Origin of the sequence: Pseudomonas sp. WS 5059, from assembly GCF_012985525.1 — a bacterium.
Classification (GTDB): domain Bacteria; phylum Pseudomonadota; class Gammaproteobacteria; order Pseudomonadales; family Pseudomonadaceae; genus Aquipseudomonas.
On sequence record NZ_JAAQWO010000002.1, the window covers coordinates 508,704 to 566,374 of the forward strand.

The 57,671-nt window shown below is 62.5% G+C and carries 37 protein-coding genes and 1 pseudogene (2 of these 38 cut by a window edge); 20 read left to right on the forward strand and 18 right to left on the reverse strand.

Annotated features, from left to right (window positions below; all coding sequences use genetic code 11):
• The 5 genes from rlmF to HBO12_RS07125 all read right to left on the reverse strand — a co-directional run.
• A protein-coding gene (rlmF, locus tag HBO12_RS07105; RefSeq protein ID WP_169954509.1) for a 23S rRNA (adenine(1618)-N(6))-methyltransferase RlmF crosses the window boundary here: on the reverse strand, nt 1–590 show its 5' portion. It extends 427 nt beyond the left edge of the window; only the first 590 of its 1,017 coding nucleotides appear in the window; the start codon lies at nt 588–590; its stop codon lies off the left edge, out of view.
• Between the two features lie 216 nt (nt 591–806).
• Complete coding sequence (locus HBO12_RS07110; RefSeq protein WP_170041797.1) at nt 807–3,653, reverse strand: valine--tRNA ligase; 2,847 nt, start codon at nt 3,651–3,653, stop codon at nt 807–809.
• A gap of 142 nt (nt 3,654–3,795) precedes the next feature.
• Nucleotides 3,796–4,188 carry a DNA polymerase III subunit chi gene (locus HBO12_RS07115; protein WP_170041798.1) on the reverse strand — a complete coding sequence of 131 codons (393 nt, stop codon included), beginning with the start codon at nt 4,186–4,188 and terminating at the stop codon, nt 3,796–3,798.
• A 7-nt stretch (nt 4,189–4,195) separates the two neighbouring features.
• On the reverse strand, nt 4,196–4,624 hold the full coding sequence (locus HBO12_RS07120) for a DNA polymerase III subunit chi (RefSeq protein ID WP_169954506.1): 429 nt from the start codon (nt 4,622–4,624) through the stop codon (nt 4,196–4,198).
• A gap of 155 nt (nt 4,625–4,779) precedes the next feature.
• Nucleotides 4,780–6,270, reverse strand: a complete 1,491-nt coding sequence (locus tag HBO12_RS07125; protein ID WP_169954505.1) for a leucyl aminopeptidase — start codon at nt 6,268–6,270, stop codon at nt 4,780–4,782.
• Between the two features lie 282 nt (nt 6,271–6,552).
• On the opposite strand from HBO12_RS07125, the gene lptF reads away from it, so the two are divergent.
• The 10 genes from lptF (at nt 6,553) to tadA (ending at nt 17,076) form a co-directional block, all read left to right on the forward strand.
• Complete coding sequence (lptF, locus tag HBO12_RS07130; protein ID WP_169954504.1) at nt 6,553–7,671, forward strand: LPS export ABC transporter permease LptF; 1,119 nt, start codon at nt 6,553–6,555, stop codon at nt 7,669–7,671.
• Entirely contained in the window at nt 7,664–8,743 is a 1,080-nt protein-coding gene (lptG, locus tag HBO12_RS07135; protein ID WP_169954503.1) for an LPS export ABC transporter permease LptG, read from the forward strand. Before lptF ends, lptG begins: the two co-directional genes overlap by 8 nt.
• Nucleotides 8,744–8,895: 152 nt before the next feature.
• Complete coding sequence (lepA, locus tag HBO12_RS07140) at nt 8,896–10,695, forward strand: translation elongation factor 4 (RefSeq protein WP_003210439.1); 1,800 nt, start codon at nt 8,896–8,898, stop codon at nt 10,693–10,695.
• A 5-nt stretch (nt 10,696–10,700) separates the two neighbouring features.
• On the forward strand, nt 10,701–11,555 hold the full coding sequence (gene lepB / locus HBO12_RS07145; RefSeq protein ID WP_032859965.1) for a signal peptidase I: 855 nt from the start codon (nt 10,701–10,703) through the stop codon (nt 11,553–11,555).
• A 154-nt stretch (nt 11,556–11,709) separates the two neighbouring features.
• On the forward strand, nt 11,710–12,399 hold the full coding sequence (rnc, locus tag HBO12_RS07150) for a ribonuclease III (RefSeq protein WP_029297476.1): 690 nt from the start codon (nt 11,710–11,712) through the stop codon (nt 12,397–12,399).
• Nucleotides 12,392–13,294, forward strand: coding sequence for a GTPase Era (era, locus tag HBO12_RS07155; RefSeq protein WP_029297473.1), 903 nt, complete (start codon nt 12,392–12,394; stop codon nt 13,292–13,294). The genes rnc and era overlap by 8 nt, the downstream gene beginning before the upstream one ends.
• Nucleotides 13,295–13,482: 188 nt before the next feature.
• Nucleotides 13,483–14,172 (forward strand): DNA repair protein RecO, encoded by a 690-nt coding sequence (gene recO / locus HBO12_RS07160; protein WP_169954502.1) that lies wholly within the window; start codon nt 13,483–13,485, stop codon nt 14,170–14,172.
• A 51-nt stretch (nt 14,173–14,223) separates the two neighbouring features.
• On the forward strand, nt 14,224–14,967 hold the full coding sequence (gene pdxJ, locus HBO12_RS07165) for a pyridoxine 5'-phosphate synthase (protein ID WP_170041799.1): 744 nt from the start codon (nt 14,224–14,226) through the stop codon (nt 14,965–14,967).
• Nucleotides 14,968–15,199: 232 nt separating this feature from the next.
• Complete coding sequence (locus tag HBO12_RS07170) at nt 15,200–16,579, forward strand: multicopper oxidase domain-containing protein (protein ID WP_169954500.1); 1,380 nt, start codon at nt 15,200–15,202, stop codon at nt 16,577–16,579.
• Complete coding sequence (gene tadA / locus HBO12_RS07175) at nt 16,579–17,076, forward strand: tRNA adenosine(34) deaminase TadA (protein WP_169954499.1); 498 nt, start codon at nt 16,579–16,581, stop codon at nt 17,074–17,076. The genes HBO12_RS07170 and tadA overlap by 1 nt, the downstream gene beginning before the upstream one ends.
• A 146-nt stretch (nt 17,077–17,222) precedes the next feature.
• Here tadA and cmoB read toward each other — a convergent pair whose 3' ends face one another.
• The 5 genes from cmoB to lon all read right to left on the reverse strand — a co-directional run bounded on the left by cmoB (nt 17,223) and on the right by lon (nt 22,610).
• Entirely contained in the window at nt 17,223–18,179 is a 957-nt protein-coding gene (gene cmoB / locus HBO12_RS07180) for a tRNA 5-methoxyuridine(34)/uridine 5-oxyacetic acid(34) synthase CmoB (RefSeq protein WP_170041800.1), read from the reverse strand.
• Complete coding sequence (gene cmoA, locus HBO12_RS07185; RefSeq protein ID WP_169954497.1) at nt 18,176–18,919, reverse strand: carboxy-S-adenosyl-L-methionine synthase CmoA; 744 nt, start codon at nt 18,917–18,919, stop codon at nt 18,176–18,178. Before cmoA ends, cmoB begins: the two co-directional genes overlap by 4 nt.
• 36 nt (nt 18,920–18,955) lie before the next feature.
• Nucleotides 18,956–19,612: a lysoplasmalogenase gene (locus tag HBO12_RS07190; RefSeq protein ID WP_169954496.1), complete on the reverse strand. Its 657-nt coding sequence runs from the start codon at nt 19,610–19,612 to the stop codon at nt 18,956–18,958.
• A gap of 1 nt (nt 19,613) precedes the next feature.
• Nucleotides 19,614–20,006, reverse strand: coding sequence for a protease inhibitor I42 family protein (locus tag HBO12_RS07195; RefSeq protein ID WP_169954495.1), 393 nt, complete (start codon nt 20,004–20,006; stop codon nt 19,614–19,616).
• A gap of 183 nt (nt 20,007–20,189) precedes the next feature.
• Nucleotides 20,190–22,610, reverse strand: a complete 2,421-nt coding sequence (gene lon, locus HBO12_RS07200) for an endopeptidase La (protein WP_262376934.1) — start codon at nt 22,608–22,610, stop codon at nt 20,190–20,192.
• Between the two features lie 400 nt (nt 22,611–23,010).
• Between lon and HBO12_RS07205 the strand changes: the two genes are divergently transcribed.
• A complete protein-coding gene (locus HBO12_RS07205; protein WP_170041801.1) occupies nt 23,011–25,347 on the forward strand; it encodes a putative bifunctional diguanylate cyclase/phosphodiesterase in 2,337 nt (778 codons plus the stop codon).
• A 202-nt stretch (nt 25,348–25,549) separates the two neighbouring features.
• Here the strand turns inward: HBO12_RS07205 and HBO12_RS07210 are convergent, their stop codons facing one another.
• From HBO12_RS07210 to HBO12_RS07220, 3 genes are all read right to left on the reverse strand, one after another.
• A complete protein-coding gene (locus HBO12_RS07210) occupies nt 25,550–27,961 on the reverse strand; it encodes a glucose/quinate/shikimate family membrane-bound PQQ-dependent dehydrogenase (protein WP_169954493.1) in 2,412 nt (803 codons plus the stop codon).
• A gap of 100 nt (nt 27,962–28,061) precedes the next feature.
• Nucleotides 28,062–29,399, reverse strand: a complete 1,338-nt coding sequence (locus HBO12_RS07215; RefSeq protein ID WP_170041956.1) for a carbohydrate porin — start codon at nt 29,397–29,399, stop codon at nt 28,062–28,064.
• Between the two features lie 841 nt (nt 29,400–30,240).
• Entirely contained in the window at nt 30,241–32,259 is a 2,019-nt protein-coding gene (locus HBO12_RS07220; RefSeq protein WP_170041802.1) for a TonB-dependent receptor, read from the reverse strand.
• 296 nt (nt 32,260–32,555) lie between these two features.
• Here HBO12_RS07220 and HBO12_RS07225 point away from each other — a divergent pair, with 296 nt between their 5' ends.
• Both HBO12_RS07225 and HBO12_RS07230 read left to right on the forward strand, forming a co-directional pair.
• On the forward strand, nt 32,556–32,789 hold the full coding sequence (locus HBO12_RS07225) for a VF530 family protein (protein WP_057438302.1): 234 nt from the start codon (nt 32,556–32,558) through the stop codon (nt 32,787–32,789).
• A 4-nt stretch (nt 32,790–32,793) separates the two neighbouring features.
• A complete protein-coding gene (locus HBO12_RS07230) occupies nt 32,794–33,420 on the forward strand; it encodes a Pr6Pr family membrane protein (RefSeq protein WP_170041803.1) in 627 nt (208 codons plus the stop codon).
• Nucleotides 33,421–33,526: 106 nt separating this feature from the next.
• Here HBO12_RS07230 and HBO12_RS07235 read toward each other — a convergent pair whose 3' ends face one another.
• Together HBO12_RS07235 and HBO12_RS07240 are read right to left on the reverse strand one after the other, a co-directional pair.
• The gene (locus tag HBO12_RS07235) at nt 33,527–34,294 is read right to left on the reverse strand and encodes a siderophore-interacting protein (RefSeq protein WP_170041804.1); all 768 of its coding nucleotides are present in this window, start codon (nt 34,292–34,294) and stop codon (nt 33,527–33,529) included.
• Nucleotides 34,291–34,863, reverse strand: a complete 573-nt coding sequence (locus HBO12_RS07240) for a PadR family transcriptional regulator (RefSeq protein ID WP_169954489.1) — start codon at nt 34,861–34,863, stop codon at nt 34,291–34,293. The genes HBO12_RS07235 and HBO12_RS07240 overlap by 4 nt, the downstream gene beginning before the upstream one ends.
• A gap of 522 nt (nt 34,864–35,385) precedes the next feature.
• Between HBO12_RS07240 and HBO12_RS07245 the strand changes: the two genes are divergently transcribed.
• From HBO12_RS07245 to HBO12_RS07270, 6 genes and pseudogenes are all read left to right on the forward strand, one after another.
• Nucleotides 35,386–35,880 (forward strand): CS1 type fimbrial major subunit, encoded by a 495-nt coding sequence (locus tag HBO12_RS07245; RefSeq protein ID WP_169954488.1) that lies wholly within the window; start codon nt 35,386–35,388, stop codon nt 35,878–35,880.
• Between the two features lie 119 nt (nt 35,881–35,999).
• A pseudogene (locus HBO12_RS07250) lies at nt 36,000–38,524 on the forward strand (TcfC E-set like domain-containing protein).
• 5 nt (nt 38,525–38,529) lie between these two features.
• Entirely contained in the window at nt 38,530–39,789 is a 1,260-nt protein-coding gene (locus tag HBO12_RS07255) for a hypothetical protein (RefSeq protein WP_262376935.1), read from the forward strand.
• Nucleotides 39,790–39,804: 15 nt separating this feature from the next.
• Nucleotides 39,805–40,542, forward strand: coding sequence for a molecular chaperone (locus HBO12_RS07260; protein ID WP_170041805.1), 738 nt, complete (start codon nt 39,805–39,807; stop codon nt 40,540–40,542).
• Complete coding sequence (locus HBO12_RS07265; protein ID WP_262376936.1) at nt 40,542–41,069, forward strand: fimbrial protein; 528 nt, start codon at nt 40,542–40,544, stop codon at nt 41,067–41,069. Before HBO12_RS07260 ends, HBO12_RS07265 begins: the two co-directional genes overlap by 1 nt.
• A 14-nt stretch (nt 41,070–41,083) precedes the next feature.
• The gene (locus HBO12_RS07270) at nt 41,084–41,827 is read left to right on the forward strand and encodes a molecular chaperone (protein ID WP_170041806.1); all 744 of its coding nucleotides are present in this window, start codon (nt 41,084–41,086) and stop codon (nt 41,825–41,827) included.
• On the opposite strand, the gene HBO12_RS07275 is transcribed toward HBO12_RS07270, so the two are convergent.
• Entirely contained in the window at nt 41,817–46,829 is a 5,013-nt protein-coding gene (locus HBO12_RS07275; RefSeq protein WP_170041807.1) for an NEL-type E3 ubiquitin ligase domain-containing protein, read from the reverse strand. The genes HBO12_RS07270 and HBO12_RS07275 overlap by 11 nt on opposite strands.
• Nucleotides 46,830–46,947: 118 nt before the next feature.
• Nucleotides 46,948–50,079, reverse strand: a complete 3,132-nt coding sequence (locus HBO12_RS07280) for a transglycosylase domain-containing protein (protein ID WP_170041808.1) — start codon at nt 50,077–50,079, stop codon at nt 46,948–46,950.
• Between the two features lie 601 nt (nt 50,080–50,680).
• Between HBO12_RS07280 and HBO12_RS07285 the strand changes: the two genes are divergently transcribed.
• Nucleotides 50,681–52,099: an amino acid permease gene (locus HBO12_RS07285; protein WP_170041809.1), complete on the forward strand. Its 1,419-nt coding sequence runs from the start codon at nt 50,681–50,683 to the stop codon at nt 52,097–52,099.
• A gap of 48 nt (nt 52,100–52,147) precedes the next feature.
• Here the strand turns inward: HBO12_RS07285 and HBO12_RS07290 are convergent, their stop codons facing one another.
• Nucleotides 52,148–57,671 carry the 3' portion of an NEL-type E3 ubiquitin ligase domain-containing protein gene (locus tag HBO12_RS07290; protein ID WP_170041810.1) on the reverse strand. 959 nt of this gene lie beyond the right edge of the window, so 5,524 of the gene's 6,483 nt are visible here — the last part of the coding sequence; its start codon lies beyond the right edge, outside the window; it ends in the stop codon at nt 52,148–52,150.

The window sequence follows — 57,671 nt, forward strand, 5'->3', positions numbered from 1 at the left end:
AGCCCCAGCAGAATATGCTTGGGATTGGTTTGCTGGCGCAGTTGGATGACCTTGCTCAGGTCATTGGACTGCACAATGGCCTTGGCGGCGGCCACGGCGGTAGGGTCGATCTCGGAGCCGAGGAAGTTCCAGCGGTAGTCCATGTAGCCGATCAGCGGATAGACGCAGTTGGCGCCCATGCCGATGTCCAGCACCTTGACGATCGAGCCACGGGGAATCTTGCCGTCGTTGACGCTGGCCAGCAGGTCGGCGAGGAAGTGCACGTAATCGGCACGGCCCGGCACCGGTGGGCACAGGTAGTCAGCCGGGATATCCCAGTGCTGCACGCCATAGAACGCCTTGAGCAGCGCCCGGTTGAACACCCGCACCGCGTCCGGGCTGGCGAAGTCGATGCTTTCCTTGCCGTAGGGGTTGAGGATCACATACTGGGCCAGTTCTGGCGTGGTCTTGATCAGCGCGGGGAAGTCGTAACGGCCCTGGTGGCGGTTGCGCGGGTGCAGGGTCGCTTCCTTGCGCGGCGCGACGGGCTTGGCCGTGGCGGCGGTTTTCGGCTTCTTGCGGGGCGGTTTGGGTGTGCTGGGGGCGGTCATGATGATTCTGGTGTTGGCTCAAAGTGGCGGCCATTGTCACACATCCTGAGCCCAACCCGTTCAACTGTAGGAGCCGGCTTGCCGGCAATGCGGGTGACTCGGTGTATCGGGCAGACCGAGGTGATGCTATTGCCGGCAAGCCGGCTCCTACATTGATTGGGTTTGCAGTGCCAAAAAAAAGAGACCCGAAGGTCTCTTTTTTACGCAGGCCGGCCCTTACAGGCTGGAAATCCGCGCATGTTGCTCCGCCAGCTTGCCCAACGCCTGTTCGGCCTCGGCCAGCTTGGCGCGTTCCTTGTCGATGACTTCGGCCGGGGCCTTGTCCACGAACGCCGCATTGGACAGCTTGCCGCCGACGCGCTGCACTTCGCCCTGCAAACGCAGGATTTCCTTGTCCAGGCGTGCCAGTTCGGCGCCTTTGTCGATCAGGCCGGCCATCGGCACCAGCACTTCCATCTCGCCAACCAGTGCGGTGGCAGACAGCGGTGCTTCGGCGCCATCAGCCAATACGGTGATCGACTCCAGCTTCGCCAGCTTCTTGAGCAAGGCGTCGTTCTCGGTGAGACGGCGCAGGTCTTCGGCACTGGCGTTCTTCACGAACACCGCCAAAGGCTTGCCCGGGCCGATGTTCATCTCGGCGCGGATGTTGCGCGTGCCGAGCATCAGGGCCTTGAGCCATTCGATATCGCTTTCGGCGGCCTCGTCGATGCGGGCTTCATTGGCCACCGGCCAAGGTTGCAGCATGATGGTCTTGCCTTGGATACCGGCCAGCGGCGCCAGGCGCTGCCAGATTTCTTCGGTGATGAACGGCATGAACGGATGCGCCAGGCGCAACGCCACTTCCAGCACGCGCACCAGGGTGCGACGGGTGCCGCGCTGGCGCTCGATCGGTGCGTTCTCGTCCCACAGCACCGGCTTGGACAGTTCCAGGTACCAGTCGCAATACTGGTTCCAGATGAACTCGTACAGCGCTTGTGCGGCCAGGTCGAAACGGAACTGGTCGAGTTGGCGGGTCACTTCGGCTTCGGTGCGCTGCAACTGCGAGATGATCCAGCGATCAGCCAGGGACAGCTCAAAGGCTTCGCCGTTCTGGCCGCAGTCTTCGCCCTTGTCCAGCACGTAGCGCGCCGCGTTCCAGATCTTGTTGCAGAAGTTGCGATAGCCTTCGACGCGGCCCATGTCGAACTTGATGTCGCGACCGGTGGACGCCAGCGAGCAGAAGGTGAAGCGCAGGGCATCGGTGCCGTAGCTGGCGATGCCGTCGGCGAACTCGTCGCGGGTCTGCTTCTCGATCTTTTTCGCCAGTTTCGGCTGCATCAGGCCCGAGGTGCGTTTTTGCACCAGGGTTTCCAGGTCGATGCCGTCGATGATGTCCAGCGGGTCCAGCACGTTGCCCTTGGACTTGGACATCTTCTGGCCCTGGCCATCACGCACCAGGCCGTGTACGTACACGGTCTTGAACGGCACCTGCGGGGTGCCATCCTCGTTCTTCACCAAATGCATGGTGAGCATGATCATCCGGGCAACCCAGAAGAAAATGATGTCGAAACCGGTGACCAGCACGTCGGTGGAGTGGAATTTCTTCAGGAACTCGGTCTGCTGCGGCCAGCCCAGGGTCGAGAAGGTCCACAGGCCCGAACTGAACCAGGTGTCCAGTACGTCGTTGTCCTGTTGCAGCGCCACGTCCGCACCGAGGTTGTGCTTGGCGCGCACTTCGGCTTCATCGCGGCCGACGTAGACCTTGCCCGACTCGTCGTACCAGGCCGGAATGCGGTGGCCCCACCACAACTGACGGCTGATGCACCAATCCTGGATATCGCGCATCCACGAGAAGTACATGTTTTCGTACTGTTTGGGCACGAACTGGATACGGCCATCTTCCACGGCAGCAATCGCAGGTTCTGCCAACGGCTTGGTGGAGACGTACCACTGGTCGGTCAGCCACGGCTCGATCACCGTGCCGGAGCGGTCGCCTTTCGGTACTTTCAGGGCGTGGTCATCCACGCTGACCAACAGGCCGGCGGCATCGAACGCGGCAACGATCTGCTTGCGTGCTTCAAAGCGGTCGAGGCCGGCGTATTCGGCCGGGATCTTGCCGTCGATGCTGTCGTTCAGCGTACCGTCGAGGTTGAACACCTGGCAGGCCGGCAGAACGGCGGCGTTCTTGTCGAAGATGTTCAGCAGCGGCAGGTTATGGCGCTTGCCGACTTCGTAGTCGTTGAAATCGTGGGCCGGGGTGATTTTCACGCAGCCGGTGCCGAATTCAGGGTCGCAGTAATCATCGGCGATGATCGGGATGCGGCGGCCGACCAATGGCAGCTCGACGAATTTACCGATCAGGGCCTGGTAGCGTTCGTCTTGCGGGTTAACGGCCACGGCGGCGTCGCCGAGCATGGTTTCCGGACGGGTGGTGGCGACGATCAGGTAGTCGTTGCCTTCGGCGGTCTTGGCGCCATCGGCCAGCGGGTACTTGAGGTTCCACAGGAAACCTTTCTCGTCGTGGTTTTCCACTTCAAGGTCGGAAATCGCCGTGTGCAGCTTGGTATCCCAGTTCACCAGGCGCTTGCCGCGGTAGATCAGGCCATCTTCGTGCAGGCGCACGAAAGCTTCCTTGACCGCTTCCGACAGGCCGTCGTCCATGGTGAAACGCTCGCGGCTCCAGTCTACGGACGAGCCGAGGCGACGGATCTGACGGCTGATATTGCCGCCGGACTGGTCCTTCCATTCCCAGATCTTTTCCAGGAATTTCTCGCGGCCCAGGTCGTGACGGCTCTGGCCGGTGGCTTCCAGTTGGCGTTCCACCAGCATCTGGGTGGCGATGCCGGCATGGTCGGTGCCCGGCTGCCACAGGGTGTTGCGACCCTGCATGCGGCGGAAACGGATCAGGGCGTCCATGATCGCGTTGTTGAAACCGTGACCCATGTGCAGGCTACCGGTGACGTTCGGCGGCGGGATCATGATGGTGTAGGACTCGCCCGCACCTTGCGGAGCGAAATAGTTCTCGGACTCCCAGGTCTGGTACCAGGAAGTTTCAATAGCGTGCGGCTGGTAGGTCTTATCCATGCGCGGCGGGACCCTAGTTGGCATTTATTCAGGAAAGCCGACAAGTATAACGAGGGATAGGGGAGAGGGCGAGACGAAGAGAAGGGCTAAGACTGGCGCGGGTCAAATGTGGGAGCGGGCTTGCCCGCTCCTACAGGGGATCTCAGGACTGGTACTGGCTGAGCAACCGCTCCATGCGCGCATCCATCCGGCGCTTGATCTCGGTTTCGATGTGCGGGGCAAAGTCGTCGATCACGTCCTGCATGATCAATTGCGCAGCGGCGCGCAGTTCGTTGTCCAGGTGCAGCAGCAAGGCGTCGGGGGCTTTTTCGGCGGCAGGTTGCGCGGGCGCCGCTTGTACGACGGGCGGCTCGACAGGCTCGGCTACGCCAGGCTTGGCGCCGACCTGGTCGAACAGCAGGGGGATCTGTACCTCTTCTGCGACAGTATCGGTCAGCAGCGGTGGTTGCAGGTTGTCATCACCCAGCAACTGGCGGATCGACTCAAGGTCGTCCAGCAGGTGGTCAGACGGTTTTAGCGGGTTTGAAGTGTCCATCATGTGCTCAGAGTCGCTGTAATCGGTGATCTTGCAGAGAATAGCCCTGTTCGCGGTAGAAACGGAAACTCTCCCGCGCGGCCTGACGAATAGCCGGATCTTCCACCACCACTTCCGCCACGCGGGCGAAACCCTTGGCGAACGCCGGCACTTTCAGGTCCAGGTTGACCAACAGGTCATGGTGATCACCACAACTGTCGCCCACACCCAGTACCACCAGGCTCTCAGGCTCCGATTCTGCGGGGCCGTGGGGCACGAAGCTCTCGCCCTTGAAGCGCCACAGGCGGGCATCGAGGTCGTCACGCTGGGCGCTGTCGCTGCAATGCAGGTAGATGCGATGGCCCATGCGCCAGGCTTTTTCCGTGAGCTTGCAGGCAAAGTCCAGGCGCGCCGACGGATCGGCGCTGGGCAATATATAGAAGTCGACTTGGGTCATTACATGTCCTGCAGCGGCCTGCATGCTTTACCTGTAGGAGCGAGCTTGCTCGCGAAAATCGTTAACGATGACGCGTTCATTCTGAATGAACGCGTTGTCCTCAGGTTTTTCGCGAGTAAGCTCGCTCCTACAGGGTCAAGCAGGGGCCGTGATGTTTAGGCCTTGGCGCGATCCAGCAGGTACTGGGTCAGCAGCGGCACCGGACGACCGGTAGCGCCCTTGTCTTTGCCACCGCTGGTCCAGGCGGTGCCGGCGATGTCCAGGTGGGCCCAGTTGAAGTTCTTGGCAAAGCGCGACAGGAAGCAGGCGGCGGTGATGGTGCCGGCCTTTGGCCCGCCGATGTTGGCGATGTCGGCGAACGGGCTGTCCAGTTGCTCCTGGTACTCATCGAACAGCGGCAGTTGCCACGCACGGTCGTCGGCGGCCTTGCCGGCGCTGAGCAGTTGCTCGACCAGCTCGTCGCTGTTGCCCAAAAGGCCCGAGGTATGGGAACCGAGGGCGACGATGCAGGCACCGGTCAGGGTCGCGATATCGATCACCGCCTGTGGCTTGAAGCGCTCGGCGTAGGTCAGGGCATCGCACAGCACCAGGCGACCTTCGGCGTCGGTGTTGAGGATTTCCACGGTCTGGCCGCTCATAGTGGTGACGATGTCACCTGGGCGCGCAGCCCCGCCGCTCGGCATGTTCTCGGCACAGGCCAGGATGCACACCAGGTTGATCGGCAGCTTGAGTTCGAGCACGGCACGCAGGGTGCCGAAGACACTGGCGGCGCCGCCCATGTCGTACTTCATCTCGTCCATGCCGGCGCCCGGCTTGAGGCTGATGCCGCCAGTGTCGAAGGTGATGCCTTTACCGACCAGGGCGAACGGCTTGTCGGCCTTCTTGCCGCCGTTGTATTGCATGACGATCAGGCGGGGTGGCTGGTCGCTGCCCTGGCCTACGGCATAGAACGAGCCCATGCCCAGTTCCTTGATCTTCTTCTCGTCGAGCACTTCGACTTTCAGGCCCTTGAACTCTTTACCCAAGGCCTTGGCCTGTTCGCCGAGGTAGGTCGGGTGGCAGATGTTGGGTGGCATATTGCCCAGGTCGCGGGTGAACGCCATGCCGGCGGCGATGGCCTGGGCGTGGGTGGTGGCGCGCTGTACTTCAGCCTGGGCGGCCTTGATGGTCAGCAGGGTGATTTTCTTCAGGGCGCGGGGTTCGGCTTTCTGGCTCTTGAACTGGTCGAAGGTGTAGCCGCCATCCAGCAGGGTTTCGGCCAGCAGGCGGGTCTTGCCATAGCTGTCGCGGCCCTTGACCACGATTTCGTCCAGCGCCAGTGCCGCATCGCTGCCGCCCAGGCCCTTGAGGGTGTTGAGGATGGCGCTGATGATCTTGCGGAACGGGCGGTCGCCCAGTTCGGCGTCCTTGCCCACGCCCACCAGCAATACGCGGTCGGCCTTGAGGTTGGGCAGGCTTTGCAGCAGCAGGCTTTGGCCGACCTTGCCGGCCAGGTCGCCACGCTTGAGCACGGCGCTGATGGCGCCACCGCTCAGTTCATCGACTTGTTTGGCGGCCGCGCCGAGCTTGCGGCCTTCGCCGATGGCGACCACGAGGGTGGCGGTCTTCAACGTTTCGGGGCTAACGCTTTTTACAACCAATTCCATGTTCGGGTCCCTTATATAAGGTCAAAGAGCCTGGAGTCTGTACTCCGGCCTGTAGGCTGGGCCGCCTGTAGGCGAGCCCGACAAGGCCCGCAGTTTGTACCGCGCCGCCCGAGCCTGACAACCCTTGACGCCAGCTTTGTGCACGGCTGTGAGCAAGCTCCGTGACAGGCGCCGACAATCACAGGATAATGCGCCATCTTTTTCGCCGGCCCGTGTCAACGGGGCGACTTGATATGCTTGCTTGTTTGGCCGCCTTAGCCTGACAACCCTGGAGTGTCTGGTTTGATTGTCTTCCGTTATCTGTCCCGCGAAGTCCTGCTGACCCTGAGTGCCGTGAGTGCGGTGTTGCTGGTCATCATCATGAGTGGTCGTTTCGTCAAATACCTGGCCCAGGCTGCCTCGGGGGCCCTGGATCCGGGTTCGCTGTTCCTGATCATGGGCTTTCGCCTGCCGGGGTTCCTGCAACTGATCCTGCCCCTGGGCCTGTTTCTCGGGATCCTGCTGGCCTATGGCCGGCTCTACCTCGAAAGCGAGATGACCGTGCTCTCGGCCACTGGCATGAGCCAGCAGCGCCTGCTGGCCATGACCATGGTCCCGGCCACTGGCGTGGCGCTGGTGGTGGCCTGGTTGAGCCTGAGCCTGGCCCCCCAGGGCGCCATGCAGTTCCAACTGGTGCTCAACAAACAGGACGCGATGACCGAGTTCGACACCCTCGAACCGGGCCGTTTCCAGGCGCTCAACGACGGCACCCGCGTGACCTACACCGAGCGCATGACCGACGATCGGGCCAACCTCGGCGGCGTGTTCATCTCCGAGAAGCGCCTGGGCCAGGACAAGAAAGACCGTGGCATTTCCGTACTGGTGGCCGATAGCGGGCGCCAGGAAGTGCGTCCGGACGGCAGCCGCTACCTGATCCTGGAGAACGGCTATCGCTACGACGGCAGCCCCGGCCAGGCCGACTACCGCGCCATCAAATACGACACCTACGGGGTGATGCTGGCCCGGCCGGATGTGAGCAACGAGGTCACCGACCGCGACGCGATCCCGACCCCGGCCCTGATCGGCAGCAAGGAGTTGCGCTCGATTGCCGAACTGCAATGGCGTATTTCCCTGCCACTGCTGGTGTTTATCGTCACGCTGATGGCGGTGCCGCTGTCCCGGGTCAACCCGCGCCAGGGCCGCTTCCTCAAGCTGCTGCCGGCGATCCTGCTGTACATGGCCTACCTGACCATCCTGATTTCCGCCCGTGGCTCCCTGGAGAAGGGCAAGCTGTCGCCGACCCTGGGGCTGTGGTGGGTCCACGGCATCTTCCTGGTGATTGGCCTGGGCCTGCTGTATTGGGAACCGATTCGCTTGAAAATGCAGAGCCGTCGCGGCATGAAGGAGATGGCTCGTGGGTAAGTTGGATCGCTACATCGGTAGCAGCGTACTGGTCGCCATCCTGGCGGTATTGGGCATCATCCTCGGGTTGGCGTCGTTGTTTGCCTTCATTGATGAAGTGGGCAACGTCACCGATACCTACACGGTCACTGACGTACTGAGCTACGTGGCGCTGACCGCACCGCGCCGCCTCTACGACATGATGCCGATGGCCGCACTGATCGGCTGCCTGATCGGCCTGGGCAGCCTGGCCAGCAACAGCGAGCTGACCATCATGCGCGCGGCGGGGGTGTCCATCGCCCGTATCGTCTGGGCGGTGATGAAACCCATGCTGCTGCTGATGGCCGCCAGTGTGTTGATCGGCGAATACGTGGCGCCACCGGCGGAAACCACCGCCCAGGCCAACCGTGCGCTGGCCCAGGGCTCGGGCGACGCCCAGAGCTCCAAGCGAGGCCTGTGGCACCGCCAGGGTGATGAATTCATCCACATCAACGCGGTGCAACCCGGTGGCCTGTTGGTGGGTGTCACCCGCTATCGCTTTGATGAAGAGCGCCATATGCTGTCGTCGAGCTTTGCCAAACGGGCACAGTTCAATGACAACCAGTGGGTGTTGAGCGATGTCACCACCACTCATTTCCGCAACCCCGGCAAAGGCACCGAGGCCAGCACCGAGGTGATCAACGAGCCGACACAGGCCTGGGACATCGCGCTCAAGCCGGAACTGCTCAATACCGTGGTGATGATCCCGGAAAGCCTGCCGATCTCCGGTTTGTGGAGCTATATCCACTACCTCAAGGACCAGGGCCTGAACAACGGCCGCTACTGGCTGGCATTTTGGGTCAAGGTGTTGCAGCCGGTGGTGACCGCTGCGCTGGTGTTGATGGCGATTTCGTTTATTTTCGGCCCGTTGCGCTCGGTAACCCTGGGCCAGCGGGTATTTACCGGGGTCTTGGTAGGGTTCACCTTCCGCATTGCCCAGGACCTGCTGGGGCCGTCGAGCCTGGTATTCGGCTTCTCGCCGCTGTTTGCGGTGCTGGTGCCGACCGCCATCTGTGCCCTGGCCGGGTTCTGGCTGCTGCGCCGGGCCGGTTGATCCGCGCTTGTTGAACAAAAAATGCCCCATTCGCAAGAACGGGGCATTTTTGTTATTGGTCGCCAAAGATGACGTCTGGCCCGAGCATCAGGTACAATTCCCGGCTATTTTTCAGCGGGCAATCTGCCTGCAGCCTTTTTGAGTGTTGATCCGTGAGTGATTTGAGTCATATCCGCAATTTCTCCATCATCGCCCACATTGACCATGGTAAGTCGACGCTGGCCGATCGATTCATCCAGATGTGCGGCGGCCTTGCCGAGCGTGAAATGGAAGCCCAGGTCCTGGACTCCATGGACCTCGAACGCGAGCGCGGGATCACCATCAAGGCCCACAGCGTTACCCTGTACTACACCGCCAAAGACGGTATCAAGTACCAGCTGAACTTCATTGACACCCCGGGCCACGTCGACTTTACCTATGAAGTCAGCCGTTCCCTGGCGGCCTGTGAAGGCGCGTTGCTGGTAGTGGATGCGGGCCAGGGCGTAGAAGCCCAGTCCGTGGCCAACTGCTACACCGCCATCGAGCAGGGCCTGGAAGTCATGCCGGTGCTGAACAAGATCGACCTGCCACAGGCCGATCCGGACCGCGTGAAGGAAGAAATCGAAAAAATCATCGGCATTGACGCCACCGACGCCGTCGAGTGCAGCGCCAAGACTGGCCTGGGTGTCGACGAAGTGCTCGAGCGCCTGGTCAAGACCATTCCCGCGCCAACCGGCAACTACGAAGATCCGCTGCAAGCGTTGATCATCGACTCCTGGTTCGACAACTACCTGGGCGTTGTGTCCCTGGTACGCGTGCGCCATGGCCGGGTGAAGAAGGGCGACAAGATTCTGGTCAAGTCCACCGGCAAGATCCACCTGGTGGACAGCGTCGGTGTATTCAACCCCAAGCACACCGCTACCACTGATCTGAAAGCCGGTGAAGTAGGCTTCATCATTGCCGGTATCAAGGATATCCACGGTGCGCCGGTCGGTGACACCCTGACCTTGAGCTCGACGCCTGATGTCGACGTGCTGCCAGGTTTCAAGCGCATCCAGCCACAGGTTTATGCCGGTCTGTTCCCGGTCAGCTCCGACGACTTCGAGGATTTTCGCGAAGCCCTGCAAAAGCTGACCCTCAACGACTCGTCGTTGCAGTACACCCCGGAAAGCTCCGATGCCCTGGGCTTCGGCTTCCGCTGCGGGTTCCTGGGCATGCTGCACATGGAGATCATCCAGGAGCGCCTGGAGCGCGAGTACGACCTGGACCTGATCACCACCGCGCCAACCGTTATTTTTGAGCTGGCGCTGAAAACCGGTGAAACGATTTACGTCGACAACCCGTCCAAGTTGCCGGATCTGTCGTCCATCGAAGACATGCGCGAACCGATCGTGCGCGCCAATATTCTCGTGCCGCAGGAACACCTGGGCAACGTCATTACCCTGTGTATCGAAAAGCGTGGCGTGCAGCACGACATGCTGTTCCTCGGTACCCAGGTCCAAGTGACCTACGATTTGCCGATGAACGAAGTGGTCCTGGACTTCTTTGACCGTCTCAAATCCACCAGTCGCGGCTATGCTTCGCTGGATTACCATTTCGACCGTTATCAATCGGCCAATCTGGTGAAGCTCGATGTATTGATCAACGGTGACAAGGTTGATGCCCTGGCGCTCATCGTCCACAAGGACAATGCGCACTACAAAGGTCGCCAACTGACCGAGAAGATGAAAGAACTGATTCCGCGCCAGATGTTCGACGTCGCGATCCAGGCCGCCATTGGCGGGCAGATCATTGCGCGGACTTCCGTCAAGGCACTCAGAAAGAACGTACTGGCCAAATGCTATGGCGGCGACGTGAGCCGTAAGCGCAAGCTGCTCGAGAAGCAAAAGGCCGGTAAAAAACGCATGAAGCAAGTGGGCAACGTGGAAATTCCACAAGAAGCCTTCCTTGCGGTGCTCAGGTTGGATAGTTAGGTCCTATGTCACTAAATTTCCCGCTGTTGCTGGTCATCGCCGTTGCCGTCTGTGGTCTCCTGGCGCTGCTCGATCTGCTGTTCTTCGCCCCGCGTCGTCGGGCGGCCATCGCGTCCTATCAGGGCAGCGTCAGCCAGCCCGATGGCGTAGTGATCGAGAAGCTGAACAAAGAGCCTTTGCTGGTTGAATACGGCAAGTCGTTCTTCCCGGTGTTGTTCATCGTGCTGGTGCTGCGCTCGTTTCTGGTAGAGCCGTTCCAGATTCCTTCGGGCTCGATGAAACCAACCCTGGATGTGGGCGACTTCATCCTGGTGAACAAGTTTTCCTACGGGATCCGCTTGCCGGTGATCGACAAGAAAATCATCGAGGTGGGTGATCCGCAGCGCGGCGATGTGATGGTGTTCCGCTACCCAAGCGACCCGAACGTCAACTACATCAAGCGTGTAGTCGGCCTGCCGGGTGACGTGATCCGCTACACCAGCGACAAGCGCCTGTTCGTCAATGGCGAATCGGTGGCCGAGAAACTCATCGGTTCCGAGCCGAACACCCTGGGCAGCGCCGAGCTGTACGAGGAAAAACTCGGGGCGGTAGAGCACCAGATCCGCAAGGAAATGAGCCGCTACCGTTCGCCGCCCGACAACCAGTGGACCGTGCCTGCCGGGCACTACTTCATGATGGGCGACAACCGCGACAACTCCAATGACAGCCGCTACTGGGATGATCCAAGCATTCCCAAGGAGCTGCTGGGCATGGTTCCCGACCAGAATATCGTCGGCAAGGCCTTCGCGGTCTGGATGAGCTGGCCCGAACCCAAGCTCAGCCACCTGCCGAACTTCTCGCGGGTGGGGCTGATCAAGTAATCCATGCGGCGCTGTGAACACAGCGCCGAATGCTTTTCTGGGGCTTGGACATTGGTCCGGCCTCGAGCAACACACAGCATTGCCAGGATTTGAATTTGAACACAGCGTTAATCGTCGATGGCCTTTGCCGCCACGTACTGAAAGTAGGTAAACCGTGAGCGTTTCTTTGAGTCGTCTTGAGCGTCAGCTCGGCTACACCTTCAAGGACCAGGAATTGATGGTCCTTGCCCTCACACACCGCAGTTTTGCCGGGCGCAACAACGAACGCCTGGAATTCCTCGGTGATGCCATTCTCAACTTCGCCGCTGGCGAAGCCCTGTTCAACCGCTTCCCCCTGGCCCGTGAAGGCCAGTTGTCGCGCCTGCGCGCGCGCCTGGTGAAAGGCGAGACCCTGGCCGTCCTGGCCCGTGGTTTTGACTTGGGCGAATACCTGCGCCTGGGTTCCGGCGAGTTGAAAAGCGGCGGTTTCCGCCGTGAGTCGATCCTGGCCGATGCCCTGGAAGCCCTGATCGGCGCGATCTATCTCGATGCCGGGATGGAAGTGGCCAAGGAACGGGTCATGGCCTGGCTGGCGTCGGAAATCGACAGCCTGACCCTGGTGGATACCAACAAGGATCCCAAGACCCGCCTGCAGGAATTTTTGCAGTCGCGCGGCTGCGAACTGCCACGCTACGAAGTGGTGGATATCCAGGGTGAGCCGCATTGCCGTGTGTTCTTCGTCGAATGCGAAGTCACCTTATTGAACGAAAAAAGCCGAGGTCAGGGTGTGAGCCGTCGTATTGCCGAACAGGTAGCGGCCGCTGCAGCACTGATTGCCCTGGGCGTGGAGAATGGCCATGACTGATTCAACCGCAACACGCTGTGGCTATGTTGCCATCGTCGGCCGTCCCAACGTGGGCAAGTCCACGCTGCTCAACCATATCCTGGGGCAGAAGCTGGCGATCACCTCGCGCAAGCCGCAGACCACCCGCCACAACATGCTGGGCATCAAGACCGAAGGCAACGTGCAAGCGGTCTATGTCGACACCCCGGGCATGCACAAAGGCGGCGAGAAAGCCCTGAATCGCTACATGAACAAGACCGCTTCGGCGGCGTTGAAAGACGTCGACGTGGTGATTTTCGTGGTTGACCGCACCAAGTGGACCGATGAGGACCAGATGGTGCTGGAGCGTGTGCAGTACGTCACCGGCCCGTTGATCGTCGCGCTGAACAAGACCGACCGTATCGAAGACAAAGCCGAGTTGATGCCGCACCTGAGCTGGTTGCAGGAACAACTGCCGAACGCCCAGATCATGCCGATCTCGGCCCAGCACGGGCACAACCTCGAAGCCCTGGAGCGGGTGATCGCCGGCTACCTGCCGGAGAACGAGCACTTCTTCCCGGAAGACCAGATCACCGACCGCAGCAGCCGTTTCCTCGCCGCCGAACTGGTACGCGAGAAAATCATGCGCCAGATGGGTGCCGAGCTGCCGTACCAGATCACCGTGGAAATCGAAGAGTTCAAGCAGCAGGGCAAGACCCTGCATATCCACGCGCTGATCCTCGTCGAACGTGACGGCCAGAAAAAAATCATCATTGGCGACAAGGGCGAGCGCATCAAGCGCATCGGTACCGAAGCGCGCAAGGACATGGAATTGCTGTTCGATTCCAAGATCATGCTTAACCTGTGGGTGAAGGTTAAGGGCGGCTGGTCTGATGATGAGCGCGCACTGCGCTCCCTGGGCTACGGCGACCTGTAATCAGTCACCAGTAACACCGCAGGACAAAATGTGGGAGCGGGCTTGTGTGGGAGCTGGCTTGCCTGCGATAGCATCGCCTCGGTCTACGTGACACATCGAGGCGTCTGCATCGCAGGCAAGCCAGCTCCCACACAAGACAGGTCCCACATTGGTTTATCGCTGTTCTTAAGTTCTGCGAAGAGACATTCATGTCCCAATCCCCACCCCCCAGCCAACCCGCCTACGTCCTGCACAGCCGCGCCTACCGCGAGACCAGCGCCCTGGTGGACTTCCTCACGCCCCAAGGCCGGCTACGCGCGGTACTGCGCAGCGCGCGGGGCAAGGCGGGCACGTTGGCGCGGCCATTCGTGGCCCTGGAGGTGGAGTTTCGCGGCAAGGGTGAGCTGAAAAACGTCGGCCGCCTGGAAAGCATCGGCACCTCGGCCTGGCTCAATGGCGAGGCGCTGTTCAGTGGCCTGTACCTCAACGAATTGCTGATCCGCCTGCTGCCCGCCGAAGACCCGCACCCCGCGGTGTTCGATCACTACGCCGCCACCTTGCTGGCCCTGGCCGAAGGCCGTCCCCTGGAGCCGCTGTTGCGTGCCTTCGAATGGCGCCTGCTCGACGACCTGGGCTACGGTTTTGAACTGAGCAACGACCTGCACGGCGAGCCAATCGCCAGCGACGGCATGTACCGCCTGCAAGTGGACGCCGGGCTGGAGCGCGTCTATCTGCTGCAACCGGGCCTGTTCCAGGGCACCGAACTGCTGGCCATGAGCGAGGCTGACTGGACAGCGCCTGGTGCCCTGTCTGCCGCCAAGCGCCTGATGCGCCAGGCCCTGGCCGTGCATCTGGGCGGTCGGCCGCTGGTCAGTCGCGAGTTGTTTCGAAAGCCCTGACATCCCCGTGTATGCTGTGCACCGATTCTTTCCCTTTTCAGGAGCGCTTCCGTGACCACCAGCAATCGCATTCTTCTTGGCGTCAACATCGACCACGTCGCCACCCTGCGCCAGGCCCGGGGCACTCGCTACCCTGATCCGGTGAAGGCTGCGCTGGATGCCGAAGAAGCAGGCGCCGACGGGATCACCGTGCACCTGCGCGAAGACCGCCGGCACATCCAGGAGCGCGACGTACTGGTGCTCAAGGACGTGCTGCAAACCCGCATGAACTTCGAAATGGGCATCACCGAAGAAATGATGGCCTTCGCCGAGCGCATCCGCCCGGCACATATCTGCCTGGTCCCGGAAACCCGCCAGGAACTGACCACCGAAGGCGGCCTGGATGTGGCCGGCCAGGAAGCGCGGATCAAAGCCGCCGTCGAGCGCCTGTCGCAGATCGGCAGTGAAGTCTCGCTGTTTATCGACGCCGACGAACGGCAGATCGAAGCCTCGCGCCGTGTGGGCGCCCCGGCCATTGAGTTGCACACCGGGCGCTACGCCGATGCCACAACCCCGACCGAAGTCGCCGACGAACTGCAACGCATCATCGATGGCGTGGCCTGCGGCCTGCGTGAGGGCCTGGTGGTCAACGCCGGCCATGGCCTGCACTACCACAACGTCGAAGCCGTGGCGGCGATCAAGGGCGTCAACGAACTGAACATCGGCCACGCCCTGGTCGCCCATGCGCTGTTCGTCGGTTTCAAGGGCGCGGTCGCTGAGATGAAAGCGCTGATCCTGGCCGCCGCCAAGCCCTAACCAACGCTGAAGACCCAACGTGGGACGGGCTTGTGTGGGAGCGGGCTTGCCCGCGATAAGGGAGTTTCAGTCGATACCTCTATTGACTGACACAGCGCTATCGCGGGCAAGCCCGCTCCTACACAAGCCCTTTCCCACATGCGGCAATGCGAAGCCTTACTGTTTAGCCGGCAGGGGTGTATCGTATTTGCCCTTTGCGGGCCCTGGGCCCGCGCAGATCCGTGAGGTTGTTGTGTCCCGATCCTTTTCCCGTCGACAAATCCTTGGTGGCCTCGCCGGCCTGGCAGTGGTGGGTGTCGGTGCCGGTGGCGCCTATCGCTACTGGCTGGGGAAAGTCGCGGACGCCAGCGCCGGGCGTGATTACGAGTTGATTGCCGCACCGTTGGACGTGGAACTGGTGCCGGGACACAAGACCCAAGCCTGGGCCTTTGGCCCCTCGGCGCCGGGCACCGAGTTGCGTGTACGCCAGGGCGAATGGCTGCGGGTGCGCTTTATCAACCACCTGCCCGTTGCCACCACCATCCACTGGCACGGCATCCGCCTGCCCCTGGAAATGGACGGCGTGCCGTACGTCTCGCAATTGCCGGTACTGCCTGGCGAGTATTTCGACTACCAGTTCCGCGTGCCCGACGCCGGCAGCTACTGGTATCACCCCCATGTCAGCAGCAGCGAAGAACTGGGCCGTGGCCTGGTCGGCCCATTGATTGTCGAGGAGCGCGAGCCCACCGGCTTCCAGCACGAACGCACCCTGAGCCTGAAAAACTGGCATATCGACGAGCAGGGTGAATTTGTCGAGTTCAGCATCCCCCGCGAAGCAGCCCGTGGCGGTACGGCCGGGCGCCTGTCGACCATCAACGGTGTGCCGCAGGCGGTCATCGACCTGCCTGCCGGGCAAATCACCCGGGTGCGCCTGCTCAACCTCGACAACACCCTGACCTATCGCCTGAACATTCCCAACGCCCAGGCGCAGATCTATGCGCTGGACGGCAACCCCATCGAGCCACGGCCTTTGGGCAAGGAATACTGGCTAGGCCCGGGCATGCGCATTTGCCTGGCAATCAAGGCTCCGCCGGCCGGCGAAGAGCTGTCGATCCGCAATGGCCCGGTGCGCCTGGGTACCTTCCGCTCCGTGGCTAATACCGATGCGCCGGGCGAGTGGCCGCCCGCGTTGCCGGCCAACCCGATTGCCGAGCCGGACCTGGCCAATGCCGAGAAACTCAACTTCAATTTCGAATGGGTCGGCTCGGTCTCGGTCAACGTCGAAAACAGGCCGCCGAGCCTGTGGCAGATCAACGGCCAGGCCTGGGATATCACCGACAAGACCTGCGCCGACCGCCCGATTGCCAAGCTCGAGTTGGGCAAGAGCTATATTTTCGAACTGAAGAACATGACCCAGTACCAGCACCCGATCCACCTGCATGGCATGAGCTTCAAGGTCATCGCCTCGAACCGCCATAAAGTCACGCCGTACTTCACCGACACCTACCTGCTGGGCAAGAACGAGCGCGCCCGCGTGGCGTTGGTGGCGGATAACCCCGGGGTGTGGATGTTCCATTGCCATGTGATCGACCACATGGAAACCGGCCTGATGGCCGCCATCGAGGTGGCGTGATGCGCCAGATTCGCCCCACGGCGATCATCGACCGCAGCCGTGACCAGGACTTCATGCGTGAAGCCCTGGCTCTTGCCGCCCAGGGCGCGGCCCTGGGTGAAGTACCGGTAGGCGCGGTGCTGGTGCAGGACGGCGAAATCATCGGGCGCGGCTTCAACTGCCCGATCAGCGGCAGCGACCCCAGCGCCCATGCCGAGATGGTCGCCATCCGCGCGGCGGCCCAGGCCGTCAGCAACTACCGCCTGCCGGGCAGCACGCTGTACGTGACCCTTGAGCCGTGCAGCATGTGCGCCGGGCTGATCGTCCACTCGCGCATCGCCCGGGTGGTGTACGGCGCGCTGGAGCCCAAGGCCGGGATTGTGCAGAGCCAGGGACAGTTCTTCAGCCAGGGCTTTCTCAATCACCGGGTGTTGTATGAAGGCGGGGTACTGGCCGAGGAGTGTGGGACGGTGTTGAGTGAGTTCTTCAAGGCCAGAAGGGCCAAGCCCAGCACCTGATCTCAATGTGAAAACCCAATCACTGTGGGAGCTGGCTTGCCTGCGATAGCGGTCTGCCAGTTGCCAAATGTGTAGCTGACCCACCGCTATCGCAGGCAAGCCAGCTCCCACATTCTTGATCTGCATTTTCTCAGGGCGATTGGGGGTTACTTCTTGGCGATAATCACCGCGCGCATCGGCGCCGGCAGCCCTTCAATCGTCTTGCTGTGATCTTCAGGGTCGAGGAAGTCACTCAAGGACTGATACTTCATCCACTCTGTCCCACGCTGTTCCTCGACCGTGGTCACGCTCACATCCACGCAACGCACTTCGCTGAACCCGGCACGCCGCAGCCAGAGCATCAGCGCCGGCACCGAAGGCAGGAACCACACATTACGCATCTGTGCGTAACGGTCTTCTGGCACCAGTACCTGTTGTTGATCACCCTCGATCACCAACGTCTCCAGCACCAGTTCGCCACCCTTGACCAGGCAATCCTTGAGCGCCAGCAAATGCTCGATCGGCGAGCGGCGATGGTAGAACACGCCCATGGAGAACACCGTGTCGAAACCTTCCATGTTCGGCGGCAGGTCCTCGAACGGGAACGGCAGGTGCCAGGCGTTGGGGGCCGACAGGTAGCGCTGCACCGCCTGGAACTGGCAGAAGAACAGCCAGTTGGGATCCACGCCAATCACACTGTCGGCGCCGGCGCCGAGCATGCGCCACATGTAATAACCGTTGCCACAGCCCACATCGAGGATGCGCTTGCCTTTGAGGTTCAGGTGCGGCGCGACCCGCGACCATTTCCAGTCCGAGCGCCATTCGGTGTCCACATGCACCCCGAACAGGTTGAACGGCCCCTTGCGCCACGGGCTCAGGCCCATCAGCGCGGCATGCATCTGCTCACGGGTTGCGTCATCGCAATCGGTGTCCAGGGTCAGGCCGTTCAGCAGGTCGATTTTGCTTGGCAGGATCTTGGGCAAGGCGTCCAGCGCACTTTGCCAGCGGGCCAGGTCGCCATGGCCCTTTTCCATCTTTGCATCGAGTTGTGCTTGCAGGCCCTGGGCCCATACGGCCAGGGGAGTGCCGACCAGATGGCGGGCGAGGGGAGACAGATCAATCATGGCAAGGCAATCAACGAGGCAAAGTTAAGACACTGGAACCACGGCACGACTTTCGAGAACCCGGCCGCCAGCAGGCGTTCACGGTGTTCCTCGAGGCTGTCGGGCTTCATGACGTTTTCGATGGCGCTGCGCTTCTGGGCGATTTCCAGTTCGCTGTAGCCGTTGGCGCGCTTGAACGCCACGTGTAGATCGGTGAGCAATGCATGTTCTTCGGGATCATTGAAGCGCAGTTTTTCCGAGAGAATCAGCGCGCCACCCGGCAGCAGCGCCTGGCGAATCCGCCCAAGCAGCGCCAGGCGCTCCTCGGGGGCGATAAATTGCAGGGTGAAATTCAGCGCCACCACCGAGGCCGGCTGGAACTGCAGGGCGAGGATATCGCCTTCGATTACCTCCACCGGCAGCAGCTCCTGGAACATCGAGTCCTGGCCGTTGAGGTATTCGCGGCAGCGCTCGACCATCGCCGCCGAGTTATCCACAGCGATCACCCGGCAGCCGTCGGTGCGCACATGGCGCCGCAGGGCCTGGGTCACCGCGCCCAGGGACGAACCCAGGTCATACAGCACACTGCCCGGCTGGGCGAACTGCGCTGCCAGTACGCCGAGGTTCTCGACAATGGTCGGGTAACCGGGCACCGAACGCTTGATCATGTCCGGGAACACCCGCACCACGTCCTCGTTAAAGGCGAAGTCCGGCACCTGGGGCAAGGGCTGGGCGAATAGGCGATCGGGTTCTTTGCTCACGGCTGTTCCGGCGACGAAGTGGAAAAGGCCGGCATTTTAGCCAGGTTGGCGAGGCGATGCGCGGGTTGTCTGATGGAAAGCCGATGCGGTGATGCCCCATTGCCCCAACCAGTAGGTGATGATCAACAGATACGGCGCCGCATCGAAGGTCACCACAAAGCGGTTGATGCCGATCAGCGTGTCGGAAAACACAAACAACGCCGCGCCGATGGCCGCCAGCTGTGCCGAGCGCTTGGGCACGTCGCTACCCAGGCGAGCCAGCGCACGCCAGAGCATGGCGCTGATCACCAACGCGTACACCACCACCGGAATCAGCAAATCGCCCAGGCCGTGGGAAATCAGGATGCTCAACAAAATTGCCCCAACCCCCAGCGCCAGGGCCAGTGGCAACAGCGCCGGGCGGCGGCAGTCGCTGAAGTAGGCCTTGAGGTACGCCAGGTGCGCGAACAAAAACGCGCCCAGGCCGAAGATAAACAGGTCGCCGGGCCAGGCCAGCAACACATCGCCCACTACGGAGAAAATCAACCCCAGGCTGATCCAGCGTCGATAGTCGCTGGGCGGCGCGTCATGCAGCCAGCCCAGCATCGCCAGCACCGGTAGCGGCTTGACCAACAGGCAAAGCAAGGTGGCATGCGTGCTCAGACCGTAGATAAAGGTACCGGCACCCATCAACGCAAGAATCATCCATGGCATATCAGTTCACCGTAATGGCGCAGTCAAAGGTGTCCACCGGATTCACTTCCGGGGCCCAGGGTTGTTGGGAGGTCAGGCGCAGGCGGCCGCTACCTGGGGTAAAGGCCTGGAAGCGCCAGGTGGATTGCCCGGCGGCACCCACCACGCCCGCGTCCTCGGGGTTGCTGTAGACCTCGGGGCCGAGGCTGCGCAGCACGCCGCCGGCCGAATCCTGGATCGCCCAGCGATAACCGGTGGTGGGGTTGCTCGGCAAGGTCAGGGTCAGGTTTTGCCCGGCCTTGAGCTTGAGCGGGCAGGCGCTCTGTTTTTCGACGGTGACGTTTTGCTTCGGTGCACTGGCGCAAGCCCCGAGCAGGGCGAGGCTTAGCGCAAGAAGCAGGCGGGCAGCGGTCATGAAGGCTCCGTTTATTGGCGACGAAGGGCGAGCATAACCGAAGATGAGACAAGGTGTTACAGCAGGGTTTTGATGTTGGCCGTGCTGGCCCTATCGCGGGCAAGCCCGCTCCTACAGAGTACGCATTCCAACTGTAGGACCGGGCTTGCCCGCGATGAGGCCAGTGCAGGCGCTACAGAACTATCAGAACAACACCTTCGCCACATCCGCAAACCGCTTGGCAAAGTGCACCGTCATGCCCTCTTTGAGGTACTCCGGCAATTCCTCGAAGCTGCCACGGTTAGGCTCTGGCAGGATCAACTCGTGAATCTTCTGCCGCCGCGCCGCAATTACCTTCTCGCGCACACCGCCAATCGGCAGTACATGCCCGGTCAGGGTCAGTTCGCCGGTCATGGCCACGCCTTTTTTCGGCGGCTGGTTGCGTGCCAGCGAGAGCAACGCACTGGCCATGGTCACCCCGGCACTTGGGCCGTCCTTGGGCGTGGCGCCTTCCGGCACGTGCAGGTGCACGAAGGCTTCGTCGAAGAACTTCGGGTCACCGCCAAACGACTTCAGGTTGGAACTGATGTAGCTGTAGGCGATTTCGGCGGATTCCTTCATCACTTCACCCAACTGCCCGGTGAGCTTGAAGCCGCGATTGAGCGTGTGGATGCGCGTCGCCTCGATCGGCAAGGTGGCGCCACCCATGCTGGTCCAGGCCAGGCCGGTGATGACACCCGTGCCCGACAGTACCTGCTCGTTACGGAACACCGGCATGCCCAGGGAGCTTTCCAGGTCCTTGTTGCCGATCTTGATCACCGAGTCCGGCTCATCCAGCAGCTTGACCACCGCCTTGCGTACCAGCTTGCCCAGTTGCTTCTCCAACTGGCGCACCCCGGCTTCGCGGGCATAGCCGTCGATCAACGCGCGCAGGGCGCCGTCGGTGATGCTCAGGCTGGTTTTTGCCACACCGGCTTTTTCCAGCTGCTTGGGCCACAGGTGGCGCTTGGCGATGGCGACTTTTTCTTCGGTGATGTAGCCCGACAGGCGAATCACTTCCATGCGGTCCAGCAACGGGCCGGGGATCGAGTCCAGGGTGTTGGCGGTACACACGAACAGCACTTTGGACAGGTCCAGGCGCAGGTCCAGGTAGTGGTCGAGGAATTCGACGTTCTGTTCCGGGTCGAGGGTTTCCAGCAGGGCCGACGCCGGGTCGCCCTGGTAGCTCTGGCCCATCTTGTCGATCTCGTCGAGCATGATCACCGGGTTCATCACTTCTACATCTTTGAGCGCCTGCACCAGCTTGCCCGGCAGGGCGCCGATGTAGGTGCGGCGATGGCCCTTGATCTCGGCCTCGTCGCGCATGCCGCCGACGCTGAAGCGGTAGAACGGCCGCCCCAGGGACTCGGCAATCGATTTGCCGACGCTGGTCTTGCCCACGCCCGGCGGGCCCACCAGCAGCACGATGGAGCCGGCGACTTCGCCTTTATAGGCGCCCACGGCAAGGAACTCGAGGATGCGACTCTTGATGTCGTCCAGCCCCGCATGGTGTTTATCCAGGACTTTGCGTGCGTGCTTGAGGTCGAGCTTGTCCTCCCCATACACGCCCCACGGCACCGAAGTGGCCCAGTCCAGGTAGTTGCGCGTCACCGCGTACTCCGGCGATCCGGTCTCGAGGATCGACAGCTTGTTCAGCTCTTCATCAATGCGCTTCTGCGCCTGGGCCGGCAGCACCTTGCCTTCCAGGCGTTGCTCGAACTGCTCGACGTCGGCACTGCGGTCATCCTTGGTCAACCCCAGCTCCTGCTGGATCACCTTGAGCTGTTCCTTGAGGAAGAACTCGCGCTGGTGCTCGCCGATCTTGCGGTTCACCTCGGCGGAGATTTCCTTTTGCAGGCGCGCAACTTCCACCTCTTTGCGCAGCATCGGCAAGACTTTTTCCATGCGCTTGAGCATCGGCACGCAGTCCAGCACTTCCTGCAACTCGTTGCCGGTGGCCGAGGTCAGTGCGGCGGCGAAGTCGGTCAGGGGCGACGGGTCGTTGGGGCTGAAGCGGTTGAGGTAGTTCTTCAGCTCTTCGCTGTACAGCGGGTTGAGCGGCAGCAGTTCCTTGATCGCATTGATCAGCGCCATGCCGTAGGCCTTGACCTCATCGGTCGGCTCGCTGGGCTGGTGCGGGTATTCGACTTCTACCAGGTACGGTGGGCGGTGATGCTTGAGCCAGGTCTTGATGCGCACGCGGGTCAGGCCCTGGGCAACGAACTGCAGCTTGCCGTTTTCGCGGCTGGCGTGATGCACCTTGACCAGGGTGCCGTACAGCGGCAGGGCGGAGGTGTCGAAATGCCGTGGGTCTTCGGGTGGCGTGTCCATGAAGAACAGCGCGAGGGAGTGATGGTCGGATTTGCTCACCAACTCCAGGGTCTCGGCCCAGGGTTCTTCATTGACGATCACCGGCAACACTTGCGCCGGGAAGAACGGGCGGTTGTGGATCGGGATGATATAGACCTTGTCCGGCAGGTTTTGCCCAGGCAGGGCCAGGCCGGTGTTGGACGACGGGGTTTGTGCGTTTTCGGGGTCGGCGTAGTCGTTGAGGTCGATATCGGGGAATTCTTGCTGGTCGCTCATGGGGCACCTGCATAGTGAAGTATGGAGGTTAGATGGGGCAGGTGAGCGGTGGTTTCAATGGCGGCGGGTGGTTAGCAACAAATTGCATGATATTTCGACGTCAGCGCGGTGCCGCTGCGGGAACGGGCAAGTCACCGCGCACCGGCACTCTCTTGCGCAAAAAAACACGGCGATTTGAGGCCTGCCTGCGGGGTTTAGACGGTGATCTGTCGTCAAAATAATGTCAGCCAGGCGCCCGCATTTATTAGGTTTACTTCTGCCCGGCTGCGGCTAATCTGGGTTTTCCAAATGCCCCGAGAGAACGGGCATTTATTTGACACCGGGTCTGCAGTCGCGAGGGATGCGTATGACAAAAGGACGCTTGAGCTGGGGCGCGGGCACGCTGCCAGGAGGCAAGCGAATGAAGTGGCGCCACGCTTTCCAGACGCGGCTGGTCGGGGTGTTGGGGTTATTGCTGCTAGTGGTGGTGGGCGCGGTGTACTTCGCCGTGAAGGTTGCCACCACCCGTGCCGTGGAAAACCAGGCCCAGGTGCAACTGGAGACCGGCAGCCGGGTGTTCGAGCGCCTGCTGGACCTGCGCGGACGGCGCCTGCAATACGGCCTGGACTGGCTGACGGTGGACGAGCAATTTCGCCGCGCGGTCGCCGAGGGCCAGCCGGCACCGATCCTCGCTGCCCTGCGCCGGCATGGCAGCGGGATCCGTTCCAGCGAGGTGTTTGTGCTGGGGCTCGATGGCCAGGTCATCGTCAGCACTCTGGCTGGCGTGCCGGCGCAGCAAGCCTTCCCCTATGCCGATGCACTGCGCCATGCCCGGCGCAACTCCCTGCAAATGTTGATCGTCGCCCTGGCCGGCCAGCCGTTTTTGCTGGTGCAGGAAGAGGTGCTGGACCCGCTGCCCATTGCGCGGGTGGTCATGGGCTTTTCCATGGATGAGGTGTTTGCCGCCGAATTGCGCTCCCTGAGCAATCTGGAGGTGTCGTTCATGAGCATGGACCAGGGGCAGCCGGGCACCCTGTTCAGCACCCAGCCCTCGGCCGACCGCCCGGCCATCATCCAGGCGCTGCAGGAATCGAGCACCGCCGAGCTGGCGCAGATGAGCGAATTGCACGGCCAGCGTTTTCTCAGCCAGGTCCTGCCCCTGGCCAACACCGGTGATGGCGGGCAAGTCATGGCTTTGCTGCAAAGCCCGCTGGACCATGCCCTGCAATCCTTTGCGCCGCTGGACCGGCAGTTTCTCGGCATCGCCCTGGCAGCCCTGCTGGTCTCGCTGGTGGGCGCGCTGTTGATGGCGCGCCGCGTGTCCCGCCCTCTCGATGCCCTGGTGCAGGCGGCCGAGCGTATTGGCGGCGGGGATTACCGCACCCCAGTGGCGGTGCGCGGCAAAGATGAGTTCGGCCTGCTGGCCCGGGCCTTCAACGCGATGCAAAGCGGCATTGCCGTACGTGAGCGGCAGTTGGCGCACAACGCCCTGCACGATGCGCTGACCGGCCTGCCCAACCGCGCGCTGGCCATGGAACGCCTGGGCAGTGCGATCAGTGCACGGCGGCCGGTGGTAGTGCTGTACCTGGGGATTGAAAACTACCGGGTGATCAACGAAGGCTTTGGCCCCCAGGGCGTCGAGGAAATGCTGCGTGAGGCCAGCCGCTGCCTGCTGTCGAGCCTGGCGGCGGGGGATTCGGCGGCGCGCATTACCGGCAGCGAATTCCTCGTATTGCTGGAAAACACCAAGCTCGACAGCGCCGTGGCCCGCGCCGACCGCCTGTACAGCCTGTTGACCGAGCCGCAGCGGGTCGGTGGCGACGAACTACGCCACGAAGTGAGCATGGGTATTGCCGCCTACCCCGAGGATGGCCAGCAGGTCGAAGAGTTGATCAGCCGCGCCGCCATTGCCCGTCACGACGCGGCCGCGCTGCCTGGCTATTTACAGATTTACCAACAGGACCGCGACCTCGCCCATCAACGCCAGATCAGCCTGATCCGCGACCTGCGCCGCGCCGCCATCGAAGACGAACTGTTCCTGTGCTATCAACCCAAGCTCGACCTGCGCCACGGCTATGTGCGCCAGGCCGAGGCGCTGTTGCGCTGGCAGCACCCGACCCTGGGCCTGGTGTCCCCCGCCGAATTCATCCCCCTGGCCGAACGCTCCGGCAGCATGGCCAGCCTGACGCACTGGGTGATCGAAGAGGCGATCCGCCAGTTGGCAGAGTGGAGCGTGCGTGGGCTGGAAGTGCAGCTGTCGCTGAATATTTCGGTGGACGACCTGGGCGATGAAGGGCTGGCACCACGGGTCACCGAGCTGCTGGAACTGCACGGGGTGCTGGCCGGGCAGTTGATTTTCGAAATCACCGAAAGCGCGATCATGCACAACCCGGAACAGGCGTTGCGCATTCTCGAGCAATTGCGCGGCTGTGGCATCAGCCTGTCGGTGGACGACTTCGGTACCGGCTACTCGTCCCTGGCCCAATTGCAGCGCTTGCCGGTGCAGGAACTGAAGATCGACCAGTCGTTCGTGCGCAACCTCGACAGCACCAGCGGCGACGCGGTGATCGTGCGTTCGACCATCGAGATGAGCCACAACCTGGGGCTCAAGGTGGTGGCCGAAGGGGTGGAGTTCGAACCCAGCCTGAGGCTGCTCAAACAATGGAATTGCGACACCGCCCAGGGCTACCTGATCAGCCGGCCATTGAATGCCATGGCCTTTGAGATGTGGATGCGCCGCGATCGCAGCACGGTGTGACGGGCCCGGCGCGGTCAACATGTGGGAGAGGGCTTATGTGGGAGAGGGCTTGTGTGGGAGCTGGCTTGCCTGCGATAGCGGTGGGTCAGTGCAACATATGCCAACTGATCCAGCGCTATCGCAGGCAAGCCAGCTCCCACATTTGAGCGGTATTTCAAATAAAAAACCCCGGAATCCCGGGGTTTTTTGTTGCAGCTGTCGCTTAATCCGCCAGCTTGAACGCCATCACATAGTCACCCTGCTTGGTCCCCAGGGAACCATGACCGCCCGCCACGACCAGCACGTATTGCTTGCCGTCCTTGCCGGTGTAGGTCATCGGGGTGGTTTGCGCGCCCGCAGGCAGGCGGCCTTCCCACAGTTGCTTGCCGTTTTTCACATCATAGGCACGCAGGTACTGGTCGAGGGTACCGCTGAGGAAGGACACGCCACCGGCCGTGGTGAAGGTCCCGCCCAGGCTTGGCACGCCCATGCTCAGGGGGATGGGCACTGGCGAGCTGTCACGCACGGTGCCGTTCTTGTGCATCCAGATGGTCTTGTTGTTGGTCAAGTCCACAGCGGCCACATAACCCCAGGCCGGCGCCTGGCACGGCAGGCCCATGGGCGAGAGCATCGCTTCCAGGACCACGCCATAAGGCGTGCCTTTGTTCGGCTGCACGCCTTCGGTCTCGCTGACACGCGGGCCCATGGCGGCGATTTTTTCCGCCGGGATCATGGTCGACTTGAACGCCATGTAGCTTGGGTTGACGAACGCGATCTGGCGTACCGGGTCAACCGAGATGCCGCCCCAGTCGAACACGCCGAAGTTGCCTGGGTAGACGATCGAGCCTTGCAGCGATGGCGGGGTAAACGGGCCGTCGTAGCGCAGGGACTTGAAGTCGATCCGGCACAGCAGTTGGTCGAACGGGGTCACGCCCCACATGTCACGTTCCTTGAGGGGCGGTGGCATGAAGTTGAGGTCGGACTTGGGCTGGGTTGGCGAGGTGTGATCGCCCGCGACCGCGCCTTGCGGTACCGGGATTTCGTTGATCGGCACCACCGGCTCGCCCGTTGCGCGGTCGAGCACGTAGATGCTGCCTTGCTTGGTCGAGGCCATTACGGCTTGCTTCACGCCGGCGGCGGTCTTGATGTCGATCAGGCTTGGCTGGCCGCCCACGTCCATGTCCCACAGGTCATGGTGAGTGAACTGGAAATGCCAGCGCACTTTACCGCTGTCGATATCCAGGGCAGTCAGGCCGGCAGCATGCAGCTCGGAAGCCGGGGTACGGTAGCCACCGAACTGGTCCGGGGTCTGGTTGCCCATCGGCAGGTAGAGCATGCCGAGTTTTTCATCGACCGCGAACATCGACCACATGTTGGGCGAGTTGCGGGTGTAGGTCTTGCCTTCGGCAATCGGCGTGGTGTCGTCCGGGTTGCCGCTGTCCCAGTTCCACACCAGCTTGCCGGTGTGCACGTCGAACGCGCGGATCACGCCGCTCGGCTCGTCGGTGGAGACGTTATCGGTGACGTGACCGCCAATCACCACCAGGTTCTTGGTGACGGCTGGCGGCGAGGTGGAGTAGTAGCCACCGGGGGCGAACGTGCCGATGTTGGCGCCCAGGTCGACCTGGCCTTTGTCGCCGAAGTCTTCACACATCTTGCCGGTGTCGGCGTTCAGGGCGATCAGGCGGGTGTCGGCAGTCGGCAGGAAGATGCGGCGCGGGCAGGCATTGGCGGCTGGCGCAGCGGCGCCGGTGGCCGGGCTTTGCTCGGTGGCGGCATAGGCTGCGTCATCGTGATACGACACGCCACGGCAGGTCATGTGTGCCCAACCCTTGAAGTTCGCGGCTTTTTGCGTCGAGAGCTTGGGGTCGAAACGCCAGATTTCCTTGCCGGTATCCGGGTCAAGGGCAATCACCTGGCTGTGCGGGGTACACACGTAGAGCATGCCGTTGACTTTCAGCGGGGTGTTTTCCGCGGTGGTTTCGCCGGGGTCGCCCGGTCCAGGCAGGTCGCCGGTGCGATAAGTCCAGGCCGGTACCAGCTTGTGGGCATTTTGCGGGGTGATCTGCGCCAGCGGCGAGTAACGGTCACCGAAGGCCGAGCGGCCATAGGAATTCCAGTCGCCATCGGCCTGGGCCGGCGCGGCATTGGTCATGCCCGGTACCGCGTCGCGATCCAGCTGGCCCTTGATTTCACCGGGGTTGGTGAACTGGCTGGCGATGGCGGTTGCGCCGGCCAGCACCACGGCCACGCTCAGCGCGCCGGTGCCCAGCGGGGCGGGTTGACCACGCAGCAGGGGACGGCGCAACCACGGCAGCAGCATGACGATGCCCAAGGCGAACAGCAGGGCCAGGCGCGGCACCAGTTGCCACCAGTCCAGGCCGACTTCCCACAGGGCCCACACCGTACTGGCGAACAGCACCACCGCGTACAGGCCCAGCGCCGCGCGGCGCGTGGCCAGCAGCAGGAGGCCGGTCAGGGTGATGCCGATACCGGCCAGCAGGTAGTACAGCGACCCGCCGAGCATGCTCAGCTTGATGCCCCCGGCCAACAAGGCCAGGCCCATGATCAGCAGCAAGATCCCCAGCAACCTGGGCAGCAGGCGGCTTGGACTTGAAGCACCATCAGTGCTCATAGTGTGATTCTCCGTGACGTTTAAGGTAGTCCCGCGCTTGTTCACTGTAGATGACGTTTGCGCACAGGCTTGGTTCAGGGCTAATTGCGTTTATTGCGATTCAAAAGGACGCTTGCAGCTTGATCCCGCCGACCAGCGCGTCATCCACCTGGGCGACGGCCCCCGGATGACGGATGTATTGCAGGTTCGGGCGCACGGTCAGCCAGTTGCTGACGTGCACGCCGTAATAGAGCTCGGCGCTGTATTCGGTGTCTTGCACTGGCAGGTAGGCGCCGTCGTCAAAATCGTAGAGCGCACTGGCCTGGTTGCGGGCCTGGGCGTTCTTGCGATAGGCCGGGTTGACGTGCACGCGGGCCACGGCAAAGCCGATATCGTCGCGGGCGCGGGCATCGAAGGGGCCTTTGTAAACCACACCTGCCTGCACATAGTTATCCACAGCGTTGGTTTTCTTATCGTGCATCGTCGCGTTGGCGAACACGCTCAAGCCACGGGAGTGGTCACTGGCCAGGCTGGTGACTTGCTGCTGCACACCCAGCCACACGCCATGCTTGCTGGAGGCGCTGCGATAGGCCTCGCCACTGACGGCGGCGGGTTGGTCGTGGCGGTCCTTGTACACATCGCTGGCCTTGGCGCTGCTGTAGTAGTAGCCGGCGCGGTATTCGCCCGGCAGGTCGTGGAACGTTGGCGTCCACACCAGCTCCACCGGTAATAGGGCGCCCTGGGTGCCGCTGCCGCTGAGCTTGAAGCCATTGCCGCGATCGAGGTTGGACGGGTTCTGCTCAAAGGCGCCGATTTGCGCGTACAGCTCGGGCGTCAGGTGGTATTTGACCCGCAGCGCCCATTGGCTCACCGGCCAGTTGTACCAGATGCCACCGACCCAATTGCCCACCTGGGAGCCGCAGAACGCCAGGTTCTGAAAGTCGCAGGGGAAGCTGTTGAAGTCTTCGCCTTCGCCAAAACGCCCAGCTTTGATATCCAGTTTCTGGTCGAAGAATTTCTGCTGGTACCACATCTGCGTCAGGCGCCAGGTCTGGCCACGGCCCCAGACTTCCTGGGACGAGGTAAAGCCGCCGACCCGCGGGTCGTTGATGCGGTCGTTGCTGATGTTATTGCCACTGCGCTCGGTGATCGTCAGTTGGAACTCGGCGTCGTGCCAGCCGAGGATCTTCTGCAGATCCAAGTGGCTGCCGAAGGCCCACTGGTCGCTATAGCGAGCGGTGCGGTCATGGTCCGAGCCGCCTTGCAGGTTGCTGCCCATCTCGCCTGTGTAGTCGATCTTGAAGTCATAGCCTTGCTCAGACAGCGCTGTCCGGGAACCGCCAAGATCACCCAGCATCCACGGGGACTCATGGTCAAAGGCAGGGACGGCCTGGGCGCAGTCGATCAGGCACAAAGGCAGCAGCGCAGCGCACAGGCGCAGTGTTGGGAAAGCAGGCATAGGCAAGGGCAGGTCTTAATAGTTTTTGGTTTTAGTACGCAAACGGCGGCCGGGGGATGGACGCTCATCAGGTCTGGCTGAATGATGAAACGTTTCAGTTTGTTGCAGGCAAGGATAAAGCGCCGGCTCGGGGAGAGAAAGGGCTAATCGCAAGATGGATTATTTCGGATTTGGTAACAGTCGGCGCAGATACCGCAGAGCGATGTGGGAGCAGGCTTGCCCACTCCCACAGGGGGGCTCCTTTACAGCACGAGTTTGGCTAGACAACGCAATTTAATGTGGGAGCTGACTTGCCTGCGATAGCGTTGTGTCAGCACCGGATAAGCTGGCTGACCCACCGCCATCGCGGGCAAGCCCACTCCCACAGGGGGGCTCGTTTGCAGCACGAGTTTGGCTAGACAACTCAATTTAATGTGGGAGCTGGCTTGCCAGCGATAGCGTTGTGTCGGCACCGGATAAGCTGGCTGACCCACCGCCATCGCGGGCAAGCCCGCTCCCACAGGGGGGCTCGTTTACAGCACGAGTTTGGCTAGACAACACAATTTAATGTGGGAGCTGGCTTGCCAGCGATAGCGTTGTGTCGGCACCGGATAAGCTGGCTGACCCACCGCCATCGCGGGCAAGCCCGCTCCCACAGGGGGGCTCGTTTACAGCACGGGTTTGGCTAGACAACTCAATTTAATGTGGGAGCTGGCTTGCCAGCGATAGCGTTGTGTCAGCACCGGATAAGCTGGCTGACCCACCGCCATCGCGGGCAAGCCCGCTCCCACAGGGGGGCTCGTTTGCAGCACGAGTTTGGCTAGACAACACATAGCTCCCACAGGTTGAACATCACTGTCTGTTAGAAGGTCGTGCGCAAGCCCACCTGCACACTACGGCCTGGCGCCGGCGCGATATCGCGCAGGATCGAGCTGGCATAGCGTACGGTCTGGTTGGTCAGGTTCTCGCCGTTGACGAACGCCAGCCACTGGCTGCCGCCCAGGTTGAAGCGATAGCCGGCACTGGCGCCCAACGTGGTGTAGCCATCGGTGCCGCTTTCGTTGCTAGGCACCCGGCCCTGGCCAGCAGCATGCTCAACATCAATGCGCGCTTGCCAGCGATCCAGTTCCCACAGCAAGCCGCTGTTCAGACGCAGCGGAGCAATTCGTGGCAGGGCTTCGCCAGTATCCAGGTTGGTGGCGCGGGTGTAGTCGCCCGACAGTTCCAGGGCAAATTTACCATAGGCATTTTCGCCAAGTTTCCAGTGGTCCTGGGCTTCGAAGCCGACGAAACGTGCGCGCACACCCGAGTAGGTGTATTCCGGGATGCCATCGGCAGCCTCTTCGCCCTCGTCATTCAAGGTGCGACCGCTGTTCAGCAGGCCGATGTAGTTGGAAAAGTGGCTGTAGAACACGCCAACACTGCCCTTGTGCGTGCCATTGTCAAAGCGCAGGGCCAGGTCGCTGGCCACGGCTTTTTCCTTGGACAGCTTGGCATCGCCCACTTCATAGGTGCCGGTGGCGACGTGGGCGCCATTGGCATACAACTCGTAGAAGGTCGGCGCGCGTTCGGTGTAGCCCAGGGTCGCGGCCAGAGACCAGATCGGGGTCAGGGTGTAGACCGCACCCGACGACAGGCTGCCGGCAGTGAAGCTGCTGGAGCTGTTGGCATTGGCAAACCGCTCGTTGCCTTTGCCATCCGGGTCGACGGTGGTGTGTTCCAGGCGCCCGCCCAGGCTCAGTTTGAGGCGTTCGGTGGCCTGCATTTCTTCGAGGATAAACAGCGCGCCGGCATTGGTATCGGTTTGCGGTACGAAAGCTTCCTCGCCCAGTGCGGAAAATTCGCTACGGCTGACCTGGGCACCGACGATGCCATCGAACGGCCCCAAGGGCTGGTGCCGCGCCTCGATGCGCGCTTCATAGCCCTTGTTCTTGAAGGTGGTGCCGGTTTCGCCGCCTTCGATTTCCCGGTGTTCGTAGTCGGTGTAGCCGGCGTCGAGTTTGACCGAGGTAAACGGGCCTTGCAGGTTGCGGATCTCGGACGCGAAGGCGTAGTGCTCCTGCTGCATGCGGATGCGCACGTCCTGTTCGGCGGGCGAGCCGTAGTTGCTGTCGGAGTTGCTGTAGGACAACCCGGCGTAACCGTCGTCCCACGTGTAGGAACCGCCCACTGCACCACTGTCCTGACGCCCGTCGCTGTTGCCCAGGCGGCCGTTTTTGCCGGGGCCGTTTTCGCTTTCCGCAGCGTGGCGGCTGCGGGCGTAACCTGGGATTTTCAGGTCGTTGAATTGTCGTGCGCTGGCATCCAGGTGCAGGGCGAAGGTGCCGTTGCCGGCCTCCAGTTTGCCCGCGCTGCTGCGGGTGGTATCGGCGCCGCCGTAGCGCAGTTCGCCCGCGCCATGGATGCCTTCGATGGCTTCGGTGGGGATGCGGTTGTCGAAGGTATTGACCACCCCGCCGATGGCGCTGCCGCCGTAGAGCAGGGCGGCCGGGCCACGGACGATCTCGATGCGCTCGACGTTGACCGGGTCCAGCGGCACCGCATGGTCATACGACAACGACGAGGCATCCAGCGCGCCGACACCATTGCGCAGGATGCGAATGCGGTCGCCATCCTGGCCACGGATGATCGGGCGGCTGGCACCGGGGCCGAAGTACGACGACGACACCCCAGGCTGCTTGTTCAGAGTTTCGCCCAGGCTGCCTTTTTGTTGCAGGGTCAGGTCATCGCCTTCCAGCACGGTGCTTGGCGAGGCCAGTTGTTGGCTGCCCAGCGGGTTGCCGGTGATGACTTGGGGTTGCAGTTCCAGGGCGTGGGCCTGGGTACTGATCAGCAGGGCAGCGGCCAGCGGGGTCAGGCGCCAGAGAGGGGAGAGGGACATCGGGGGTTCCTTGGCAAAGCAGAGAGGTTGGATATGAATGGTTACAATATAACATCTCTTTTTCCTCCGGGAAGCGGAACTTTTCATAAACCCCTGTAGGAGCGAGCTTGCTCGCGAAGATCGTCAACGATGACGCGGGCAGCCTGAATACACGCAGTGCTCCTACGTTTTTCGCGAGCAAGCTTGCTCCTACATTGGTTCGGGAGTGGGCCTACAATCATGGCAATGCTTCCACCTGCCTGGCCTCTCGGCTAAGGTGCGCGGCTTCCTCTTTATTTACTTGGCAAAGGCCCGGCATGACCGCATCGAACAACAACCCCCTGCACGGCGTTACCCTGGAGCAGGTGCTCACCGCACTGGTGGCGCATTACGAATGGGAAGGCCTGGCCGAGCGCATCGATATCCGCTGCTTCAAAAACGACCCGAGCATCAAGTCCAGCCTCACCTTCTTGCGCAAGACCCCGTGGGCGCGGGAGAAGGTCGAAGGCCTGTACGTCAAGCTGATGCGTACCAAACGCCCGCTGGACTGATCCCATGAAGCGGTATGTGGCGGCAGCGGCGCTGGCCGGTTGGGCAGGCCTGGCGATCCAGCAATACTTGATCCTCTACTCACGCTGGCTGGTCGATGCCAGCCTGTTGGGCGGGTTGGTGAATTTCTTCAGTTTCTTCACGGTGCTGAGCAACACCCTGGCGGCGGTGGTGCTGAGTTATGCACTGGTGAGTCGGCCTTCGGCCGGGCGCAGTTTCTTCCTACAGCCTGCGGTCAGCAGCGGCGTAACCGTGAGCATCGTGGTCGTAGGGCTGGCCTATAGTGTGCTGCTGCGGCATTTGTGGAGCCCCGAGGGCTGGCAGTTCATCGCCGACGAACTGCTCCACGACGTGATGCCGCTGCTGTTCCTCGGCTATTGGTGGTGGTGCGTGCCCAAGGGCACGTTGCGCTTCGGGCACATCGGCTACTGGGTGATTTACCCGCTGGTGTATTTCGTTTATGTGCTGCTGCGCGGGCATGTGCTGGGGCAGTATCAGTACCCGTTTATTGATGTAGGCACCTTGGGTTATCCACAGGTGTTTATGAATGCAGGGGGGATATTGCTGGGGTTTGTGGCGGTGGCGTTGGCGATAGTAGGGCTGGACAAGCTCCCCAGGGCAACCAAGAACTAATGTGGGAGCGGGCTTGCCCGCGATTGCAGTGGATCAGTAGCAAATGTGCCGACTGATACAGCGCAATCGCGGGCAAGCCCGCTCCCACATTTTGACCGAGTACGTCCTATTCTTCGCTGCTGCCCTCGGCCCGCCAGTAGCCTACCGCCTTGACGAACTCGTCGTTAAGCTGATGTTTATCCAGCAGCACCCGCCGAACCTGGCGCGACAGCTTGGTCTCGGTGGCGACCCAGGCATACAGCGATCCACCCGGTAGCTGCAGGTTCTCCACGGTGCTCAGCAGGTCATCGACCCCGCGCACCACCCAGATCACCTCGACATTTGCCGCACTGCCAAGCGCCTGCTTTTCATGCACATCGGCAATTTCAATCACCGCCAGTACCGTGCGCCCGGCCGGCAGTTCTTCCAGGCGCCGGGCAATGGCCGGGATCGCGGTTTCGTCGCCCACCAGCAGGTAGCTGTCGAAGATATCCGGCACGATCATCGAGCCCCGTGGCCCGCCGATGTACAGGTGTTGGCCGACGGCAGCCTGTTCGGCCCAGGTCGACGCCGGGCCGTCGCCATGCAGCACAAAGTCGATATCCAGCTCGCCAACGGCCAGGTCGAAACGCCGTGGCGTGTAGTCGCGCATCGCCGGTTGTGGGCCTTCGCCCTTGATGGCGAAGGTCGGGCTTTGCAGCGCAGCCAATTCAGCGGCGTTCTGCGGGAACAGCAGCTTGATATGGTCATCGCTGCCCAGGCTGACAAACCCGGCCAGTTGCTCGCCACCCAGGGTGATGCGGCGCATGCGCGGGGTGATATCGACCACCCGCAGTACGTCCAGGCAGCGGCGTTTAATCTCGTGGGTGACGCGGTGGATGACGGGCTTGTTCATTCACTTTTCCCCTGTACAGGTTGGACGGCGGGGCCATCCACAATGGCTTGGGCGGTGCTGTTGAGCAGCTCCGCGACACGCGTGATTTCTGCCGGGCTCCAGCGCCCGTGGTGCAGTTGCAAGGCATGGCGCAGGTTATGCACCGCCTCGTGGATCTCTGGTGGCCGGTCATGGCCGCGCAGCGAACGCTTGCTCACGTCGATGCGCATGCGCACACCGTCCAGGGCAATTTTCTGTTCGCTCAAGAAGAGACGTCCGGCGTCGGTGATTGTGTAGCGTTTTTTCCCGCCCTCGGCGTCGCCACTGATCAATTCGCTCTCTTCGAGAAAGGTCAGGGTGGGGTAGATCACTCCGGGGCTGGGGCTGTAGGCACCGTCGAACAGCCCTTCGATCTGGCGGATCAGGTCGTAGCCGTGGCACGGCTGCTGGGCGATCAGCGCTGGCAGGAGGATTTTCAGGTCGCCGGGGGCAAAGACCCGCGGGCCTCGGCCACCGCGCTCGCGGCCTGGGCGTTTCTCGAAGCCGTCGCGGCCGTCACCGGGTTCACGGTGGGAATGATGGTCTCTCATTGTGCTGCTCTCTGTGGTTATCTAAGACATAACGTAAGATATATCTTATTGCTCAAGCAATGTGTTCTGACGAACGGTAGGCTGGCACTCCTGCCTGCGGTACCCGGTCTGCCATGTCAAATAATTGCAATATCCACTACAAACTAACGAGTTCTCGGCTTAAATAAGGCGTGGAGTCTTTGCTCTAAATCGAGTGATGATTAGTTGTGCTGGTGCATGTAATACATTTCTGACGGAATGATGTTTTCAGTATGTAAGTTAAACAGGTTTCAGTTGTCTTCCATGTATGACAGTTAGTCCGTGATTTATTGAGAAATAAGGTTTTTTTCTGCCTGTGTATAAGGGCTGGAAAGTACGTGTTACACGGAATTTGCTGGCTTACCTGAAGTTGAATTCGGTTGATCATTTACTTGCGTCTTAGGACTCGACTTCTTCATTGAATGTTAGGTTTTTTGCGCGGCGTGAAGTTTCGATCGACTCGAATCTTTAACTTACTTAAAAAGCACCAACAGGTATTTAACGATGCTGAAAAAAACTGCTCTCGCCCTGCCACTGGCCTTGCTGGCCGTCGCTTCCTCCAGCGTGTTTGCTGCCGGTGAAGCCACCAGCGTGATCAACATCAAGGCCTCGATTCCTACCAAGCAGTTCCACGCCCAGCCGCTGGATCCGGACTTCGGTAAGGACGAAACCATGACCTACAACACCGTCACCGGTCAGTTGAGCTCGCTGCGGGCCACTTATGCGGTAAAAAACACCGACGGTTCGATCAACGCCTACATCCAGGGTGGCCCGGCTTCCCTGACTAACGGCACTTCCTCCATTCCCCTGACCACCACCTTCAACGGCGTGACTCTGACCGCTAACCCGCAGCAAGTTGTCGATGACGCCAGCTCGACCCCAGGCACCCAGGCCGACATGGTGGTCGCCGCTGCCAAGCCAGCCGACACCGATGCGGGCCTGTTCACCACCGACTTCACCGTGGTGTTCGACCACGTGCCACGCGTCTCCAACCCTTGAGCGCGGCGCGTTGATCAATAAGTCCTGGCTTGTTGCTTGACCTCTACCGATCGACAGGCAGCCGCTGTCGGTTGATCGGTATTCAAGTCTTCCCCTGAGCGTAATCAGAGTATCCGTTCATGTTCCCGATGATTCTCATCGCGGCAGCGCTTGCCTTGTTGTTTTGTACGGGGGCGTTTGCAGCTGACGCGGCAACTGGCACAACCCCAAGAAGTTTGCTGTCCCAGGCCAAGGGTTTACCGGCGGACTTTGAAGAACATTTTTTTGATGTGCCATTGGCGGTACGGGTCGAACTGGACCAGGAGTAGTGTCCGAGGCGATGATCGTCCTGACCCGCGATGACCGCCTGACCCTGCTGGATTTCACTGACCACGAAGGCAGTGTGATCAAGGACATCGACCGCGACCGCTGGGGTGACTACCTCAAGCAGGGCGTGTCCCTGGGCACCTGCGCCACTGATTGCCCGGAGCAATTGCTGGCAGTGCACTACAACCTGGAAAAGTCCCTGGTCACCTTGCTGACCGAGAACGCCGAGCGCGATGGCCTCCAATCCCAGTACTACACGCTGCCCACCGCAGGCAGCAGCGGCTTGATCGTGCGTAACCAACTCAATATCAGCGGCGGCCAGGGCCAGGACCTCGGCGGGCGCCTGGGCCTGGATGCCAGCGGCAGCCTGGGTAACTGGAACCAAGTCTTGAACATGCAGTTCTCGCGCCTGGGCGGGCCGGATGATGACGACCTCAACCACGCGGTGTACTCGCTCTACGGCCAGCGTGAATTGCACGGGCAATTCCTGCGCCTGGGTTACTTCACGCCCAACGCCGAAGGCCTGACCCGCCAACTGCGTACCTTCGGCGCCAGCCCCGACACCGCCGTAGGCGTGATGTATGGCAGCTCCGACAGCCTGATGATCAGCAACCCCAAGCCGAGCATCTACCCCATCTACGTCACCGCCAACCGCCAGGGTTCGGTGGAGATCTACCGCAACGGCCTGCTGATCAACACCCAGGCGGTCGGCACTGGCCTGCAAAGCCTGGATACGCGGCCGTTGCCCGGCGGGATCTATGAAGTGGAAGTGCGCCTGCTCGAAGACGGCCAGGTCACCAACACCACCCAGGAGTTGGTGTACAAGCCCAACAACTGGCGCAACCTCGACAACCGCTGGCGCTATAACGTGTTTGCCGGCCAGGAAAGCAAGCTGCTGAGCAACTGGGACAACCAGTCCAGCGGCGACCTGACCGCCGGAGCCTCGGTCAACTACCTGGCGCACCCACGGGTGGTGCTTGGGCTGTCCGGGCGCCAGGTCAAGGACAGCATGCAGTACGGCACGTCCATCGACTGGAGCCTGGCCAATAACTTCAGCCTCTACGCCAACGTCTACCAGACCGATGACTACGGCACCGGCGTGGACCTCAACAGCCTCTATAACTACGGCCTGGGCAGCGTGGTGTTCAGCCACACCCGCAGTTGGCTGGATACCCGCAACACCTACGAAACCCTGCCCGACGGTACGCGCATTCGCCAGCGCGATGTGTTTGTCGGCCAGACCAGCCTGTCGTCGGTCTCTCTCAGCCATCGCTTGAGCAACCTGCGCTCCATCAGCGCGCGGCTGTCCTACAGCGAAGGCAATGTGCAAGGTACCGGCCTGGACCTGGGCTGGAACGAACGCAGCCATCTGTTTGGCAGCGACGCCAACTGGCGCTTGTCGCTGTTCGACCGCCCGGCCAGTGCCAGCACTGGCGACAAGCGTAACCGTGGGGTCGACCTGAGCGTCAGCCTGGCCCTGGGCGGCCCAGGCGAGCAGTGGGCGGCGAGTATCGGCACGCGCACCTCCCGCGAGGGCGAACGTGACAACAATGCCTCGCTGAGCTACCGCCGCGACCTGCAAGACCACGTGCTGCAAAGCGTCTCGGGCACGGTGCTGGCCGACACCTATGGCGTGGGCCTGTCGGGCATGGCCAGCTTCCAGACCGACAGCGTCAATGGTGATGGTTTTGTCCAGCGCTCATCGTTTAACAACGACCTCACCGGTGGCCTGAACCTGGACAGCACCTTCGCCTTAGGCGGCAACCGGATGGTGCTGACCAGCCAATACTCCGGCGCGGGCTCGGGAATGATTGTCGACGTAGAAACCGATGTCGATGACATCGTCCTGCGCGCCGATGACTTGAGCGGTGGCAGCACGGTCCTGCGTCCGGGGCGCAACTTTATTCCGATCACCGCCTACAAGGGCAGCTCGGTCAGCTTCGACTTCGACGGCAACCACGCGCCTGCGGCCAGTATCCAGCCGCCGCGCGCTGCCTACCACCTGAACAAGGGGGGCGTGGACTACCGCAAGGTCAGCGTGATGCGCAGTGTCACGGTGCTCGGGCGCCTGGTGGACCCCGAGGGCAAGCCGCTCAAGGGCCATCACATCATCAACCACGCCAGCCGTGGGGTGAGCGAGGTCGACGGGTTCTTCTCCCTGGAAATGAACGCCAGCTCGCCCACCCTCGAAGTGCGCCGCGATAACCGCCTGCTCTGCCAGTTCCGCCTCGACACCAGCGGCGCGCGGGAGGCCGACGACGTGCTGATGATCGGCGACCTGCGCTGCACGCCGGACACCCTGGCCGATTCCACCTTTACCACTCAGACCGCAGGTTGAGGGTCATGACGAGATTGCCTAGCACCATGAGACGTATCAGCACCTTGATCACCCAGCTTGGGGCCGCGGGCGCGGCACTGTTGTGCAGCTCCACGGCGCTGGCCCTGACCCAGGACATCACGGCGGTATTTACCCCGGACCCTGGCAACCCTTTTGTGAACACGTTTCGCAATACCACGCCGGTCAGTTCTATCTGTCAGTCGCACATTCCCAGCCAGTGCAAGGCGCTGAACTTGTTCAGCCTGCGGATCCCGGCGTTCGACGCCCTGAGCAACGCGCCGATCCAGGCCAACCACGAAGATGAGCGCCAGGGTTTTATGGTGCAGGTGCCCTCCAGTTGGCGTGATGCACAAGTCACCCACACCCGCACCGGGGAAGTGGAGACCGTGCAGATGCGCATCGCCGGCTTCGGTGGGCTGTGGCAGGTTTCCTATCCGCCGGGCGTGTCGGGCTGGGCCCAACCGGGGGTGTTTTGGACGACTCAATGGCTCAGGGCCCCAAGCCCTTGCGTCAGTACTGGCCACCTTGCGGCGGGTCGGCAAACGGCGACCTACTTCTGGATCGTCCCGGAAGGCGCCGGGGTGTGCAGCCGCAAGCCGTCCCAGGACCTTGACTACATGCGTATCTACCAAATGGAGTACGCCTATGAGATCCGCACGCCCAACCCCTTGGGTATGTCCAGTGGCGAGTACACCGGCAGCCTGACCTACACCCTGGGGCCACGGGGTGACTATGACTTTGGTGATGTGCTGATCCCCACCGACAACCAATTGACCTTCAACTTCAACCTAGAAGTGCAGCACCAACTCCAGGTGGAGGTCCCGCCGGGCGGCAACCGCGTCGAGTTGGTGCCCCAGGGCGGCTGGCAAGCCTGGGTCAACCAGGGCCGCAAGCCGGCGCGGCTGTTTCGCGACCAGACCTTCAATATCTCTGCCTCGTCACGCTTCAAAATGCAGATGACCTGCGAGCGGGTGATCGGCGACACCTGTGCCTTGCGCAACACCAGCGACGGTCACGAGGTGCCGGTGGATGTCGCCGTCAGCCTGCCCCACGGCCTCAACCGTGAGGATGGCGCCGGGGTGATCCGCCAACCGCTGTTGCTCAGTGGCGTCGGCACCGAGATGTTGCAACCGACTTTCTACGTCAACCGCCGGCCCGGCACGTTGCACTTCGAGGTCAAGAAAGAGTACGCCGACCAGATGCTGGAGCGTGGCGGCACCACCTATGCGGGCCAGGTCACGGTGGTCTGGGATTCGGAGCTTTAAATGAGGTGTATGGGTATGAAATATCTGTTGGCGCTGTGCACGCTCTGCTGGCTGCCGCTGTCGATGGGCGCGCCGAACATCAATGTCGGCGTGTTCTACGACTACCTGGCTGAGGACAAGAGCACCTACCTCAAGCGGGTGTTCAACAGCGGCGACAGCACGGCGTTTATCAAGGTGTCGGTGATGGAGATTGTCTACAACGCCGACGGCACTTCCGAAGAAGTCGAACTTAAAAGCAACCCCGAAAACACCGCCCGTGACGGCTTGGTGGCGACCCCGGCGCGGCTGATCGTACCGGCCAACGGCATGCAGGGCACGCGCCTGCTGTACCTCGGCCAGCTCGACAAGGAGCGTTATTTCCGCCTGCGTTTTGTGCCGGTGATGCCAGAGCCCGAAGACGGCTTTGTGGTGTCTAGTGAAGAGCGCGAGACCTACAAAAATAGCCTGTCGGCCGGGGTCACGGTACTGGCCGGGTTTGGCACGGTGTTTTTCGTGCGGCCCAAACACAGCCGCTTCGCCACCCGTGTCGATGAGCGCAACGACGCCTATGGCCTGCACAACGACGGCAACAGCGTGGTGGTGGTGGATCAGTTCAAGGACTGCCCCACTGGCCAGACCCAGGAGTGCCTGCCCGTGACCAAGAACCACATCCTGCCGGGGCGCAGCTTCAGCTTTGCCAAAGAGGCCGGGCGTACCTACCGCTTTACGCTGGTCGAGGGCCGCGCGAAAAAACACTACGAGGTCAAAGGCTGATGATCATTCAACGCGCCCCCGAACCCCCGCGCCGCTCGGGCAAATTGTGCAAGGTGCTGATGGCAACCCTGCTGCTGCTCGCCGTGGCCCTGCTCAGTACCCAGGCCCTGGCGATTCGCGAAGAACAGGTGTTTGACGTCACGGTGAGCATTCCCACCGCAGACTTTTATGTGCTGCCGATCCGCCCCGCGTTCCTTGAGCGCCAGCAGGAAATGACCTGGAACCTGGTGACCCGCACGCTCAAGCCGCTGCGCGAACAGTTCGACGTGAAGAACAGCGGTGGCGGCATTGTCGCGCGCCTGGGCCAGTTGCCGACCCTGTCCAATGGCCGGCGCCTGATCCTGCTCAATGTCGAGTTCAACGGCCAGTTGCTGGATTTGACCGATACCCAAGTGGTCTCTGCCGAGCAAGCGCGGGCCGGCAAACGTGTGCAGCTGGAAATTTCCGCCGTCGAGCCCGAGGACGGTTATGTGGCCGGCGACTATTTTGGCAGTGTGCATCTGATCTTCGACGCGCTGCGCCCGTAATCAATGAGGTGCTTATGAAATACCTGTTTGCAGCACTGGGAATGTGCCTGTGGTCGCTGAATGCCCAGGCGGGACCGGCGATCAATGTCGGTGACTTCTACGACTACATGAACGGCGACAAGAACACTTACCTCAAGCGCGTGTTCAATGGCGGCACCAGCACCGCGTTCGTCAAGGTCGACATCACCGAAATGCTCTACAAACCCGACGGCAGCTATGACGAAGTGCCGCTCAAGGACCAGGCCGGCACTGGCCTGGTACGCGATGGCCTGATGGCCAGCCCGGCGCGCCTGATCGTGCCGGCCAACGCCATGCAGAGCACGCGCCTGCTGTTTATGGGCGAGCGCGACCGCGAGCGTTACTTCCGCGTGCGCTACCTGCCGGTGGCGCCGGAGAAGGACGACGAGTTCGGTGTCAGCGACGAAGACCGCACCGCCTATGAGGCCTCGCTGGCGGGTGGGGTGCGGGTGATGTCCGGCTACGGCACGGTGTTCTTCGTACGCCCCAGCCAGAGCCGCTTCGACACCCGTGTCGAGAACGGCGGCCAGCGCTACACCTTGCGCAACGCCGGTAACACCGTGGTGGTGGTAGACGAGTTCAAGGACTGCGCCGTGGCCGATCGCCTGGACTGCGCGCCAGTGACCAAGAACCACATCTTCCCTGGCCGGGTGTTCAGCTTCGACAAACAGGCCGGGCGGATCTATCGGTTTTTCCTGGTGGAAGGCGCGGCCGAAAGGGTGATTGAAATCAGCGGCTAGCCCGGCGATTACGCAGCTCTCGCGCCGCCATCAAGGCGGTGCGGGTGCGCTGGCGCATCCACTCCTCGGCGTTGTAGCCCAGTTCCTCCTCACGTTTTTCGCAGGCAGCTTGGAATTTCAGCGGGTCTGCCAGGTTCGACTCGATCATGCCCTGCGCCTTGGCCAGGGCAGCGATCTGTGTGGGTAACGGTACTTTCTGCGGCACCTGTTCCCACATCTCTTGCAGATCAAGCAACTGCTCATGCTGGGTCCTGAGCCACTGCTGCTGTTCGGCGTATTGGCCGGCATAGCGTTTTTGCAGCCAGGCGCGCCAGTGCGGGTCCAGCAGCATGCGGTTGACCAGGCCGTCACCGTTTCCCAGCTCCTGCACCCAGGCATAGGCCGCGTCAATCTGCGCGGCGCTGACCCGGGCGGTGCTGCGGTACAGCATATGCTCGGCGATCCACGGCAGGTCCAGGCGCACGGCAAGTGCGGTCTGGTAGGCCAGGTAGATTTCTACCTCATCGACCTGGCCGGCCACGCCGTCGACCACTTCGGTGAGAAACCGCAGGCCCTGGCCGCCCTCGGCGACCGGCGCCAGGCGTTGTTGCACATCGGTGCGGATCACATCGTTGAGCTGTTGCAGGCGCGCCCGGCCCCTGATCAGGGTGGCCAGTTGCAGTTCATGCGCCTCTGGCGTCTGCGCCTGGTGCTCGATCTGGTAGAGCAGCACCTCGACCCCCAGTTCATTGAAAATCTGCGTCCCCGCATCCGGGCAGTTGCTGGGGAAGCTGGCCATCTCGAACAACCGTTTGCGCAGCGGCGTGTCGACCACCGCCGCTTGCAGCAAGAGCCACACCTGTTGCGTCAACTGGCGGTGGTTGGCGGCGTAGCGTTGTTGATCTTGCGGGGTCTGGAACACCTCCGGCTGCTCCAGGGCCTTGAGCACCTCGAACAAACCCTGGGAGCCATGTTCGTGCTCCAGCGCGTCCCAGACTTGCCGGGCTTCTTCCCGGGCGGCCGGCGACAGGTAGTTCAGCCACGGCGTGCAATCGCCGCGAGGTTCATAGGTGCGCTCCGGGTCCAGGCCGACCGACGCGCGGTAGGCTTTGAACTGTTCGCGTTGCAGGGCGTCCAGCGCCGAGCGGTTGAGGTAGGTGCGGGCCACCAGCGCGGCTTCGCGACTGCCCAGGGCCACCGCGGGCAGGCGGGTGATCGCGGTGCCTTGCAGGTTCAAGAAAAACGGCGCCGGTCGCGGCACCTCGAACAGCCCCTCGGGCCAGCGCTTGATTGGGCTGTGGCTGAGGTCCAGGTGTATCAGGTCGCGCATGCGCCCGATGTCCGGCGCTTGCTGGGCGCGGGTGTTGTTGAGCTTGAGGCGCCGCAGGTAGCGCAGGTTTTTCAGGCGGGTGATGTCTTCGACCGGCAACGTCAGCGGGCACCCGGCCAGGTCGAGGTCTTCCAGGTGGCGCAGCTCGCGGATTGCCTCAGGCAGGCGGGTCAGCGGGTTCTCTGCCAGATACAGGGCCGACAGTTGCGGGAAGTGCTGCAGGAACTGGCCGTGGGCCGGGCCGAACTGACTGCGGATCAGGTTCAGCTCCGTGACATGGCTGAAGTCGGCGCGCAACGGCGGCAGCGTATCGGGCAGTGTCACGCCGCTGAGGTCCAGGCGCGAGCCGAGGGGCTCGGTGGCGGCGCGGATCTGGTCCTGCCAGCATTCGAGAACTTGCCCCTGAATGAAACTGCGCAACTCCCGTTCCATGGCGGGCGGATGATGCCCCGGCTGGCGCGACCAGTGCGCCAGATCGCCGTCCAGACGGTAATGCTCAACGATTAACTGGTTGACCCGGGAGCCGATCTGCTCGTGGCCGACCTTGTCCATAAAGGCCAGGATGCGCGCTTCGCTCTGGTGCGCAAAGACTGTCTTCAAGGCGTTCAGGATCAACGCGTCTGCACTTCTGAGTACCGCAGTGCGCACGGGTATGGGTTTGCCGAGCAGCTTCAGCGTTTGCGGGTCGGCGTGGCGTGGGACCGGCAGTTGGGCCAGGGCGGCGCGGCGTTCGGCCAGAGGCTCAAGGGTGGTCAGCAGCCAATGCCGCAAACCTTCGCCCTGGCCGGGGCCAAGGCCCAGGGCCCGGCGGCTGTCGAGGGGGGCGGCGTGCAGCAGGGCTTCGTACAGGGTGTCGAGGTCATGCAGCTTGCGGTGCTCGGCATCGCGCACTTCGTAGCCCAGGTGGTCTTTCCTGACCAGGATGCGCCGGGTACTGGCGTTGGCCGGCCCTGCCTCGCAGCGCAGCCGGCCATCTGCGCTGTGCTCGCGGATTTGCAGGTGCAGGTCGGCAAACCAATCGCTGTGGCGTTTGAGGGTGCCGAGCAGCATGCGTTCGCTGTCGATACTCTGGCGCCAGGGGAAGTAGAAACCTTCATAGGCGTGGCTGGTGCCGGCGCTGAAGTGCAATTCGCGGGCGAGGTTTTTCAGGCGCAGCGGCAGGCGCCCCTGGGTCGCCATCAGGTTGCGCTCGGCTTCATCGGCAGTGGCGAGCAAGGCCCGCGCCACGCTCGAATCCATCTGCGCGAAATGCTCGCGCAGCAGGCGGATACCCGGCTCATCGGACAGCTCGCGCAGATGATGGGCGTACTGGCCGATCTCTGGCGCCTGGCGGGTGACGTAGGCCGCCAGTTGCTCGCGCAGGTGTTGCACTTGCTGGGCCTCGGGCACCTGGGCGCCGAGCAGGGCACGGGTTTGCGGCTCATCGAGAAAACCCAGTACCTGTTCCGGCAACTGGCCGGACATGACTTGCGCCACACTCAGGCGCAGGGTGTCGGCAGGCGCCGCAGCGAGGTTGCCGTAGCGGTGCGAATCGCCGCTCAGGCTGGCGCTGAGGAACACTTGCAGGGCCTTGTCCCGGGGCCAACCCTCCAGTTCGGTGACGGTTTGCTCGAACCAGGCGGAGTCTGGGGCCAGGGGCATGCCTGCGCGGATCTGCGCGCTGGCCTGTTGTGCGCTGGCGTAGGCCTCGAAGCGGTTCAGGGTGTCGGCCAGCAACGGCGGCAGAGGCTGCTCATGCAGGTACAGGCCGCGCAACTGGTCGTCATCGCAGCCACTGGTGCGGCGGATCTGCTCCAGTTGCGCGGCGCTGAAAGCCTCGGCCCTGGGCCCGAGGCGGCGCATCAGGGTGGAGCTGTCCCAGGTTTGCGGCTGCTCGGCTTCATGCACCACGATGCCATTGCCGCGCCGATGCACGTGGGGCCGGTAGGCATCCGCGCGGCGCGGGTGGACGATGCGCCCGTGTTGCACCTGATACTGCGCACCCTCGTGGCGCATTAACGGTTGATCTGCGGGTGCGCCCGGGTCGGCGACATAGGGCGCCAGGTCCGGGTTCCACAGGCGCCGGCGGCCGTCGGCGAGCGTCACTGGCGTGAGCCCTTCGACAAACGCCGACAGCTTGAGGCGCAGCGGCGCCGCCACCTGGATGCCGGCGGCGAACAGGCCGAACTGCACCAGGTCCTGGGCCACCCCGATCAAATGCTGCGCCGCCTCTGTGCCCCGGCCCTGGGCCCAGTCGAGCACCCCCTCGAACACCTGGTCGGTGAGCTGATAGGCGGTGTAGGCGAGCATCACTTCCCCCAGCCCCGGCACAAACGGGGTGAGCACTTGCAAGGCAGCATTGAGGATATCGCCGAGGATTCGCCCCAGGTTGTCCCACCAGGCCTGGCGGGCCAGGCGGTCGACGCGGCTGGTCGAGACGGCAATGTCCTGGGCGTCATTGAGCACTTTGTTCAGGTGCACCCGGTAACGGTAGTGCCACAGGTCATTGTTGCCGCTTGAATGCGCGCGGTTCTGGTAGTCGTCGGCAATGGGCTGCACATGGAATTGCAGGTGGGGATGGTCCAGGGGCGTGTCTTGCCAGGTCGGTTGGCTATCGGTCGCGGCTTTGGCGCGCCACTGCACCCGGCTCAGGCGGGTATTGAGGTTGGCGAAAAAAAAGCCGCGCTGATCATGGTCGACAAAGCGGCTGAAGAACACCTGATAGCGTTCGCTGTCACGCAACTGGCGGGTCAGTTCGCGAATGAAGGCCAGGGGCGTGGGGTATTGCTTGAGGGGGTGCGCAGGGTCGTCCGGCACATAGGCAATCACCCGCGCCGCCGAGTGGGGCGTGGCGCAGAACAGCAAGATGCCGGTCAGGCGCGTGTTCATCAGGTCCAGGGTGTGGCCGGCAAGCACCTGGCCATCCAGGCGCAGGGCCGTGTTGCCAGCGATCAGCGCGAGCACTTCGTCACAGGCATCCTGGGCCAGGTCGCCCTTGACCAGGGCCAGGTGGGCGGCGGCCTTCAACGCGGCTTGGTGCTGGGCGATCACCTGGCGGCGCAGGTCGCGGGCCACCGTGGGGTTGTAGACACCCATGACAATCTTCAGATGTTCACGGTAGTGCCCGCCGATGTTCAGTGCGCGGCACAGTTGCTTGAAACCCTCGGCGGTCAGGGGCGTGCCGCGGGTCTTGTGCTTGAAGGTCAGGCTGCGCTGCTGCCCACGGGCATCGGCGCCAGACAGGAAGGCATAGTCGACAAAGCTGTCGGTGGCGGCAAAGTTATGCAGCGCCGCATCCAGCAGCGACAGCGCATGGCTGGTGACGCCTGACTTGAAGTCATGTACCCACCAGGCTGTCGACGCTTTGACATACAGGCGCACATAGGTGTTGCGCACATCAATCGGACCATAGTCGGCGCTTAGCGCGCCGCCCAGGATGCGCTCGGCGTAGGCATACAGATCATTGAGGGGCTGGAGGCGCTTATCCAGGGTGTTGAGGGCTTGCCAGTGGCCGGCGATAGCCTGCCGCAGGTTGGCGTGCTGCGCCGGCGCGGCGTTCGGGTAGGGCGCCGGGTCCTGGAGCCCGACGGCCTGCAAGGCATCCAGGCGGTGCAGGGCGGTGGTTTTCAGCCACGGCGGCAGGGCACTTTCAAGCAATGGGTAGTGCCGGCCTTGAAACGTGGCCGGGCGCGGGGAAGGGAGTAAATCAGCCATGCAACAGATCCTGAAAAGAGCCATGAAAGCGCTTCAGTCTATTTTGGGCTGGGGCCGAGAATAAGTTTGAATACTGGGTCCAACAGGCCGCTTACACAGGCGAACCGTTCAAAAATCATCACCTTGAAAACAGCCGGTTACCGCCCTGGTTCAGCGCCATTGAGGCGGGGGCACACAAGGTGTGGCTGCCCGGTTGCAGATAAGGCGTGAGGATCGGCGCCATGCCCTTGAGCACCTGCACCGGCAAGGCCGAGGTGAAACTGAAGCCCTGGGCCGTGGCGCCGGGGACGAAGGCGGTCAAGGTGCCGAAATGGTGCTCGCCGATGTAGAACACAAACGTCGCCGTGCGGTTGATGGCCTTGGAGCTGAGCACGCGCCCGCCGGCCCCGATGGCTTCGATGCGGTTGTCGCCGGTGCCAGTCTTGCCACCCATGGCCAGTGGTGTGCCGTCGGCCAGCTTGAAACTGCCGGCCACGCGCTTGGCGGTACCGGCATCCACCACTTGCGACAGCGCCTCGCGCAGGGCCGTGGCCACGGCGCTGGGCATCACCCGCTTGCCGCGCTCGGGGTCGTTGACCAGGCGTGTGTCGTAAGGCGTGCCGGCGGCAAAGTGCAGGCTGTCGATGCGCAGTGTCGGCTGGCGGATACCGTCGTTGAGAATAATCCCCACCAGTTCGGCGAGCGCGGCCGGGCGATCGCCGGAACTGCCGATGGCGGTGGCGAGGGACGGTACCAGATGGTCGAACGGGTAGCCCACCTGTTGCCAGCGCTGGTGGATATCCAGGAAGGCCTCGATCTCCAGCATGGTGCGGATGCGGCTGTCCCGAGCGCTCTTGTGCCGGCTCTTGAACAGCCAGCTGTAGACCTCCTGGCGCTCGTGCGTGCTGGCCGCCACCGCCTGGGTGAAGGTGGCGTCGGGGTGTTGCAGCAGGTAGCCGAGCAACCACAGGTCCAGGGGATGGACCTTGGCGATATAGCCCTGGTCCGGCAAGTCGTAGGCACCGGGGCCGTAGTTCTGGTAGAGGTTGGCCAGGCGTTCGTCGCTGAGTTTGGCGCGGGCCGTGGGGTCATTGAGGTGGGCGCGCACAAAACTGTTGAAACTTTGCTGGCTGGCCTGCGGCAACAGGTAGCGGTGTACGGCGGCCAGGCGGATGGCGGTGGGGTGCAGGCTGTCGAGAAAGGTGTCGAGGCGCGCCTGGGTGTCCTTGTTACGGTACTTTTTCCAGAACCGCAGCAAAAAGGTGGTGCCCTCGCGGTCGGCGAATTTGGCCAGGTATTCCTGGCGGCGCGGGTCGCTGTCGTCCTTGAGCAGTTCGGCGCTGTTGTTGGCGCCCTGGTAGGTGCTGTAGCGCACCAGGTCGCGCATCAGGCGGATAAATGGCAGGTTGATCGACTCGCGTAGCGCCTCGCGCAAGGTCGGGTTGCGGCCGTTGTCTTCGTTGCGAAAGTTATGGAAGTGATGCAGGCCGCCCCCTGTGAAAAAACTTTCGCCGGGGCTGGCGGAGTAGTGCCGGTCCAGGGCTGCGGCGAGCATCGTCGGCAGGTTGCGGTCACTGTTCTGTGCCAGGTAATCCACGGCCCAGCATGTCAGGCGGTCCTGCTCGTCGATGACGACTTTTTTCAGCGCCGCCGGGCTCTGGTCGGCATAGCGTTGGTGCAGTTCGCTGATGATTTGCATGTAGGTGGTCAGCACCCGCAGCTTGGCGGTGGAGCCCAGTTCCAGCTTGCTGCTTTCATTGATATCGAAGGGCTGGTCGGTGTTGTCGGTCTGCACCCGCACCCGGGCGCCGTCGGTGGTCATTTCGTAGAGGGTGAAGCTATAGCGCACCTGGGCCGTGCTGGCGGGGGTCAGCAGACGCGGCCCGAGCAGGCCGAGCTGGCCGGCGAAGGCCGGGTCGGCCAATTGCTTGAGGTACGCGGTGGCCTGGCTTTGCAGATCGCTTTGCAGGGTGCTGGTGGCGGCCAGGTCGAGGCGGTCGAGGTCGTACAGCGGGCGATCGAGCAGGGCGGCCAGGCGGCTGCGCGCGACACTGATGCCCTTGTTGGTTTCTATGGGCTGCAGGGTCGGTTGCTGCTGCCAGTTGCGGTAAGTGACCTGGCTGGCCAGTGCGGCGCTGGCCAAGGCCGGATCGATCACCGCGTTCTGCGCCAGCAGGCGGATATGGCTGTCGGTGAGGCTGGCCAGCTCGTCGCGGCCCTTTGACAGGTAGTGGGAAGGACGGCGCTGGGCGATGGTCAGCGACAGCACTTCACGCAGGGCCAGGCCTTTTTGCGCAAGATCCTTGGGGTCGTCACTGGCCAGCAGGCTGTTGGTCCGGTTGAAGTCGGCGCCGTACCAGACCCGCAAGCCTTCGGCCATACCATGCACTTCACCATGCCCGGGCACCGCCGACAGCGGCACGCTGTTGAGGTAATCGCGCACGATCGCCTGGCGCGCTACCAGCGTCTGGGGGCCGTCCAGGTAGGTGCGCACGCTGGCGGAAATCATCTGGCGGATCTTCTCGCCACCCGACAGTGTCAGCCCGTCGGGCGAGTGGCGATATTTCTCCAACTGCGTGGCCAGGGTGCTGCCGCCTGCAGTCTGGCCCGGCAGGTGCAGCAGCCGGGCCACCTGCGACCAGGCGGCCTTGGCAAAACGCGGCCAGTCCACGGCGGGGTTGGCCTGGGGCTGGGCGGGGTCGAGCAGCTCGCGGTTCTCGATAAACAGCAGGCTGTTGACCACCACCGGCGGGATCGCGGCAAAGGTCGGATAGAACTGCTGCGGGTAGCTGAACTGGTACAGCGGCTCGGCGCGGCAATCGCTGATCGTCAGGCCTGCCTGGATCTTCTCGTCATAGGGCACAAACAGCCCCTGGCGGCTGTAGTCGAGCAAGGCCTGGGAGAACTGCGCCTGGCTCTGGATCAGGTAATTGCGCTTGAGCAGGCGTGGCAGAAAATCACTCAGGGCACTGTAGCCCAGGCGTTTGTCGAAGGGGCCGGCGCCGGGGTAGACAATCGCCGCGCTCGGGCCGGGCTGCACCTGGTAACTGAGGGTGGCGGCGATCCGGCTGAATTCCCGGGCCTGCCACTTGGAGGTGCGCATTTCCCGGGACGCGGCATAGGCCAGGCCGATCAGCAGCATCACCAGCAATAGCCAGAACATGCGCCAGCCGAAGCGGCGTGGGCGGGTTTTTTGTGGCAAAGGCGGTTCATCCGCACTGTCGGTTGGCACCGCAGCCTGGGTCGAATCGGTTTGCCATAAAACACCCATAGTCGATTGATCCATTCACGCAGATTGATCGGACTTGTTTCAAGCGTAGTCGCTGATTGGTCCACGCAAGGAATTTGTCTGCGCCGGCCATGACCGACTACCACCGACGGCAGCGGGCGCGGCCTTTCGCAGCATCCAGGCCGGGCAGAGGGGGCGCGTGACGCAGACCCTGGCGATTCATCGCGGCGAAATCAACTTGCGCATGGCGCGCGAGCTGTTCTTTGACGCGCCGCCCTGGCCTGAGGGCGAAGTGCCGTTCTAGAGCCTTTGCGATTGGTAAATGCGACCAGGGTAGGGGCATGACGCTGCACCCATGCTGTGCAATACTCGCCGCCGTTTTCCAGGGAGAACGGCGTTCCAGGCAGATGATGCCTCGCCGTCATATCGGCTTTTGCCGAGAGTTCTCGCTGAATTTTGCCGTTTATTGAGTGAAAAGCTCTATAGGGAGCTTTTTATACTGCACGCCCGCTGATCTGGCCGGTTTTCCTGTCAGACGGATCTGCCCACAAGGTAGGCCCGGTGACCCAGGCGTACGAGCCCACCCGCTGGTACGCCCGAGACTCGGTGGTTCAATCCAATAACAAAATGAGGTTGTACCCCTATGCCTGTTGGCAACCATCAGCCCCACGGCGAGACCGCTTCCGGCGGCCCGCTCAAACGCGAACTCGGCGAACGGCATATTCGCTTGATGGCGCTCGGCGCCTGTATCGGTGTCGGTCTGTTCCTCGGTTCGGCCAAGGCCATTGAAATGGCCGGCCCGGCAATCATGCTTTCGTACATCATCGGCGGCCTGGCGATCCTGGTGATCATGCGCGCCCTCGGTGAGATGGCCGTACACAACCCGGTGGCCGGCTCCTTCAGCCGTTACGCCCAGGACTACCTCGGCCCGTTGGCGGGCTTTTTGACCGGTTGGAACTACTGGTTCCTGTGGCTGGTGACCTGCGTTGCAGAAATCACCGCCGTCGCCGTGTACATGGGCGTCTGGTTCCCCGATACACCGCGCTGGATCTGGGCCCTGGCCGCCCTGATCAGCATGGGCACCATCAACCTGATCGCGGTCAAGGCCTTCGGTGAGTTCGAGTTCTGGTTCGCCCTGATCAAGATCGTCACCATCATTGCCATGGTGATTGGCGGCGTCGGTATCATTGCCTTTGGTTTCGGCAACGACGGCGTGGCGCTGGGGATTTCCAACCTGTGGGCCCACGGCGGCTTCATGCCCAATGGCGTGCAGGGTGTGTTGATGTCCTTGCAGATGGTGATGTTCGCCTACCTGGGCGTGGAAATGATCGGCCTGACCGCCGGTGAAGCGAAGAACCCGCAAAAAACCATCCCCAATGCCATTGGCTCGGTGTTCTGGCGCATCCTGCTGTTCTACGTGGGTGCGTTGTTCGTGATCCTGTCGATCTACCCATGGAATGAAATCGGCACCCAGGGCAGCCCGTTTGTGATGACCTTCGAGCGCCTGGGCATCAAGACTGCCGCCGGCATCATCAACTTCGTGGTGATCACCGCCGCGCTGTCGTCGTGCAACGGCGGGATCTTCAGCACCGGGCGCATGCTCTACAGCCTGGCGCAGAACGGCCAGGCCCCGGCGACCTTCGGCACCACCTCGCGCAACGGCGTACCCCGCAATGCGCTGCTGCTGTCGATCTTCGCCCTGCTGCTGGGCGTGCTGCTCAACTACCTGGTGCCGGACAAGGTCTTCGTCTGGGTCACTTCCATCGCCACCTTCGGCGCAATCTGGACCTGGGTGATGATCCTGCTGGCCCAGCTCAAGTTCCGCAAAAGCCTGAGCCCGGCCGAACAGAAGGCCCTGAAGTACCGCATGTGGCTGTACCCGGTCAGTTCGTACCTGGCCCTGGCGTTCCTGGTGCTGGTGGTGGGCCTGATGGCGTACTTCCCCGATACCCGTATCGCGCTGTATGTCGGGCCGGTGTTCCTGCTGTTCCTGACCGTGCTGTTCTACGTGTTCAAGCTGCAACCGACCCAGGCCGGCGTCGGCTCACAGCGTTCGGCGTAAACCCTTGAGCCCTGGCCGGCCTGTCACCTGCGACAGGCCGGCCCAGGTTCAGGTGCGCATCAGCGCCCGTTGCGTGCCCTCCGTCAGCTGCCGGACCAGGCGGTTATGTTCGCTGGTTTCCAGGTCAACCAGTGCCTGGCGCCGCTCCAGAAATACCTGCGAACGTTTGTCCTGGAGTTCCCGATTCAACAGGCTGACCTTGTAGCTCACGGCTTGCTTGACCGTGATAAAAGGCTCCGGATGACTGTTGGCCAAATACTCAATCCAGAACTCACTCATCAAAATCGCCTCCTGCACGGCCGGTGATTGGCCGAGTCTGCGCAGGGTGCTGCGTGCCCGGCCCACCACCTCATCGGTGACATAGTCATCCACGGTGTACAGCAGCTCCAGCGGATAAAACGGCAATTTGAATTCACTGGCCAATTGGCTGCGCAGGTATACCGTGACCTCGGCCGGATCGACAGGCAGCCCGGCACGCTCGCGCTCGAGAATGAACTGGTCGGCAAAGTGGTCCAGTTGGTTGAGGTAGAAGCAACTCTCGGCCAATTCCAGCAACGCCCGGTCAGCCAGATAACTGCGCGGTTGCAACTTGGCCTGATGGATCCGGTGGTGCAGTTCCATGTTGGTAAAGGCCAGCAGCACACTGTCGCCGCAGTTGCCGGAGCCGTAGGTGTTGAGGCACACCGCGTTGCGCAGTTGCGTCGACTCGCCCATGGCCTGCAACAAGGTCCAGACTCGCTTGGTCAGGCCTGGCCTCAACTTTTTGTTGCGGTAGGCGTGCGTATTCTTCAGGTCACGCAGCACGCGGAATACATCATCGGCACTCGCCGTTTCATTGGCCTTGAGTTGTTCCCACAATTGTCGGCGCGGCGTTACGTCCTTCTCGGCGACGTCGGTCAGCCAGGTGTCGAAGTCATTGGGCGTCGCTGGGGCATGGGCGGGGGTGCGCAGTTGGCCACCCAGGCGAATACCGGTCTCGAGGTAGTAGCGGTCGATGCGTGCCAGGGTCTCGGCGGTCAGCGGGTTCTCATGCAAAAAGGTGTTGCGATTGGCGGCTTGCAGCCACGGGTTGGTGAACACTTCTTCGGGAATGGTGCTAATCGAGTTGGTCTGCAGGTGCAACTCCTCCAAAACCGGCAGGGCGCCGGCGCCGATCGGCCATTGGCTGATGCCGGTGTTGGCCAGGCGCAGGCGGCGTAGCCGGCTCATTTGGCTGACATCCGGGGTCAGGTCCAGGTCCGGATTATCGTTGAGGTCGAGGTGTTGCAGATTGACCATGCCGGCCAGGCGTTGCACGGCGTCTTCGGTCAGGCGAAGGTCGTTGTCGTTCAGGTCAAGGTGGTTGAGCGTGGTCATATCGGTGACCGCGCTGGGCAGTTCCGTCAGGTAACAATCCAGGCGCAGCACTGCGAGCCCGGTGAACTTGGTCAGAAAGTCCGGCCCCGAAGCGGGGAACGCGTTACCGGAAATCCGCAGGAATTGAATGTGATTGAAACCGCTGGTCCCGGTTATGAACGAGGCCGGTGGCAAGCCTTCGTCGTCCAGTTGCAACTCCAGTGACGGTACGTTGAACAGCCCGGCCATGTACACTGTGGAGGTTTCCCGGCGCCATGCCGCACACAGTTGGGAGGCGATATAGCGCCGCCTGCCCCGGCCGGTGCCCAACGGGTCGATCAGAGGGTTGTCGGCCGCCACAGGGGTTTCGCTCCAGCGCGTCAGTTGCGTATCCATGGCCTGGTACTCGGCTTTCAGCCGTTCCAGTTCGAGCAGTTTTTCCGGGTCGGTCATGTTCAACGCGCTCAGGAAGCTGCGTGCATCGGCATTGCCCAAGCGCGGGTACAGCTCCTGGACCTTGGCTACCAGGTTCGGCGGCCGTGGCCCGTGAAACGGCCAGAGGCGCTGCCACAGCGGGTACACCAGGAACGAACGATCCAGGCCCATGGGCGGTTGCATCCAGGGCTGCAAGTGCGGGATATCCAGCAGGCCCTTGATCTCCACGCGGCGAGCCAGGGCCTGCTCGGCGATCTGGCGGCGCAACTCGGCAATCGCGCTGTCGGTGTCAGCCTCCAGCAACACCTGCTCGGCAGCGGATAAGGTGCTGAGAATGACCATCAGCAATCGGGTCGACGGTTGGCCGAGTGTCTTGCCGTGTTCGTCATAGGCCTGATATCCACGGTTGGTCCTGGCCACGGTCTTGCGTGACGAACCCGCCAGGTGCCCCGCTGTTTCCAGCAGGCGTCCCTGGTCGTCCCATTCGCGGATATCGACGCGCAGGTTCTTCGGCCAGGTCGGCAGCCGGCGCAGCAGGTACAGCGTGATCCGGTCGCTGTCGGCATTGGCGCAGGCGTCCACATACAAGCCTTCGAAGGCACGGTTGAGGCGCAAGTCATGGGTTGTCAGGCGCGCCTGTTCTGACAGGCGCAGGCTCAGTTGGTTTTTTTCATGCAGTTGCTTGAGTTCCCGCGGCGAGGCATGGCCGAGAATCGCCTTGACCGCGTTGTTCGGCAGCGCCGGGTACTGGGTCTTGACGGGGCGCTCCTGGGCGGTGGTTGCGGCCTCGCTGCGCTGGTACATGGATTCGAGGATTTGCCCACGCTCGCGCTCAGTGTATTCGACCATCCGGTTGATCAGTTGGACCAGGCGCTGTTCCAGGGTTTGCGGCAGCTCGCCGAGCAGGGCCAGGGCAAGGTCGTCGTCGGTGACGAGTTTTTCCAGGAGCCCTGGGCTCCTGATGTCCTGGTCGGTGACTTGCACCACCTTGGCCCCGGGTGCTTGGTTTGTTGGGTAGCGCAGGGGGCTGGCGCTGCCGATAATCTCCAGCACGTGGCTGGCGGGCCAGCCTGGCAGGCTGGTGAGGATCAGCAGGCGCAGGTCCGGGTTGGCGACCGAGGTGCTGGGCACCTGATAGAGCGAGACGATGAACTGGGTGATCTGCTGGTCCATCCTGAAGCGCTTACAGGTATCGGCAAGCATCGGCGGGGCCGGCCGGCCGCTGCGGTGGACCTGGCGCAGCACGTGGGTCGGGGTGTCGGTCAGGGCGATGATTTTCGCCGCTTCGCCCTCGTCGACCAGTTGGTGGTCACCCCCCAAGCGGTACAGCAGTCGATGCTCGTCCCATTCCATGGGGTTCTCGCTGGACAGACGCCAGGCCCCTTCACGGTTGTGTTCCAGGGTGGGCGTATCGACGCCAATCTTGTCCGGGTGCTTGAGCCGCCACCGGAAAACCCGCTGGTCATAGATGACGCGGTACAACGAGCCAAACAACGGCAGGTAATGCTCGCCCTCATGGGAATACAGCCCCTGGGTATCGGGCAACAGTTTGGCCGGCAGAGACAGGGTGTGCTCGTATTGCTTCAGCGAACCGTCGGCCAGGCGCACATAGCCTTGCGGGTTGCGCTGGTCGCTCATGTACTTGCCCAGGGTGTTTCGCAGGCCTGGGGCGTCGGTCACGCTGGCCATGCCCAGCAGTTCCCGCTCATGGGGTTGCAACACCGAACCGATGGCCAGGTAGAAACTGTCGACGGCCGGTGTTACGGCGATCGTGCCCGCGTTGCGCATGTCATAGGCTTCATAGTGGCCCTCGCCGCTGTGGCGCAGCTCCACGGTGAGATCGTCAGGACCGCTGGAGCGATAGGGTTTGGCGATCCCGCCGTCGCGCACCTCGGTAATCACGAAGCCGCGCTGGAGCCGCTGGCGTACCAGGGCCGAGGCGAACTCCCTGGCCCATTGGTCGGCGTCGTTGTTGAATAACCGTGGGTGGTACAGGCCATCGATGGCCGCGTCGATGCGCAGGCAAGTGCGGTGGTTGTCCAGCAATTCACGAAAGGCACCGGGCAGTTCCCCACCTTGCAGGTAGGCCCGTTGTTGGCGGGGTGTCAGCGGCTGTTGTTCCAGCAGCCGTTCCAGCAGGGCTGCAGACAAGGGGCGGTTGAGGTCGCGCAGTTTTTTCAGCAGCGGTGTGACGGCCACCAGCGGCGCGGAGGCCTTGACGGGCAGGAAGCGGCGCACAGCGGCGGGCGGCAGTTGCTCGGGTTTTTCATAGCCGGCGTAACTGACCAGCGCGGCAAACAGCGTCAGGCGCTCCTGGCGTGCCAGGGTGACCACGGCCTGGCGCACCGCCATGATCCGCTGGGCCGGTGTGGCATCGGGTTGGTTGCTCAGGCCCAGTTGCGAGGTGCCGGGTTGCAGGCTGATCACCAGGCCCAACAGCGGTTCGCCGCGGTAAGGCACCTGGCCGCTATCCTCTTCGCTTTGGTAGCTGCCGTCTTCGTTGCGGATGATCGTAATGGTCGTCGGCTCGAGCAGTGGCTGGGTGCTTTTGCCGAAGGTCTCGATCACGCTGCGCTGCGGATCGCGGATGCTCAGCAGGGCGGTGGCCGGCCATTCGGGCAACTGGGTCAGCAGGCACAGCACTACGCTGTCGCCGTAGGGCGGCAGATAACCGGCTTGATGAAAGCGCCCGATGATGTGCTGGATCAGTTGGTCGGCTTGCAGGCGCCGCACACCTTCGATCAGGTTCAACGGCGCCGGCTCGCCGTGCCATACCTTGTCGAGGGTTGCACGGGAGGTGGCGGTGCAGAGCAACATTTGCTCGAGGTCGAGCTGGGTGATGTTCGAGGAGTCGCCGGGCAGCATCTGTTGCAGCAACTGGGTATCCGACAGGGCCTGGGCGTTATGCAGGTCGAAGGTCCAGGCTTGCAGCGCCGGGTCGAACACGATGGGTGGCTTGTAGCTGCTGCGCCCGTTCTTGAGCACGTAGCGCTGGGTTTGCTGGTCGTGGGTGACTTCGGCGACCTGGGTCTGCTGTTCATGGTGCAGCTTGACGTACTGCTTGCCCTGCACGTCGAATACGCACAGGGCATCGGCAGTCTTGCCCTCCAGCAGGTAAGGCTCGTCATGGGCGTAGGGGTGCGCGTCAGGCTTCCACAGTTCATCGACCCCGTCGGGCCGCGTCACCTTGCGCGGGTTGCCCAGGCGCTGCAGGTGTTCGAGCATGCGCTGGCGATGGACCCTGCCGGCGATGCTGATCAGGCGCCCGCTGATGGCCAGGTCGGCGACATCGCTGAGGGTCGTGGCAAAGCTGCTGGCATCGCCCTTGGCTGCTTCATTCAGGCCCACGCTGACGCTGTAGGTCATGCTGCCCAGCACCGCCAGTTGCATCACCCGGTTCATTCCCGTGACTCCGCCGGGCAGGGGCGTGAGCAGCAGTTGCAGGACTTCGGCGGCGATGGCCGCAGCGGCGTCCTTGAGTGCTTGCCAATCGGCTTCGGAGCGGGTGTTGGCCAGGGTGTCCATATCGGCCTGGCAGCGCTGGACCTGCCGATAAGTCAGGGTTTGCAGCAGGGTTTCGGCGGGGCCTCTGGGTGGATCGGCGGCGAAGCGGATGTCGTCGAGGGTGCGTTCGGGGAAGGCTGCGTGAAACCCGTCGTACAGCTTGCCGGCCAGCCAGTTCAGGCCTTCGGGGCGCTTCTCCAGGGTCAGCAACGGCTTGAACACCGACAGCCCCACCAGCGGCAGTTGCCGGGCAAACCAGCCGAGGTCGTCCTGGCGATGGCTGTCGCGCAGTTGCCGG

Excerpts from the sequence above, each read along its gene's own strand:
- HBO12_RS07110 (WP_170041797.1), bottom strand. The coding sequence starts at position 3,653 with ATGGATAAGACCTACCAGCCGCACGCTATTGAAACTTCCTGGTACCAG.
- HBO12_RS07115 (WP_170041798.1), bottom strand. The coding sequence starts at position 4,188 with ATGGACACTTCAAACCCGCTAAAACCGTCTGACCACCTGCTGGACGAC.
- HBO12_RS07120 (WP_169954506.1), bottom strand. The coding sequence starts at position 4,624 with ATGACCCAAGTCGACTTCTATATATTGCCCAGCGCCGATCCGTCGGCG.
- HBO12_RS07125 (WP_169954505.1), bottom strand. The coding sequence starts at position 6,270 with ATGGAATTGGTTGTAAAAAGCGTTAGCCCCGAAACGTTGAAGACCGCC.
- lepB (WP_032859965.1), top strand. The coding sequence starts at position 10,701 with ATGTCACTAAATTTCCCGCTGTTGCTGGTCATCGCCGTTGCCGTCTGT.
- era (WP_029297473.1), top strand. The coding sequence starts at position 12,392 with ATGACTGATTCAACCGCAACACGCTGTGGCTATGTTGCCATCGTCGGC.
- recO (WP_169954502.1), top strand. The coding sequence starts at position 13,483 with ATGTCCCAATCCCCACCCCCCAGCCAACCCGCCTACGTCCTGCACAGC.
- tadA (WP_169954499.1), top strand. The coding sequence starts at position 16,579 with ATGCGCCAGATTCGCCCCACGGCGATCATCGACCGCAGCCGTGACCAG.
- cmoB (WP_170041800.1), bottom strand. The coding sequence starts at position 18,179 with ATGATTGATCTGTCTCCCCTCGCCCGCCATCTGGTCGGCACTCCCCTG.
- HBO12_RS07190 (WP_169954496.1), bottom strand. The coding sequence starts at position 19,612 with ATGCCATGGATGATTCTTGCGTTGATGGGTGCCGGTACCTTTATCTAC.
- HBO12_RS07195 (WP_169954495.1), bottom strand. The coding sequence starts at position 20,006 with ATGACCGCTGCCCGCCTGCTTCTTGCGCTAAGCCTCGCCCTGCTCGGG.
- lon (WP_262376934.1), bottom strand. The coding sequence starts at position 22,610 with ATGAGCGACCAGCAAGAATTCCCCGATATCGACCTCAACGACTACGCC.
- HBO12_RS07205 (WP_170041801.1), top strand. The coding sequence starts at position 23,011 with ATGAAGTGGCGCCACGCTTTCCAGACGCGGCTGGTCGGGGTGTTGGGG.
- HBO12_RS07210 (WP_169954493.1), bottom strand. The coding sequence starts at position 27,961 with ATGAGCACTGATGGTGCTTCAAGTCCAAGCCGCCTGCTGCCCAGGTTG.
- HBO12_RS07215 (WP_170041956.1), bottom strand. The coding sequence starts at position 29,399 with ATGCCTGCTTTCCCAACACTGCGCCTGTGCGCTGCGCTGCTGCCTTTG.
- HBO12_RS07220 (WP_170041802.1), bottom strand. The coding sequence starts at position 32,259 with ATGTCCCTCTCCCCTCTCTGGCGCCTGACCCCGCTGGCCGCTGCCCTG.
- HBO12_RS07225 (WP_057438302.1), top strand. The coding sequence starts at position 32,556 with ATGACCGCATCGAACAACAACCCCCTGCACGGCGTTACCCTGGAGCAG.
- HBO12_RS07230 (WP_170041803.1), top strand. The coding sequence starts at position 32,794 with ATGAAGCGGTATGTGGCGGCAGCGGCGCTGGCCGGTTGGGCAGGCCTG.
- HBO12_RS07235 (WP_170041804.1), bottom strand. The coding sequence starts at position 34,294 with ATGAACAAGCCCGTCATCCACCGCGTCACCCACGAGATTAAACGCCGC.
- HBO12_RS07240 (WP_169954489.1), bottom strand. The coding sequence starts at position 34,863 with ATGAGAGACCATCATTCCCACCGTGAACCCGGTGACGGCCGCGACGGC.
- HBO12_RS07245 (WP_169954488.1), top strand. The coding sequence starts at position 35,386 with ATGCTGAAAAAAACTGCTCTCGCCCTGCCACTGGCCTTGCTGGCCGTC.
- HBO12_RS07255 (WP_262376935.1), top strand. The coding sequence starts at position 38,530 with ATGACGAGATTGCCTAGCACCATGAGACGTATCAGCACCTTGATCACC.
- HBO12_RS07260 (WP_170041805.1), top strand. The coding sequence starts at position 39,805 with ATGAAATATCTGTTGGCGCTGTGCACGCTCTGCTGGCTGCCGCTGTCG.
- HBO12_RS07265 (WP_262376936.1), top strand. The coding sequence starts at position 40,542 with ATGATCATTCAACGCGCCCCCGAACCCCCGCGCCGCTCGGGCAAATTG.
- HBO12_RS07270 (WP_170041806.1), top strand. The coding sequence starts at position 41,084 with ATGAAATACCTGTTTGCAGCACTGGGAATGTGCCTGTGGTCGCTGAAT.
- HBO12_RS07275 (WP_170041807.1), bottom strand. The coding sequence starts at position 46,829 with ATGGCTGATTTACTCCCTTCCCCGCGCCCGGCCACGTTTCAAGGCCGG.
- HBO12_RS07280 (WP_170041808.1), bottom strand. The coding sequence starts at position 50,079 with ATGGGTGTTTTATGGCAAACCGATTCGACCCAGGCTGCGGTGCCAACC.
- HBO12_RS07285 (WP_170041809.1), top strand. The coding sequence starts at position 50,681 with ATGCCTGTTGGCAACCATCAGCCCCACGGCGAGACCGCTTCCGGCGGC.